This window comes from Burkholderia sp. MSh2 (assembly GCF_000731655.1).
GTDB classification, from domain to species: Bacteria; Pseudomonadota; Gammaproteobacteria; order Burkholderiales; family Burkholderiaceae; genus Burkholderia; species Burkholderia paludis.
Genome location: NZ_JPGM01000005.1, coordinates 1 through 56,764 on the forward strand (window position 1 = coordinate 1; position 56,764 = coordinate 56,764).

Here is a 56,764-nt window from a genome sequence, read left to right on the forward strand (position 1 = left end):
GGGGCGGGCGGCGCGGGCATACTCGGCTCGAATGTGACGGTCACCAACAGCGGAACGATTTCCGGCGGATATGCGGACGGCGGCACCGGTGCGCAAGCCGCCGCGATTCTATTCACGGGGGGCGTCAACTCGCTCACGCTGGAGGCGGGCTCGACGATCAACGGCAACGTCGTGGCCTTCAGCGCCGCCGATACCCTCGCGCTCGGCGGCACCGCCAATGGCAGTTTCGATGTCAGCAAGATTGGCCCGGGCGCCGCGTATCAGGGATTCGGCGTCTTCCAGAAAACCGGCGCCGGCACGTGGACGCTGACGAACACGACTTCGGCCGTCACGCCCTGGACGGTTTCCGGCGGAACCCTCGCCATTTCTTCCGACGGCGCCCTGGGCGCCTCGACGGGCGCGCTCACGCTCGCCGGCGGTACGCTGCAGACGACGGCAGGCCTCACGTCCAGCCGCGGCGTGGTGCTGGGGAGCGGCGGCGGCACGATCGACACCGACGGCAACGCCGTCAGCTTCGGCGGAACGCTCAGCGGCGCGGGCGGCCTGACGGTCGCCAGCAGTCTCGACGGCGGCACGCTGACGCTGGGCGGCATGAACACCTATACGGGCGGCACGACGATCGATCGCGCCACGGTGGCCGTGTCGTCCGACGCGGGGCTGGGGGCGTCCTCGGGTTCGCTGACACTGTCCGGCGGCACGCTGCAAACGACGGCGGACATCACGTCCAGCCGCAACGTGGTTCTGAACGGCGGCGGCACCATCGACCGCAACGGGCACGCGTCCACCTTCAGCGGGGTGATCAGCGGCTCGGGGGCGCTGCTCGTCGACAGCAGCACCGGCAAAGGCACGCTGACGCTGAGCGGCGCGAACACCTATACGGGAGGAACGACCCTCGAGAGCGGCACGTTGGCGATTACGTCCGACGCCAGCCTGGGGGCGTCGTCGGGCACGGTGTCGCTCTACTTCGGCACGCTGCAGACGCTGGCGGGTGTCACGTCCGCCCGCAACGTGCTGCTGGGCGCCGGCGCCAACACGATCGATACCGACGGCAATCGCGCGAGCTTCAGCGGCGTGATCAGCGGCGCCGGCAGCTTGATCGCCGCCAGCAGCACGGGTAACGGCACGCTGACGCTGAGCGGCGCGAATACGTTCACGGGTGGTGCGACGGTCGAGACCGGCGCAACGCTGGCGATATCGTCCGACGCCAGCCTGGGGGCGTCCTCGGGCGCGTTGACGCTCGCCGGCGGCACGCTGCAAACGACGGCGGGCGTCACGTCCAGCCGTGCCGTGACGCTGGTCAATGGCGGCGGCACGATCGATACCGACGGTCAGGCGTCGACCCTTGGCGGAGTCGTCAGCGGCACGGGCGGCCTGAGCGTCGCCAGCAGCAGTGGCGCCGGCACGCTGACGTTGAGCGGCGCGAACACCTACGCGGGCGCGACGACGATCGGCAGCGGCGCGACGCTCGCGCTGAGCGGCGCGGGCAGCATCGCCCAGTCGAGCGGCGTGACCGACAACGGCGTGCTGGATGTTTCGGCCGTGACGCCCACGCCGGGCGGCGTGTCGATTACGAGCCTCTCGGGCTCGGGCCGCCTGATTGCGGGTAACGGGCGGTTGACGCTCACCAACGCGCAGGGTGCTTTCAGCGGCGTCATTTCCGGCAACAGCAGCCTCTGGATCAGCGGCGGCACCGAAGCGCTGAGCGGCGCGAACACCTATGCGGGCGGCACGACGATCCAGGGCAGCACGCTGGCCGTTTCGTCGGACGCGAACCTGGGCGCATCGTCCGGTATCCTGAGCTTCCTCGGCGGCACGCTCCAGACCACGACGGGCATGACCTCCAGCCGCGGCATGTTCCTGCAGACGATCGGCACGGTCGATACCGACGGTCAGGCGTCCACCTTCAGCGGTGTGCTCAACGGTTACGGCGCGCTGATCGTGACCAGCAGCGCCGGCGCCGGCAAGCTGACGCTGACCGGCGCCAACACGTACGCGGGACCGACCACCATTGCCGGCGGCGCCACCCTGGCGCTCGGCGGTACGGGCACCATTGCCCAGTCGCGAGGCGTGACCGACAACGGCACGTTCGATATCTCAGGCACGACGAGCGGTGCGTCGGTCAAGACGCTCTCGGGCGCGGGCGGCGTGACGCTGGGCAACCAGACGCTCACGCTCACCGGCGCAAGCGACCAGTTCTTCGGTGCGATATCCGGCAGCGGCGGGCTGACGCTGGCAAGCGGCACCGAAACGCTGGCGGGCGCGAACACCTACACGGGGGCCACGACGATCGCCGGCGGCGCGACGCTGGCATTGAGCGGCACGGGCGGCATCGCATCGGGTGCGGTCACCGACAACGGCACGCTCGACGTGTCGCGCGTAACGACCGGAGGCCAGATTGCGAGCCTGTCCGGCTCGGGCAGCGTGAACCTCGGCAACGAGACGCTGACGCTGACGAAGGCCGGCGACACCTTCAGCGGCGCGATGTCGGGCATCGGCGGCGGACTCACGATCGCCAGCGGCAGCGAAACGCTGAGCGGCGCGAATGCCTACATCGGCGTGACCACGATCGCCGGCGGCGCGACGCTGGCATTGAGCGGCGCGGGCAGCATCGCGTCGAGCGCGGTCGTCGACAACGGCACGCTGGACCTCTCGGGCGCGACGGCGGGCGCGTCGATCGCGAGCTTGGCGGGCCTGGGCGGCGTGACGCTGGGGAGCCAGACACTCACGCTGGCGACGGCCGGCGATACGTTCGGCGGCGTGATGTCGGGCAGCGGCGGGCTGACGCTGGAAGGCGGCACGGAAACGCTCGGCGGCGCGAACACCTACACGGGTGCGACCACGATCGCCGCCGGCGCGACGCTGGCATTGAGCGGTACGGGCAGCGTGGCCCGGTCGAGCGGCGTGATCGACAACGGCACGCTGGACCTCTCGGGCACGACGGCGGGTGCCTCGGTCGCGAGCCTGACGGGCCTGGGCGGCGTGACGCTGGGCAACCAGACGCTCACGCTCACGAATGCCGCAGGCGTGTTCAACGGCGCGATGTCGGGCAACGGCGGGCTGACGCTGGCCAGCGGCACCGAAACGCTGGGCGGCGCGAACACGTACTCGGGCGCGACCACGATCGCCGGCGGCGCGGTGCTGGCGCTGAGCGGTGCCGGCAGCATCGCGTCGAGCGGCGTGACCGACAACGGTACGCTCGACCTCTCGGGTACGACGAACGGTGCGTCGATCGCGAGCCTGTCCGGGTCGGGCGGCGTGACGCTGGGCAGCCAGACGCTGACGCTGACGAAGGCCGGCGACACCTTCGGCGGGGCGATTGCAGGCAGTGGCGGGTTGACGCTGGCCAGCGGCACCGAAACGCTGAGCGGCGCGAACACCTACACGGGCGCGACCACGATCGCCGGCGGCGCGACGCTGGCATTGAGCGGCGCGGGCAGCATCGCGTCGAGCGCGGTCGCCGACAACGGCACGCTGGATCTCTCGGGCGCGACGGCGGGCGTCTCGCTCGCGAGCCTGGCGGGTTCGGGCGGCGTGACGCTCGGCAACCAGACGCTCACGCTGACGAAGGCCGGCGACACCTTCAGTGGCGCGATATCCGGCAACGGCGGGCTGACGCTGGCGAGCGGCACCGAAACGCTGGGCGGCGCGAACACCTACACGGGCGCAACCACGATCGCCGGCGGCGCGACGCTGGCATTGAGCGGCACGGGCAGCGCTGCTTCAAGCAATGTCACCGACAACGGTACGCTGAACCTCTCGGGCGCGACGGCGGGCGCCGCGCTCGCGAGCCTGGCAGGTTCGGGCGGCGTGACGCTGGGCAACCAGACGCTCACGCTGACGAAGGCCGGCGACACCTTCGGCGGCGCGATGGCCGGCAGCGGCGGGCTGACGCTGGCGAGCGGCACCGAAACGCTGGGTGGCGCGAACACCTACACGGGTGCAACCACGATCGCCGGCGGCGCGACGCTGGCATTGAGCGGCACGGGCAGCGTGGCCAAGTCGAGCGGCGTGACCGACAACGGCACGCTGGACCTCTCGGGCACGACGGCCGGCGCGGCGGTCACGAGCCTGTCGGGTTCGGGCGGCGTGACGCTGGGCAACCAGACGCTCACGCTGACGAAGGCCGGCGACACCTTCAGTGGTGCGATTGCAGGCAATGGCGGGCTGACGCTGGCAAGCGGCACGGAAACGCTGGGCGGCGCGAGCACCTACACGGGCGCGACCACGATCGCCGGCGGTGCGAAGCTTGCGCTGAGCGGCGCGGGCAGCATCGCTTCGAGCGCGGTCAACGACAACGGCACGCTGGACCTTTCGGGCGCAACGGCGGGCGCCTCGCTCGCGAGCCTGTCGGGGTCGGGCGGCGTGACGCTGGGCGGCCAGACGCTCACGCTGACGAAAGGCGCGGGCGCCTTCGGCGGTGCGATGTCCGGCAGCGGCGGGCTGACGCTGGCGGGCGGCACGCAAACGCTGGGCGGTGCGAACACCTACACGGGGGCGACCACGATCGCCAGCGGCGCGACGCTCGCGCTGAGCGGCGCGGGCAGCGTGGCCCAGTCGAGCGGCGTGATCGACAACGGCACGCTGGACATCTCGGGCACGACGAACGGCGCCTCGGTCACGAGCCTGACGGGCTCGGGCGGCGTGACGCTGGGCAGCCGCACGCTCACGCTCACGAACGCGACCGGCGTCTACGGCGGCGCGATCTCCGGCACGGGCGGTCTCACGATCGCCAGCGGCACCCAGACCCTGACGGGGATCAGCACGTACACGGGCATCACGACGATCGGGAGCGCCGCCACGCTCATCCTGTCGAATGCGAACAACATCGCGCTGGGCAATGTCGTGGACTACGGCAAGATGATGGTCGAAGGCACGATCGGCGCATTGTCGGGTAACGGCAACCTCGCGCTCGGCGGCTCGGGGCTGACGCTTTCGGGCGCGAACGGCAGTTTCGGCGGCGTGATTTCCGGCGACAGCGGGCTGACGCTGGCGAGCGGCGTCGAAACGCTGGGTGGCGCCAATACCTATACGGGCGGCACGACGATCGAGGCCGGCACGCTGGTCGTGTCGTCGGACGCGAATCTGGGCGCCGCCTCGGGCTCGCTGACGCTCAATGGCGGTACGCTCCGGACGACGTCGGGCATCACGTCCAGCCGCAGTGTGACGCTGAACAGTCGCGGCGGCACGGTCGACACCGACGGCCAGGCGTCGACCCTCGGCGGCGTCATCGGCGGCGCGGGCGGCCTGAGCGTCACCAGCAGCAACGGTGCCGGCACGCTGACGTTGAGTGGGGCGAACGCCTATACGGGCGTGACGCTGATCGACAGCGGCGCGACGCTCGCGCTGAGCGGCGCGGGCAGCATCGCCCAGTCGGCCGGCATCGTCGACGACGGCGCGCTGGACCTCTCCGGCACGACGGCCGGCGCGTCGATCTCGACCCTCCTGGGTTCGGGGAGCGTGACGCTCGGCAACCAGACACTGACGCTGACCAAGGCCGCGAACACGTTCAGCGGCGCGATTGCGGGCAACGGCGGGCTGACGCTGGCGAGCGGCGCCGAAACGCTGGGCGGCGCGAACACCTACACGGGCGCAACCACGATCGCCGGCGGCGCGACGCTGGCATTGAGCGGTACGGGCAGTGTGGCCCGGTCGAGCGGCGTGATCGACAACGGGACGCTGGACCTCTCGGGCACGACGGCGGGTGCGTCGCTCGCGAGTCTGGCGGGTTCGGGCGGGGTCACGCTGGGCAGCCAGACGCTCACGCTGACGAAGGCCGGCGATACTTTCGGCGGCGCAATTGCCGGCAGCGGCGGGCTGACGCTGGCGAGCGGCACCGAAACGCTGGGCGGCGCGAACACGTACACGGGCGCGACCGCGATCGCCGGCGGCGCGGTGCTGGCGCTGAGCGGTGCCGGCAGCATCGCGTCGAGCGCGGTTACCGACAACGGTGTGCTCGATCTCTCGGGTACGACGGCGGGTGCTGCGGTCACGAGCCTGTCGGGGTCGGGCGGCGTGACGCTGGGCAACCAGACGCTCACGCTGACGAAGGCCGGCGATACCTTCAGTGGTGCGATTGCAGGCAACGGCGGACTGACACTGGCAAGCGGCAGCGAAACGCTGAGCGGCGCGAACACCTACTCGGGCGCGACCACGATCGCCGGCGGCGCGACGCTGGCATTGAGCGGCACGGGCAGCATCGCGTCGAGCGCGGTCACCGACAACGGCACGCTGAACCTCTCGGGCGCGACGGCGGGCGTCTCGCTCGCGAGCCTGTCGGGGGCGGGCGGCGTGACGCTGGGCAGCCAGACGCTCACGCTGACGAAAGGCGCGGGCGCCTTCGGCGGTGCGATGTCCGGCAGCGGCGGGCTGACGCTGACGGGCGGCACGCAAACGCTGGGCGGTGCGAACACCTACACGGGGGCGACCACGATCGGCCGCGGCGCAACGCTGGCGTTGAGCGGCACGGGCAGCGTGGCCCAGTCGAGCGGCGTGATCGACAACGGGACGCTGGACATCTCGGGCACGACGAACGGCGCCTCGGTCACGAGCCTGACGGGCTCGGGCGGCGTGACGCTGGGCAGCCGCACGCTCACGCTCACGAACGCGACCGGCGTCTACAGCGGCGCGATTTCCGGCACCGGCGGTCTCACGATCGCCAGCGGTAGCCAGACCCTGACGGGGATCAGCACCTATTCGGGCATCACGACGATCGGGAGCGCCGCCACGCTCATCCTGTCGAACGCGAACAACATCGCGCTGGGCAATGTCGTGGATAACGGCAAGCTGGTGGTCGAAGGCGCGATCAGCGCGTTGTCGGGCACCGGCAACGTCACGCTCGGCAACGCGGGGCTGGCGCTTTCCGGCGTGAACGGCAGTTTCGGCGGCGTGATTTCGGGCGGCAGCGGGCTGACGATGACCAGCGGCACGCAGACGCTCACCGGTGCGAACACGTACGCGGGCGCCACCACGATCGCCAGCGGCGCGGAACTGGCGCTGAGCGGCGCGGGCAGCATTGCGCAGTCGAGCGGCGTCACCGTCAACGGAACCCTGAACCTCTCGGGTACGACGAGCGGCGCCTCGGTCGCGAACCTGGCCGGCGGCGGCATGGTCGAGCTCGGCAGCCGGACGCTCACGCTCACGAACGCCGCCGGCACTTTCGGCGGGACCTTCAACGGCACGGGCAAGCTGCTGGTCTCGGGCAACAGCGGATCGCTGATCGTCAACGGCAACAGCGCGGGGTTCAGCGGCATCACCGAAGTGGCGCAGGGCCGGCTCGAGGTGGGCGACATCGATACGCCTTCGGCCAGGCTCGGCGGCGACGTCCTGGTCGATCTGCCGGGTACGCTGCGCGGCCATGGCACGGTGGCGGGCAGCGTGACGAACAACGGCACGGTCATGCCGGGCGGCTCGATCGGTACGCTGACGGTGGGGGGCAACTACAAGCAGGCCGGCAATGCCACGCTGGCGGTCGAGGTCAGCCCGACGGCGGCGTCCCAGCTGAAGGTCAACGGCGCCGCGACGCTGGGCGGCACGCTGGCGATCACCTACGATCCGGGCACGTATTCGGCGAAGCAGTACACGCTCGTTGCGGCCCAGAGCCTGAGCGGCACGTTCGGCAACGTCACCAGCACCGGCACCGCGAACCTCGGTACCCTGACGCCGTCGATCGCGTACGGCGCGACCGCCGTCGACCTCACGCTGAACGCGCCCGGCGCGCCGGCTACGCCGGGCGCGCCGGTCGTGGTCGCACCGGTCGACACCGGCATCTATACGGCGGTGGGCACGTCGGTCGCGCTCGGCGCCCAGGCGGCCGGCAGCGCGCTGCTCGATCGTCTCGACCGCGCATCGGCCGCGACGGCCGCGAACCCGGACGGCTGGATCACCGCGACGGCCAGCCAGACCAAGGTCGGCGGCGCGAACGGCGCGCCCGGCTTCCAGTCGACCCGCTACGGCTTCCTTGCCGGGCTCGACCAGAAGCGCGGCGACTATACGGTCGGGGTGGCCGCGAGCTACAGTCACGCGGACATCGGCGAGCAGGTCACCGGCGACACGGGCACGACCGACACGCTGCGCGCCGCGCTGTACGGCAGCCGCTTCGTGGGGCCGGTGAACCTCGCGGCGACGCTGGGCGCGGGCCTCGACTTCCTTGCGCAGAAGCGCCCGCTCGGCGTGCCGGGCAGCGCCACGGGCGACCACATGGGCCAGGAAGTGACCACGGGCGCGCAGGCCAGCCTGCCGCTCGCATTCGGCGGCGTGACGCTGACCCCGCGTATCGGCCTGCGTTACGCCTACTTCCATGCGAACGGTTTCGGCGAAAGCGGGGCGGGCGGCCAGGACCTGAACGTCGGCACCGACAACGTCCACAGCCTGCAGCCCTATGCCGGCGTCACGCTCGACCAGGCCTTCGGCAGCGAACTCAAGCCGGTGAACGTGCAGTTGCGCTTGGGTTACGCCCGCGAGGTGCTCGACACGCACCGCGCGATCACGGTTGCCGCGCAGGACGGGACGCAGTTCGCGGCGCCGGGGACGAACTTGCCGCACGGGTATCTCTCGACCGGTGCCGGTGTCTCGATGCATCTGTCGAAGCGCCTCGACGTGTCGTTGAACTACGACGCCGTCATCAACACCGGGGGGGCGTCGATGCAGCAGGGCAGCGTCCGGGTGGGCTACCAGTTCTGAACGCGGGCCGGGCCGCCGGCCGGCAGCGCCATGCGGGGGCGGTCGGCCGCCCCCCGTCGTTCAAACAGGACAAGCACGAGAGAGCGTGACCGCGTCACGGCCCGAAACCGGGCGTCGGCGGCTTCCTGTCGCCGCGCAGCCACCGCAAGCGGCTGCTACATACACATACAAACGGGACAAATCCCGGATACATCGAACCTTTCAAATGAGCGACGCCGCGTGACGAGGGCGCGCCGGATTGAAAGCCACGGTGCGCTTGCGCGCGCGGCATGTTCACTTTCCACTTCACGAAAGGAGATGCCGCACGATGTCTTCCACACCGTTTTCCCCGATGCGTCGCCACCTGCTGGCCACATCCGTGGCCGCCGGGGTCTCGGCGATGCTGCCCACGGCGGCGCTGCGTGCCGCGACCGGCGCGAGCGGCATACGCCCGTTCACCGCCCACATTCCCGACGACGCCGTGGCCGACCTGCGGCGCCGCATCGCCGCGACGCGCTGGCCGGGCCGCGAGACCGTCGCCGACGAATCGCAGGGCGTGCGGCTCGCGCGCATGCAGGCGCTGCTGCGCTACTGGGGCACCGAGTACGACTGGCGCAAGGGCGAGGCGCGCCTGAACGGCTTCCCGATGTTCATCACGGAAATCGACGGGCTCGACATTCACTTCATCCACGTGCGCTCGCGGCACGAGAATGCGCTGCCGTTGATCATGACGCACGGCTGGCCCGGTTCGATCTTCGAGTTGCTGAAGGCGATCGGGCCGCTGACCGACCCGACCGCGCACGGCGCGAGCGCGGACGATGCGTTCCATGTCGTCGTGCCGTCGTTGCCGGGCTTCGGTTTCTCCGGGCGGCCGACGCAAACCGGCTGGGGTTCCGACCATATCGCGCGCGCATGGGGCGAGCTGATGGCGCGCCTCGGCTATACGCGCTTCGTGTCGCAGGGCGGCGACTGCGGCTCGGTGATCTCGCACCGGATGGCGATGCAGCGCGTGCAGGGGCTGGCCGGGATACACGTGAACATGCCGGCGACGGTGCCGCCGGACATCGCGACGCTGCTCGCGACCGATGCGCCCGCGCCGGCGTCGCTGTCGCCGAAGGAGAAGGCCGCGTACGAGAAGCTCGCGACGTTCTATCGCGACAACTGCGGCTACTCGGCGATGATGGTCACGCGCCCGCAGACGGTCGGCTATGCGCTCGCCGATTCGCCGTCCGGGCAGGCCGCGTGGATGTTCGACAAGATCTCGCAGTGGACGTACAGCGGCGGCGTGCCCGAACGCTCGATTCCGCGCGACGAGATTCTCGACGACATCTCGCTGTACTGGCTGACGAACACCGCGACATCGGCCGCGCAGATCTACTGGGAGGATCACTCGAACAACTTCAACGCGGTGGATATCGCGCTGCCGGCCGCGATCACGGTGTTCCCCGGCGAGATCTACCAGGCGCCGCGCAGCTGGGCCGAGCGCAGCTATCGCAACCTGATCTACTTCAACGAAGTCGACAAGGGCGGGCATTTCGCGGCATGGGAGGAGCCTGACCTGTTTGCCCGCGAGGTGCGGGCCGGGTTGCGGCCGTTGCGTCGCGCGTAGGCGAGGACGCCCGGAAGCGTCGTTTCCCCGGCGATTTTTGAATCGCTGTATGTCGTGTTCGCACGCGGATACGTTGGGATACAAAGCCTTCCGGGCGTTCCGCTATAAAACCGGTGAAGCGCTTCACGCGGCGGCGCGGTTCGATGTGCGGCCGCCGCGAACGGCGCGACCCGAATGCCCGCACGTGCCGCGGGCGCCTTCCTTGGAAACCGACACTGGAGAACACGTCATGCCCGATACCGTGAATACCCGCCGCCGCCTGATCCTGGGCTCGACCCTGGCGAGCCTGAGCCTCGCCGACCTCGGATTCGGCGCGCTGGCGCAGGCGCAGCCGGCGCCCGACGCCCCGGCGGCGCAGCGCCCGGCCGGCGTCGCGTCGCTGGGCACGATCCACCAGATCGACGCGGGCGTGCTCAACGTCGGGTATGCGGACCTCGGGCCGAGGGACGGCCCCGCGGTGTTCCTGCTGCACGGCTGGCCGTACGACATCCACAGCTATGCGGACGTCGCGCCGCTGCTGGTCGCGGCCGGCTATCGCGTGATCGTGCCTTACCTGCGCGGCTACGGCACGACGACGTTCCGTTCGGCCGACACGGTGCGCAACGGCCAGCAGGCGGTGACGGCCGTCGACATCGTCGCGCTGATGGACGCGCTGAAGATCGAGCGCGCGGTGTTCGGCGGCTACGACTGGGGCGCGCGCACCGCCGACATCGTCGCGGCGCTGTGGCCGCAGCGCGTGAAGGCGCTGGTGTCGGTGAGCGGCTACCTGATCGGCAGCCAGGAGGCGAACCGCAAGCCGCTGCCGCCGCAGGCCGAATTCCAGTGGTGGTACCAGTTCTACTTCACGACCGAGCGCGGCGCGCTGGGCTATGCGGCGAACCGAGATGCGTTCAACAAGCTGATCTGGCAACTCGCGTCGCCGAAGTGGCAGTTCTCCGACGAGACCTACGCGCGCACGGCGGCATCGTTCCGGAATCCCGATCATGTGGCCGTCGTGATCCACAACTATCGCTGGCGCCTCGGGCTCGCGAAGGGCGAGGCGCAATACGACGAGATCGAGCGGCGGCTGGCGGCGGGGCCCGTCATCACGGCGCCGACGATCACGATGGAAGGCGACGCGAACGGCGCGCCGCATCCGGAGCCGGCCGCGTATGCGAAGAAGTTCGCGGGCAAGTACCAGCACCGGACGATCTCCGGCGGCATCGGCCACAACCTGCCGCAGGAAGCGCCGCAGGCGTTCGCCGACGCAATCCTGCAAGTGGAGCAGCTGTGATGCGGGCGGGCGTGGGGGAGTGGCGTCGCGGTGCGCGCCGCGCGCTCGTCGCGGGCGTGCTGCTGGCCGGCGTGTGGGCTGCCGGCGGGCCGGCAGCGTTCGCGGAGCAGCCGAAGCCGGCGGCGGCCGTGTCGCCGATCTACGGCGTGTCGATTCCGCCCGGCTACCGCAAGTGGGAAATGGTCGCGCCGGCCGAAGAGGCCGCGCCGCTCGACGAGCTGCGCGTGGTGCTCGGCAACCCCGTCGCGATCCGCGCGCTCGAACAGGCGACGCTGCCGTTCCCCGACGGCGCGATCCTCGTGAAGCTCGCGTACAAGCGCAGGCAGTCCGACGAGTTCGCGCCGGCGACGGTGCCCGGCCACGCGACGACCGTGCAGGTGATGGTGAAGGATTCGCGACGCTATGCGTCGACGGGCGGCTGGGGCTACGGGCGTTTCATCGACGGCGTGCCGGCCGACATCGGCCAGCACCAGACGTGTTTCGCGTGCCACCAGGCGCGGGTGAAGAACCACGACGACGTGTTCACGCGGCTCGCGCCATGACGTGAGCGCGCGTGACCGGCGAAGCGAAAGGCGTGCCGCGCGAGGCACGCCTTTTTTCATGGGTGCGCGGGGAGCTGGAAGCGCGGCGGCGGGCGGATGTGTATCGCAGCGTATCCGCGGGCGTTCCGGACAAACAGGCATGCGTAAAGCCCCGGTTCCGGAAACATGCCGGATACGTGCGCGGGTTCTACTGTCGACATGCAGCAAACGTTCGATGCCGGAAACATGCATCGGATGCCGAATGATCGACAGACCCATTTCCTTGAAGGAGAACCCTGATGAAAGCCGCCCGAATCCTCGCCGTTGCCGCGCTCGCCGCCGTCCCCGCCTGGTCGTTCGCCGATACCGCGGGCCATGGCCTGACGCGTGCCGACGTGCGTGCCGAACTCGTCCGCCTCGAACAGGCCGGCTACCACCCGGCGCAGAGCGAGCCGCACTACCCGGACGACATCGCCGCCGCGCTGCAGGTCGCGCGCTCCGACCAGAACGGCCCGTCGAAGTCGCAGGGCGACAACATGGCCGATGCATCGACGCCTGCCGGCCATCGGGATGCCCCGTCGCGCGCCGGGCGGAACGCCGCCGACGACCTGTATGCCCATTCGTGACCCGGCGCCGCGTCCGCCGCATGCGGGCGCGGCTGCTGCCGAGGCACGTCATTCGAACGACACGACAGAGAAAGGAGCAGGACGATGGCCGGTTTGATGAAACGCGTACTGGTATCCGCCGCGATGGTCGGCGGACTGGGCAGTGCGGTCGCGGCGCACGCCGCGCCGAAGGCGGACCTGAAGGGCACCAACGTCGTGCTCGTGCACGGCGCGTTCGCCGACGGGTCGAGCTGGAACCGCGTGATCCCGCTGCTCGAGGCGCGCGGGCTGCACGTGGTGTCGGTGCAGAATCCGCTGAGTTCGCTCGCGGACGACGCGGCCGCCACGAAGCGCGCGATCGACGGGCAGAAGGGGCCGGTCGTGCTGGTGGGCCATTCGTGGGCCGGCGTCGTGATCAGCGAGGCCGGCAACGACGACAAGGTGAAGTCGCTCGTCTATGTCGCGGCGTTCGCGCCCGACAGCGGCCAGTCGATCGCCGATGTCACGCAAGGGCTGCCTGCGCCCGCATGGGCCGGTGAGCTGCGCAAGGATGCGGGCGGTTTCGCGACGCTGTCGGACCAGGCGATCGCGCAGGATTTCGCGCCGGACCTGCCGCCCGCGCAGCAGCACCTCGTCGCGGCGACACAGGGGCCGTGGTACGGCGGGTGCCTCTCGGAGAAGGTCGCGCAGGCCGCGTGGCACGCGAAGCCGTCGACGTTCGTCGTGACGACGCAGGACAGGATGATCGATCCGGCGTTGCAGGAGGCGATGGCGAAGCGGATCGGCGCGACGGTCGCGCGCGTGAACGGCAGCCATGTCGCGATGCTGAGCCGGCCGACGGCCGTGGCCGACGCGATCATCGCGGCGGCGGAGCGGGCGCAGCGGGATGCGCGGTGAGCGGTGCGATGTCGCGCGGCCGGACGGTCGCGCGGCGCGTCGGCTCAGGCGGGGCGCGAAACGCCGAAACGCCGGATGCAATCATGAAGTGACTGCAAGCTTGTCCCGGCAAGCCGGCGTTTCATCCCGCGGGATCCCGCCCGGCGATTCCGCGCGTGCCGTCCTCCCCGGACGGCTGCATGCCATCCGGCCCTTTTCATCGTCCTGACGTCTCGCCATGCAACAGTGCACGCGATTGTTCGCCTCTGCGATTGCCTATCTCCCGACGCTGATTAGGAAATGAATTTTTATTGGTTCTGCTTCCCGTAGCGCACTCGCATAGTGACGTTGACGGCTATAGACTGCACAACAGCTGCACGGGCCGCCTCCCAGGTTTTTGTCATACCAATATACAAGGACAAGGAAGCGTCATGACGTATGCATTGGAAGAACGAACCACCGCGCAGCAGGCGCTCGAAGACGCCCGCGCGGCCGCCGCCGCAGCCGGCACGCCCTACGCGGGCGGCGTGGCGCCCGAAGCCGCATGGGCGCTGTTTTCCGCCGGCGATGCCGTGCTGGTCGACGTGCGCACCGCAGAGGAGCGCAAGTTCGTCGGCCACGTGCCGGAATCGCTGCACGTACCGTGGGCAACCGGTACGAGCCTGACCCGCAATCCGCGTTTCGCGCGCGAACTCGAAGCGAAGACGGGCAAGGATGCCGTCGTGCTGCTGCTGTGCCGCAGCGGCAACCGTTCCGCGCAGGCGGCGGAGGCCGCGACCAAGGCGGGCTTCACGCAGGTGTTCAACGTACTCGAGGGTTTCGAGGGCGACCTCGACGAGCAGCAGCACCGCGGCGGCCGCAACGGCTGGCGGCGCCACGGCCTGCCCTGGGTGCAGGACTGATCGGCGAGCGCAACGGGGAATACGCAGATGGCCGCATTCGATATCGCCGAAATTGTCCAGTCGCTCCAGACCGTGCGCCGTGCGTGGCGCGAGAAGCAGCGCCGCTCGCTCGAACCGGGCGGGCGCGACCTGCCGGCGCGCGAGGCGCTCGCGCAGATCGTCGGCGCGCTGAAAGGCGTGCTGTTTCCGATGCGGCTCGGGCCGCCGGACCTGCGCCAGGAGAGCGAGAACTTTTACGTGGCGCATGCGCTCGATGCGGCACTGAACGCGCTGCTCGCGCAGGTGACGCTGGAGCTGCGCTACGCGGCGCGCCAGCGCAGCGCGGCGGGAACGGTCGACGAGCCCGCATCGGAGGTGGTGCAGGCGTTCGCCGCCCGCCTCCCCGAGATTCGCCGGCTGCTCGACAGCGACGTGCTGGCCGCATTCCACGGCGATCCGGCGGCCGGCAGCGTCGACGAGGTGCTGCTGTGCTACCCGGGCATCCTCGCGATGATCCATCACCGGCTCGCGCACGAACTGTACGGGCTCGGGCTGCCGCTGCTCGCGCGGATCATCGCCGAGCAGGCGCATGCGGAAACGGGCATCGACATCCATCCGGGCGCGCGTATCGGCGGCGGCTTCTTCATCGACCACGGCACGGGTGTCGTGATCGGCGAGACGGCGATCATCGGCGAGCGCGTGCGCGTGTACCAGGCGGTCACGCTCGGCGCGAAGCGGTTCCCGCGCGATGCGGCCGGCCATCTGGAGAAAGGGCTCGCCCGTCATCCGATCGTCGAGGACGACGTGGTGATCTACGCGGGCGCGACGATCCTCGGCCGCGTGACGATCGGGCGCGGCGCGGTGATCGGCGGCAACGTGTGGCTGACGCAGGACGTGCCGCCCGGCGCGAACGTGACCCAGGCCGTGCTGCGCAGCGAGGCGAGCGCCGCGCCGCGCGTGCCGGCGGAACCGGTTTCCGTTGCACAGGTGGCGTCATGAGCGATCTCATTCATCACTTCGGCGCCACCGTGCGCAAGATGCGCGAAGCGCGCACGTGGTCGCAGGAGCAGCTTGCCGAGCATGCGGGGCTGAACCGCTCGTACGTCGGCGAGATCGAGCGCGGCGAGGCGATCGCATCGATCGTCACGGCCGACAAGCTCGCGCGGGCGTTCGACGTGTCGATCTCGACGCTGTTGCCGGGCGCCTACGTCACCTGACGCCGCCTGTTTCATTTCCCTTTCGGTTGCGCGCGACTTGACGGCTATAGCATGTTGAGCCGGCGGGCGCGCGCTTCCGATAATCACCCAGCGTCATAAGCAATCCCGTTTTTCATCTTAAGAACCCGGAGCTACACATGTCGACCGTTGCAAGCGGCACGGCTGCGCTGAGCGATCACGCCGCCCGCCAACTAGCGAACGCTACCAAGACCGTCCCGCAGCTTTCCACGATCACGCCGCGCTGGTTGACCCATCTGCTGCAATGGGTGCCGGTCGAGGCCGGCATCTATCGCCTGAACCAGGTGAAGAACCCGGAAGCCGTGCGCGCCGCATGCACGCAGCTCGAGGACGAAAGCGTGCTGCCGCAGACCTTCGTGCCCTACGAAGAGCAGCCGCGCGAGTATTTCCTGAACGCGGTGAGCACGGTGCTCGACGTGCATACGCGGATCTCCGACCTGTACAGCAGCCCGCACGACCAGATCAAGGAACAGCTGCGCCTGACGATCGAGACGATCAAGGAGCTGCAGGAAAGCCAGTTGATCAACAACCCGGACTACGGGCTGCTCGCGAACGTGACCGACGAACAGCGGATCTTCCCGCTGACGGGCGCGCCGACGCCGGACGATCTCGACGAACTGCTGACCAAGGTGTGGAAGGAACCGGCGTTCTTCCTCACGCACCCGCTCGCGATCGCCGCGTTCGGCCGCGAATGCACGCGGCGCGGCGTGCCGCCGCCGACGGTCAGCCTGTTCGGTTCGCAGTTCATCACGTGGCGCGGCATTCCGCTGATCCCGTCGGACAAGGTGCCGGTCGCGGACGGCAAGACCAAGATCCTGCTGCTGCGCGTCGGCGACAAGCGGCAGGGCGTCGTCGGCCTGTATCAGCCGGGCGTGGCCGGCGAACAGGGCCCGGGCCTGTCGGTGCGCTTCATGGGGATCAACAACCAGGCGATCGCGTCGTACCTGATCTCGCTGTACTGCTCGCTCGCGGTCCATTCGCCGGATGCGCTGGCTGTCCTCGATGACGTCGAAATCGCCAAGTACCATGACTATCCCGACACCTACCGTTAATCCGGGCCTGGGCGGCGACGCACCCGCGTTGCCGCACGCGCCGCCGTTGCCGGCCGGCCTGCCCGACCCGGCGATGCTCGCGCGGCTCGCGTCCGAGTTCTTCGCGACGCCGCCGGGGCAGGCCACCGCGCCCGAGGTGTCGGCGGGCAGCGGGGCGGTCGGCGGCGTGCCGTCGGCGCTGCCGGCGGCCGCGCCGATCCTCGCGTCGGTGAGCAATCCTGCACCGGCCGGCTCGCCGCTCGCGGGGCCGGGCGGCACGGGCACCGGCGTGCCGGGCTTCGCGCCGCCGCAGGGGAAGGTGGCCGGTGCGAACCTCGCGCCGTCGGCGCCGACTCATGTGCTGTCGCTCGGCAACCGCGTGCCCGCGCTCGCGCCGCATGCGGCCGCGCAGAACGGCTTGCCCGACAGCGTGGTGACGATCGCGCCGGCGCTGGAGCCGCGTATCGGCGGCGCGGCGCTCGGCGTGCCGCAGGCGAATGCGGTGACCGTGGAGGAGGGCGCGAAGGCCGCGCCGGCCGCCGCGTCGCCGTACTACTTCACCGACGGTACGCGGCAGGGCTGGCAGGCCACGCCGCAGGACATCGTCGTGCCGTCGCACGGCCTGGCGTCGCCGGAAGCGTTCGGGCTGCCGGGCGAGGAGGCGCTGCGCGAACTGCTGGCGGTGCGTCGCGACGCGCCGTCCGCACGCACGCCGGGAACGGACGTGCCGCGCTACTTCATCGACGACGCGCGGGCCGCCGAGCCGCACGCCCTGGCGGGCGGCGCGCACCCGCCGTTCGACGTCAACGCGATCCGCCGCGATTTCCCGATCCTGCAGGAGCGCGTGAACGGCAAGCAGCTCGTGTGGTTCGACAACGCGGCGACGACGCACAAGCCGCAGGCGGTGATCGACCGGCTCGCGTATTTCTATGCGCACGAGAACTCGAACATCCACCGCGCCGCGCATGCGCTGGCCGGCCGCGCGACGGATGCGTACGAGCACGCGCGGGAAACCGTGCAACGCTTCATCGGCGCTTCGTCGCCGGACGAGATCGTGTTCGTGCGCGGCACGACCGAGGCGATCAACCTGATCGCGAAGAGCTGGGGCGTGCAGAACGTCGGCGAAGGCGACGAGATCGTCGTGTCGCATCTCGAGCATCACGCGAACATCGTGCCGTGGCAGCAGCTTGCCGCGCAGAAGGGGGCGAAGCTGCGCGTGATTCCGGTCGACGATTCGGGGCAGGTTCTGCTCGACGAATACCGGAAGCTGCTCAACGACCGCACGAAGATCGTGTCCGTCACGCAGGTGTCGAACGCGCTCGGCACGGTCGTGCCGGTGAAGGAGATCGTCGAGCTTGCGCATCGCGCGGGCGCGAAGGCGCTGGTCGACGGGGCGCAGTCGATCTCGCACATGCGCGTGGACGTGCAGGCGCTCGATGCGGATTTCTTCGTGTTCTCCGGGCACAAGATCTACGGGCCGACCGGGATCGGCGTCGTGTACGGCAAGCGCGCGATCCTCGACGACATGCCGCCCTGGCAGGGCGGCGGCAACATGATCGCGGACGTGACGTTCGAGCGCACGGTGTTCCAGCCGCCGCCGAACCGCTTCGAGGCCGGCACCGGCAACATCGCGGATGCGGTGGGGCTCGGCGCCGCGCTCGACTACGTGAGCCGGATCGGCATCGAGAACATCGCGCGCTACGAGCACGACCTGCTCGCGTATGCGACGAGCGTGCTCGCGCCGGTGCCGGGCGTGCGGCTGGTCGGCACCGCGCGCGACAAGGCGAGCGTGCTGTCGTTCGTGCTGAAGGGCTACGAGACCGAGGAGGTCGGGCAGGCGCTGAACGAAGAGGGCATCGCGGTGCGCTCGGGGCATCACTGCGCGCAGCCGATCCTGCGGCGTTTCGGGCTCGAGGCCACGGTGCGGCCGTCGCTCGCGTTCTACAACACGTGCGACGAGGTCGATGCGCTGGTGCGCGTCGTGCGGCGTCTGGCGACGCGTCGCTGAGGCCGTACGCCGGCGGCGGCCCGCAAGGGTCGCCGCCGGCGCTTCATGGCCGCGCGGTCAGAAACGCACGACCTGCTTCTGCTCGACGCTGAAGCCGTCGCGCAGCACGCTGGCCGAATCCGCGAAGTAGCGGCGGGTTTCCGACAGCAGGTCGGTGTTGCCGCGCCGGCAGAACACCACCCCCGATCCTTCCTCCGTCAGCAGTTCATCGATCAGCGATTCGGGTTGCCCGAGATCGGCGAGATGGACGTTCTGCACGCCGTGCGCGAGCGCATCGAGTGCGTCCCGCACGCACGGGGCCGCCGCCGCCGCCGGATGCTCGGCAAGCCATTGCTCGAGCTCGGTGATGCCGTACAGCCCCGCCAGTTCGCCGAGTTCGCCCAGCAGCGTGCCGTTCACCATCATCACCAGCGTGACGGCGCCGGTGCGCTGCGCGAACAGGCTGCCGAGCCGTTCCGGGCGCAGCAGGCGATCGCGGCCTCCGTCGTCCGGGGCGACCGGCATCACGACGGGCACCAGCCCGTTCGCGAGAAACGCATCCAGCGCGGCGCCGTCGAACCGGGCGACCGCGCCCGTGCCGTCGCGGCCGGATTCCGCGCTCGCGACCAGCAGGCCGCCGTCGTGGCCGTCGATGCCGATCGCCCTCGCGCCGTGACTGCCGATCAGGCGCACCAGTTCATGATTGACGCCCGCCATCTCGGCGTGCACGACGTGGATCGACGGCGTGCCGGACGCGGCCGGCACGCCCTGGATCACGATCGGACGCACGCCGGTGAGTGCGAGCAGCGCGACGTCCTGCGCGAGCGACTGGCGCGCGCGCGCGTCGTTCGTCGCGCCGCCGTCGACGATGACGACGGTCTGCCCGTGCAGCGCCTGCATGAACGGCAGCGAGCGGGCCAGGCCGGCGACGCGCCGCGAGGTCGGAATGGGACTTTCAGGGTCTGGGAACATGGGAATCCGAAGTAATGAAGAGGGGCCTGTCGCCGCGCCGTGCGGCGTCAGTTCGCGCGTTGCATGAGACGGTGAATGTCGTCGGGCGTCAGCGCATCGCGCGACGCCTGCCGGAACGGACGGTCGCTGAAGCAGCGCGCCGCGTCGGCGAGCAGTTCGAGGTGCGCGCGGTCGTCCTCCTTCGGCAGTACCAGCACGATGAACTCGCGCACCGGCTTGCGGTCTGGCGCGTTGAACGCGAACGGGTACAGCGCGCGCACGAACAGCGCGGCGGCCGAGCGGAGCCCGTCGACCCGCGCATGCGGAATCGCGACGCCCTGGCCGAGGCCGGTCGAGCCGAGCTGTTCGCGCTTCGTCAGCTCGGTCCGGATGCGCTCGGCGGACACGCCGCTGCCGCGCGCGATGTACTGCGCGGCGAGGTCGAACAACTGGATCGCGCTTTCGACCGGCACGTCGAGCAGGATGCGCTCCGGCGGACACGCGTGCGCGAGCCGGGTCGCGAACGGCGTGCCGCCGCGTCGATGGGGAAGGTCGGATGGGCCGCCGGCGGCGGCCTGTTGCGTTTGCATGCGGATTTCTCCGTGTCGGGATGACAGGGAAATCCTAGACAAAAGCGCGTAAAGACGGTGTCAGAGACGCGGGGGCCCGGTATTAAAATGTCGTATCGATCGACGGCCGATGCCGGGCCCGGCACGCGCGGCTTCAGGTGCCCGACAGCACGAACGGCAGCGTCGCCAGCAGAAACACCGAAATGCCGATCACGGGCGCGTCGAACGCGATCGCCGCGAACGCCACCGCGGCGCTGGCCAGCACGAGCGTCCGCGACATCCTGCGATGCCGGTCGTGCGCGATCGTCCGGTCGTCGCGAATGGCATCGGTTCGCGCGCCGATCACGTGTTTCCAGAACGTGAAGCCAAGCATGATTGCTCCTGTATGAAAGACGCCCGCGCCGGGTGCGGGATGCGCCCGGCCGGCGCGTCAGCTGCGTTTGAGCTTCAGCACGCGCGAGATCTGTGCGGGCGTGAAGCCGCTGTTGCGTACGTACGGCGCGCAGTCGAGCGGCGCGGTGAGCGATTCGCTGACGACGTACTGGCCGACGAAGCGGTACGCATCGGTGGCCATCCGGATGAACACCGGGATCGCGTCGCGCTGCGCGGCGAGCGTCCTGCCGGCCGAGCGCGCTGACGCGCTGCCGTCGCACAGGATCACGTCGGGCGCATGCGGGTTGAGGTCCGCGCGCAGGCAGGCGGCCACGACCCTGCCGTTCCTGGTCGGCAGGAATGCCTGCTTGCTGCCGCCGCAGGCGGTGTGGATGAATTCGCGCGTGTATTGCTTGTCGATTTCGAACATGATCGGGCTCCGGTGGCGGAAATGTCCGCCTTTAAATAAGGGATGCGAAACATATAGACCGGATCGGCGGCCGGCTGCGGGCAGGCGATCGATCGTTGCCGGTACGGCGGATCGATGGCGCGTCGTGGCACGGGTTTGCCCCGCGGGCACGCTTGCGCGCACGATGCGCGATCAACGCATCGACGTCGTGTTCAAGCGTGCGCGGGAAGGACTACGGCGCGCACCGTCCGCCTGTCGGCAGGACGGTGGCTATGGAAGAAGGAAGCGCAGGCGTCCTGCCTGTCAGGCAGAAAAGCAACTCGGAGGGCGAGGACTTCGGATGCGCATGGTGCGTGCTCGTTGGTGGATGGCGAACCTATTCTAGTGAACGCACGCGCGGGCGCAAGTAAAAAGGTCGTAAAGTCGCGGGCGGCGGGCGGCGCGTGCCCGGCCGCCCGCGCGCGCGGACGTCAGCCGCGCAGCAACAGCGTGCACGGATGCAGCGCGCCGAGCGCCTGCGTCAGCAGGTCTGCCGACCGGTAGCCGTTGCGCGGTTCGCGCACGTGGTCGAGGAACGCGCGGGCGCCGGCCATGCCGGTGTTGTCGGCAACGACCGGCGCGCCCGTGGCGAGATCCGGCTCCAGCAGTTGCAGCACCGGCAGGTACGCGGATTTCTCGCCGTCGAGCAGCACGAACCCGAGCGGCCCGCCGAGCGGCCGGCGCAGCGTGTGCTCGGCGAGCCCGGTGCGGATTTCCACGAGATCGTCGAGCCCCGCTTCGCACAGGTTGCGGTGCGCGCCGTCGGCTTTTTCCGCGTTCATTTCAGTCGTGACGAGCCGGCCGCCGCCGTTCGCGCGCAGCGCGGCGGCGATCCAGATCGTGGAGATGCCGAACGACGTGCCGAACTCGACCGCCATGCGGGCCCGCGTGGTTCGCACGAGCAGATGGAGCAGCATGCCGAAATCGGGCGTGACGGGCAGGTAGGCGTCTTTCATCGCGTCGTAGAACCCGGGGGCGCCCTCGTCGAGGCCGCGCGCGAGGGCGGCTTGCCGGGCCGGCGGGTCCGCGCGCAACGTCGCGGCATAGAGGCGGTGAAGCGTGGCGTCGATTCGCGTATCGCCGATAAAATGGCGGGGCAGGTTGTCGGTAGGCATCGTCGGGTCCTGTGTGAATGGGATGCGGCGATGGTCGCGCGTCGCGCGCGCGGCGGATTGTAAATAGGTGACACGCCGGTTCGGCACGGATACTCATGCAGATGAAACGAGAGCGGCAACGGAACGCGGTGAGCTATCACCTGCTTTGCGACGGCCTGACGCTGCGCGCCGGCGGCGGGACGGCGCTGTTCGCGCACGCGGTCGCGCGGACGGTGTCCGGGCTCGTCACGCACGCGCATTACGCGGGCGCCGCGCAACGCGCGGACGGCGTGCTGTCGGCCGCGGCATTCAGGCGGCAACTGGGCGTGGCGATCTCGGTCGACGCCAATCCGGTAGCCGCACTGTTTCCGCCGTCGTTGTGCGCGGCGGATTTCGAGGCGCGCTGGAACGCGCTGGACCAGGCGTCGGCGTTCGGGGTGCGGACCGCGCTCGAACGCTTCGGCGCCGGCGACGGCGCGGTGCGCCGGGTTGCCGGTGCGGGCGGTCGCGAGGCGGCCTGCCGGGCCGAACGGATGCATCAGCTGCTCGACCTGCTGTCGAGCCGGCGTCCGGCGGCGGGCGTCGACGACGCGCGCGCGATCCTCGCGCTGTGCGCCGATCTCGGGGCCGGCGGGGGCGCCACCCGCGACGTGCTCGAGCGGCTGCACGACGATCCGGGCGCGAGCGTCGACGCGTGCGCGGCGGCGGCCGGCGTGTCGCTGCGCACGCTGCAGCGGCAACTCGGCCGCGACGGCGTGCGGTTCGCCGCGCTGAAGCAGGCGGTGCGGATTTCGCTGGCCGGATACCGGATGCGCAACCGCGACGAGTCGCTGACCGATACCGCGATGCATGCGGGCTTCTACGACGCGGCGCACATGATTCACGCGTGGCAGCAGGCGTGCGGGATCCGCCCGGCCGTCTATCGTTCGATCGCGCGGCTGCCCGCGTCCGGTAGCCGGCCGGCCGGCGATGCCCGCGCGGCGGCAGGCGATGCAGGAGGCGCGTGCGGGCCGCGTTGAAAGATCGTCGGGTCGTGCGCGGCGTGCGTCACGTGCATTGCCACAGATGCGCACTGGTGCGGCACGGCGCGCACCAGAACGTGTAGTTCGCGCCGCCGCTGCCCCACAGCCATTCGCCGCCGTCGACCTGCGGAAGATTCGAATCGATCTGCATCACGAAGCGCATCCCGCGGCCGCAATCCGGGCAATCGGGATACCACGCGGACTGCACCCACGACGGCGGGCCGCCCACGCGGCTCAGGTTCTGGCGATCGTTCGAGTCGCCCCAGTCCTGCCAGGCCCAGCGCGACGCGGCGGCAAAGAGGCCGACGTCCGATTCCACGAATGCGGCGGCCGGGTAGCCGGGCCGGAGCGCGGTGTCGCGTTGCCCGGACGGGTGGGCGCACGCGTGTCCGGCTTCGTCGTGCCGGTAGAACAGCGGGCCGTCGCTCTCCCAGCCGAGACACGACAGGCAGGTGGCGAACGACACGGGCGTCGTGCTGTCGATGCCGGCGTCGGCCGGGCGCGGCAGCGTCAGCAGCCGGTGCAGCGGTTCATGGCACAGGCCGCATCGATGCGTCGACACGCCGCCGAAGCGCGCGCCCGACCGGTGCGCGTCACCGGCCTGCCAGGTCGCATGATGCGCGTGAAGCTCGCGCTTCCACTTCGGCATGTCGCGGAGCGCCGGCGCGCGCAGCGTTCTTCCGAAATCGATGTGCAGCGGCGAATCGCCGTGCAGTGCGCGCAATGCGCCGTCTTCGTACGTGTAGCCCGCGGCCATGAGCCCGTTCGCGCGCCGTGCCGGATCGTCCGCGAACAGCCGGGTCGCCGCGTCGAGCACGGCCTCGGGGCGGCGCGAATGGAGCAGCGCGAGCGCCCGGTCGCGCGCCGCATCGTCAAGGGGCGACGCGGCCGCCAGCCGGTCGCGCCACGCGTCGACGGTCGCCGGGTCGAGCGCCCGCCATGCGTTTTCCGCGAGCGACAGGCCCGGCGAGCGCCGGGTGCGGACCGTGTCGAGCAGCGTGTCCCAAGCCCCGGAAAACACCTGCGGAGCGTGCAGCGCGACGCTCGACAGCACGTTCGCGAGCCGCTCGTTCCATGCGCCGTCGCGCACGCGCCGCCACGCTTCGGCGGCCACCTGCGCAAAGGCGGCGTCGTCGGCCAGATCGAGCGCGGCATCGAGAAACGTCGCATGCGGCAACACGCGATCGAGCGACGCGATCACGAGGCCGGCGAGTGCGCCCGGCTCGTCGCGTCGCAGCGCGAGCATCTGCGACATCGGATCGTTGCCGCTCCAGCGGAGGCGTTCGTAATCGTCCAGGATGGTTTGCGCGGTCGGCATGGCAGGCGAGCGGAGACGGTTCGAGGAAGCGGCGCCCCGCATGAGCGAAGCACCGGGCGCGCGTATCAGCGGCCGGCCAGCATCCGCCCGCCGATGCCCGTCAGCAGCAGGCCGGCCGCCGTGTCGAGCACGGCCTTGCGCCGCACCAGCAACCGGCGCACCGACGGATGCGACGCGAGCAGCGCCATCGTGCAATACCAGGCGGCCGAGATCGCGACCGACAGCGCGACGACCGCGAGATCGAGCCATGCCGGCGCATCGGCCGGCACCATCAGCGCGAAGATGCTGCCGTAGAAGGCGACGGATTTCGGGTTCGTCATGCTCACGACGTAGCCCTTTTTCGCGGCGCGCCAGTCGGACGCCGCGGCGGGCGCGGCGGCGGGCAGCGGCTGGCGTGCGGTCGCGATCATCTTCAGGCCGAGCCAGATCAGGTACGCGGCGCCCGCGAGCCGCAGCGCGGTGTGGACCCACGCGACGTGGGTCACGAGCAGGCCCAGCCCGGCGATCGCGATCGCCGCCCAGGTGCCGGACGCGGCCGCGAGGCCAAGCCCCGTCATCACGCCCGCGCGGCGCGACACGACGGCGGTCGACGTGACGATCACGAAGTTCGGGCCGGGGCTCGCGACGCTCAGCAACAGGACGCCGGCGAGCGGCAGCAGGGTGTTCAGGGTGGTCGACATGGGCGGGCGGGGCGGTGGGCGAGCGTTCATCTTACCGGAGCGAGGTGCGGCGGAGCCGGCCGGCGGCCGGGCGCGCGCCGTCGCCGGGCGTCCCGCGCCGCGCACGCCAGGCGGCGTTCACGCGGGGCAAACCTTTACGTCGCGCACCGGATGCCGCCGCCGGCCTTGCGCGCCGCGCGCCGCCGGCCGTAGTCCCGCGCGAACGCGGCCGGCGTGCAGCCGACGTGACGGTGAAAGCGCCGCGTGAAGTGGCTCTGGTCGGCGAAGCCCGTCATCAGCGCGACGTCCGCGAGCGGCAGGTCGGTCTCGACGATCAGCGATTGCGCGCGGCGAATCCGGCAGCGCTCGACGAAGCTGCCGGCCGTCATGCCGGTGCTGCGCTTGAACAGCCGCGTGAAGTGGAAGCGGCTCACGTTGGCGATGCCCGCGAGTTCGTCGAGCCCGATCGGGCGGTCGAGGTTGTCCTCGATGTACTCCGTGAGCCGCGCGATGTCCTTCTTGCCGAGCGGCGGCGCGTCGGCCGGCACGACCGGCTCGAACGCGTTGTAGCTGCGCAGCAGGTGCGCGGCGAGCGCGGCCGACAGCTGATCGGCGATCAGCGCCTGCGCGGGATGCGGCGCGCGGCCGAGTTCCGCGACGAGCACCTGCGCGATGTGCTCGATCACCACATCGCGCGTCGAGAACACGTTGAGCAGCTCGATGGAAGCCGTGCCGCGCCGCCCGAGCTGTTCGCCCGCCGCGGCGATCAGCGCGGTGGGGATGCGCAAGCGCGCGGTGGCCGACGCGTGGCCTTCCCACAGCGAGTCGTAGCCGGCCGGCATCAGCATCGACACGCCGGCGGAAATGAGGCTTTCGTGCACGACGCCGTCGCGCCCCTGGACGAGCCGCGCGCTGCCGTACGGGCAGTAGCAGATCACGTGGTGGTCGAGCGGCGGATAGCGCTCGGAGACGTCGGGCAGCGGGTCGTACATGTCGACCGTGACGCCGGCCCAGCCGCGCTCGCGCGTGGTCGCGAACGGGCGGTGCGACAGTACGTTGACGATCTCGTCGATCGACACCCGGGGCGCCTGCTCCGGGTGCGGGTAATGCGTGTCGGCCATCGTTGCCCCCATTCACGATGTGCGTCGGATGCGTTGCAGCCGGCGGGCCGGCTGCGCGCATCGATGGTAGCACCGACGTGCGGGCGATGCCGGGGGGCGAAAGCGGATCATGCCCCGATTCGGCCGCGCGGCGGGCGGCCGATGGCCGGCGGGGCGCGCTTGCGGCAGGGCGTGTGGGGGCGCCGGCACCCGCTAGCGCGCGGTGCGCCGGTCGACCAGGCGGTCGAGCGACAGCGGCCCCGGGCCGAGCGCGAGGATCGCGACGGCGAGCGACGCCCAGTACAGGTGGAAGTTCGCCCAGCCGTCGGGAAACACGAGCTGGATCACGCCGGTCATCGCCAGCAGCCCGAGCGCCGCGAAGCGGGTGGCGAGCCCCGCGACGAGCAGCGCCGGCAGCACGATTTCCGCGACGGCGACCACGAACGCGAGCGCATCGGGCGCGGGCAGGCCGATCGCCGCGCCGAACACGTGCAGCTTGAACTGGTTCTCGAACAGGTAGAGCGTGCCGCCGGAAATCGACAGGAAGCCGTCCCAGCGGGTCAGCCCCGAGCGGAAGAACGGCAGCGCCAGCGCGACGCGCAGCAGCGGCGGCGCGACGAGGCCGGCGGCCGCTGCGAGGCCGCCGATGCAGCGGCGCAGCACGCGTTCGAGCTGGCCGGCGTGCGGGGGAACGATCGCGCTCATGGATGCCTCACGGTGCAGGGGGGAACGGGGGCGTCGGCCGGCGGCCCGCCGACGACGGCGCCCGCGTCGAACAGCATGGCCAGCGCGCCGGCCGGATCGAAGCCGGGCGCGTCGGCCAGCGCGGCGTCGAGCGCGCCGACGATGCGCGCGCCGGCCGCGAGCGCGGCGATGAACGCCGCCGCGCCGGGCGGCAGCCTGCGCACCTCGACGTCGGCGGCCGGCCGCACGACGAGCGCGTCCTCGCCGCCCGCGTCGAGATCGACGGGCGCCGGCTCGCCGCTGTCGATGTTCATCCGCCAGATGCGGACGACCGGAAAGCGCGAGCGGACGATCCGCACGGACGGATGCAGGCCCAGGACGAGCGACGGCAGCCGCTCGGGCGCGATGCCGGCGAACGCGGCGGCCGCGAGCGGCGCCGCGTCGGCCGCGTGATACGCGACGGCCCACGCGTGCTCCAGCCGCGCGACGTCGCCCAGGTACGGCAGCGACGCGGCGGGCTCGAACGAGTCGACGAACGCGCCGAAGCCGTCGCCGTAGTGGAGCATGACCGGCGAGCGCGGCGGGTGACGCGCCGCATACGCGCGCGCCATCGCCGCGAAGAACGCGTCGCCGACGATCCGGCAGGTCGCGGGAAAGGCGGCCTTCAGCGCGTCGGCGAGGCCGGCGATCACGTTGTTGCGGTACACGGCGAAGCGGCGGAGGTCGGGCAGGCCGTCCGGCCCGACCAGCCCGGGCGGGACCGCGCGATCGGCGTCGAGCAGCGCCGCGGCGAAGGCCGACTGGCGCCCGCCGAAGTCCGGCGCCGGACGCGCGCCGTGTGCGGGCAAGGAAGTGGGGGCTCGCATGGCGGGCGTCGGCACGTTATGCCCGTTGCGGCCGCTGCAGCACGTTGGTCCAGAGCCGCCGCAGGCTGTCGACGCCGCCCGCGGTCGAACTCCACAGCGTCGTGTCGCCGACCAGCAGCGTGCCCGCGAACGCGTCCGCGCGCGATTGCAGCAGCGCGTCGAACGTGTCGTGCGCGAGCGCGAACGGATGCGGCGGCGCGGCCGGGTCGATCGTCTGGCGCGCCAGCACGTCGAGCTTGCCGAGTGCGTCGCCGTGCCGTTCGAGATGCGGCAGGTGCGCATGCAGGTTGAACGTCGCGACGCCGTCGAGCAGGCGCAGCCGGTCGAGCGCGAGGTCGGCGTCGATCGGCGCGGGCGCGCCGTCCGGCCCGGCCGCCGGTCGCAGCCCGAAGCGGTTCAGCACCGGTACGCCGAGACCGGCCAGCAGCGCGCGCGCGAAGCCGCCGAAGCGCTGCTGCGGCGGGATCGTCCGGTCGCCGTGGTGCAGGAAATCCGCGAGCTGGTGGTCGAGCCAGCGCTCGGGCGGCAGGCCCGACACGTCGCCGATGTCGTGATGCGGGCACACGAACGCGACGTGGTCGGGTCGCGACAGGAAGCAGCGCAGCGCGTCCACCTCGGCGAGGCTGGCGATCTGCGCGGTGCGCAGCGAATCGAAGCTGATGACGATCAGCGTGTCGACGTCCCGCAGCAGGTCGGCGTCGAGCGCGGCGAGGCGGCCGTCGTCCGCGACGCGCTCGACCTGCACGACCGGCGCGCCGGTCAGCGCGCCGGCCAGCTCGACGAACGCGGTGAAGTTGTGCTTCATGATGTGATCGAGAAACCCCGCGACGCTCTGGTCGAACTGCTCGGGATCGGCCAGCTCCGCGAAGCGCGGATAGCTCATCCGGCGGCTTTCGAACAGCGTCGGGAACCGGTTCTCGATGACGCCGAGCGGCGCGCCGGTTTCGCCGGGACGGCTCCAGGCGTAGTACACGAGGACTTTGCGTGACGGCATCGCGGATCTCCGCAGGTTAGAGGGGGGCGCGCCCAGGCGACGGGCGCGACGGGGCAGCAGGGGAGGCAGGCGCGGCTGGCGTGGCGGATGCGGCGGGCGTTGCCGCATGCGCGCGCCCGCGCTGCCGCATGACCCGCTCCGCGCGCGCCGCCTGCGCGTGCAGCGTCGCCCAGTCGGGCACCTGCGCATCCCATTCGATCAGCGTCGGCACCGGGCCGATCCGGTCGATCGCATCAGCGTAGAGCGCCCACACGGATTCGTCGACCGCGCGATCGTGCGTGTCGATCAGCAGCGGGCGGCCGCGCGCGTCGGCCTCGCGCGCATGGCCGGCGAGATGGATCTGCCTGACCTGCGCGAGCGGATACGCGTCGAGATACGCGACCGGGTCCCATCGCTGGTTGATCGACGACACGAACACGTTGTTGACGTCGAGCAGCAGCGCGCAGCCGGTGCGCCGCACGATCTCCGCGATGAAGTCCGGCTCCGCGTAGCTGCTTTCGGCGAACGCGAGATAGGTCGACGGGTTTTCCAGCAGCATCTGCAGGCCGAGCGTGTCCTGCACCTCGTCGATGTGCGCGACGACGCGGCGCAGCGTCGGCGTCGTGTAGGGCAGCGGCAGCAGGTCGTTGAGGAAGCCGGCGTCGTGGCTCGACCATGCGAGATGCTCGGAGAACAGCGCCGGCGCGTAGCGCGCGATCAGCGCCTTCAGGCGCCGCAGGTGCGCGGTGTCGAGCGCGCGCGCGCCGCCGATCGACAGGCCGACGCCGTGCAGCGTCAGCGGGTAGCGTTCGCGCACCGCGCCCAGGTAGCGGTGCGGCGGGCCGCCGTCGCCCATGTAGTTTTCGGCGTGCACTTCGAAGAAGCCGACGTCCGGCCGCATGTCGACGATCGTCCGGTAATGCCCGGCTTTCAGGCTGACGCCGGCGCGGCCGTGCAGCGCGCTCGCGGCGCGGGAGGCGGAGGGTTCGGACACGATCACGGCAGGGCTCCGGAACAGGTCGGCGGGCGCGGCACGGCCGGGGCGCGGAGCCCCGGCCGCACGGTGCGGATCAGGCCTTCGGCGACAGGCTGCCGGGGCCGTTCGGCGTGGACATGGCCGTGCAGGTGCCCTTCGGCACGAGCTTGAACGCGTTGCCCTGATAGTCGGTGGTGCTGGTGCCCGCGCAGGTGGTGCCCGCGCCGGCATAGCAGTCGTTCTGCCCTTTCAGGGCGGTACCGAAGCAGGGCTCGACCTTGCCGGACTTGACGAGCACGGTGTGCTCCGCCTGAATCTTCTTCTGCGCGTCGGTGAACTGCTGCGCGCCGGCCGGCACTGCGGCGAGCGCGCCGAGCGCGGCGGCGAAGGCGCTGACGACGAGCGCCGATGACGATCGTTGGGACATACGGATTCCTCCAGCGAGTTGGGTTGCGTGCGATGTCGACGACGGCAATCGGAACGCGTCGGCGGCAATGAAGGAGGCACATCCTTCGCACGGCGCCGTGGGTGACCGGCACTGCGTGGCCGCGATCGAAAAGTAACGGATCGGCCGGAGCGGGGATTGAACGATGTTGCGCTTTTTGGTTTGCGATTGCGGACTTTGCGGCGGCGAAAAAAAACGCGTGACGACCGGAGTCGTCACGCGTCGTGCGTGCGTGTGCGGCCGCGCGGGCGAACCCGCGCGGCCGCGGTGCGTCAGAAGTCGAAGCCCGGCCCGCCCGCGCCCGGGCCGCCCGGCGCGGCAGCCGGCGCCGCGTCCTTCGGCGCTTCGAACACAGTCGCGTCGGTCGTCAGCAGCAGCCCCGCGACCGATGCCGCGTTCTGCAGCGCGGTGCGCGTGACCTTGGTCGGATCGAGCACGCCCGATTCGACGAGGTCGCCGTACTCGCCCGTCTGCGCGTTGTAGCCGAAGTTGCCGCTGCCTTCCGCCACCTTCGCGACGACCACGCTCGCTTCCTCGCCCGCGTTCGCGACGATCTGGCGCAGCGGTTCCTCGAGCGCGCGCAGCACGATCTTGATGCCCGCGTTCTGGTCGGCGTTCACGCCCTGCAGGTCGCGGATCGCCTGGCGCACGCGGATCAGCGCGACGCCGCCGCCCGGCACGATGCCTTCCTCGACGGCCGCGCGCGTGGCGTGCAGCGCATCGTCGACGCGATCCTTCTTCTCCTTCACCTCGATTTCCGTTGCGCCGCCGACCTTGATCACCGCCACGCCGCCCGCGAGCTTCGCGACGCGTTCCTGCAGTTTTTCACGGTCGTAGTCCGACGTCGCCTCGTCGATCTGCACGCGGATCTGCTTCACGCGCGCCTCGATGTTCTTCGCATCGCCGGCGCCGTCGATCACCGTCGTGTTTTCCTTGCCGACCTCGATGCGCTTGGCCTGGCCCAGCTCGGCGAGCGTCGCCTTCTCGAGCGTCAGGCCCGTTTCCTCGGCGATCACCTGCCCGCCGGTGAGGATCGCGATGTCCTCGAGCAGCGCCTTGCGGCGGTCGCCGAAGCCCGGCGCCTTGACCGCGACCGTCTTCAGGATGCCGCGGATGTTGTTCACGACCAGCGTCGCGAGCGCTTCGCCCTCGACGTCTTCCGCGATGATCAGCAGCGGCCGGCCCGACTTCGCGACCTGTTCGAGCACCGGCAGCAGGTCGCGGATGTTCGAGATCTTCTTGTCGTGCAGCAGGATGTACGGATTCTCGATCTCGGCGATCTGCTTGTCGGGATTGTTGATGAAGTACGGCGACAGGTAGCCGCGATCGAACTGCAGCCCCTCGACGACGTCGAGTTCGTCCGCGAGCGACTTGCCGTCCTCGACGGTGATCACGCCTTCCTTGCCGACGCGGTCGATCGCCTCGGCGATGCGCTGGCCGATCGATTCCTCGCCGTTCGCGGAGATCGTCGCGACCTGCGCGATTTCCTTGCTGGTGGTGGTCGGCCGGCTGATCTTCTTCAGTTCCTCGACGGCCGATGCGACGGCCTTGTCGATGCCGCGCTTCAGGTCGAGCGGGTTGAGCCCGGCCGCGACGTATTTCTGGCCTTCGCGGACGATCGCCTGCGCGAGCACGGTGGCCGTCGTGGTGCCGTCGCCGGCCGCGTCGCTGGTGCGCGACGCGACTTCCTTCACGAGCTGCGCGCCGATGTTCTGCAGCTTGTCCGCGAGTTCGATTTCCTTCGCGACCGACACGCCGTCCTTCGTGACGACGGGCGCGCCGAAGCTGCGTTCGAGCACGACGTTGCGGCCCTTCGGCCCGAGCGTGACCTTCACCGCGTTCGCGAGAATGTTCACGCCTTCGGTCAGCCTGGCGCGTGCGACGTCGCTGAAAATGATTTCCTTCGCTGCCATGATTGCACTCCGTTATTGGTTGACGACCGCGACGATGTCTTCCTCGCGCAGTACCAGAAACTCGTTGCCGTCCAGCTTGACGGCCTGGCCCGCGTACTTGCCGAACAGCACGCGTTCGCCGACCTGCAGGTCGGGCACGATGCGCTGGCCGTCCGCATCCTTGCGGCCGGGGCCGACGGCGATCACTTCGCCCTGGTCGGGCTTTTCTGCCGCGCTGTCGGGGATCACGATGCCCGACGCGGTGGTGGTTTCCTGGTCGAGTCGCTTCACGATCACGCGGTCGTGCAAGGGGCGTAGGCTCATAGGTTGGTCCTGTGCGGTTCTGTCGAAATGGGCTGGCACTCTTTAACAGAGAGTGCTGACGAGTATAAAAATGCGCGGCGCCGCGATCCAATAACGGATTCGGAAATGCATTCGCGCCGTCGTGCAAAGCGCCGGGCGCCCGCTATTGCGCCGTCGCCTGCTGCGGGGCCGGCGTGCAGACCGGCCGGATCGTCTCGCCGGCGAGCACGCGCTTCACGAACGGAATCGAATCGGCGAGCGACGCGTTCACGGTGCCGTTGTGCTCGCGGCCCGCATACAGGTGCGCCTCGACCGTCGTGCCCGCCGCGCACGCGTCCTTCGCGAGCGCGAGTTCGAGCGGCGCGAGCCCGTCGTCCGCGCCCGCGCCGATGAAGACGGGCGTGGCGAGCTTCAGTGTCGGGTAGGTCAGGTACGCGTCCCACCACGCCTTCAGCCGCGCGTCGCCGCCGGGCTTCACGGTGTTCGCGTGCGTGAGGTGTGCGAGCGCCGCGTCGTCCTCGAGCGACGCGAGGCAACTGATGCGCGCCTGTTCGAGCAGCGGCAGCGCCCGGTCGGTCAGCACCTCGTCCGCGCGCAACGCAGGGTCGATCTGCTGCGCGGACAGCACCGAGTAGAACTGGTACGCGAGCGTCGGATCGACGCGGTCGGGATCGCGCCGGTAGGCCGTCTCGAACTTCGGCAGCGACGCGAGCGTGGCGGGCGACGCGTTGTAGATCGTCCCGGTGGCGACGGTCGCGCGGATCGCGAGTTCGGGGGCATAGACGGGCGCGTAGCCGGCCGCCGCGACCACCGCCGAGCCGCCTTGCGACTGGCCGACGAGCACGACCTCGTTCGCGAGGCCCGGCACGCCGCCGAGCACCGCGCGCACGCTGTCGAGCAACGTGTAGCTGTTCGAACGATTGTTGAGCTGCGGATTCGGGCCGGGCGTGCCGAGCCCCTGGTAGTCGGTCGCGACGACCGCGAACCCTTGCTGAAGCCACGCGTTCAGGTAGCGCACGTCGCGATACGAGCGGCCGAACCACGACGGCGCGCAGATGTCGGCCATGCCGAACGTGCCGTGCGCCCAGGCGACGATCGGCCAGCCGCCCGCCGGCGGCGTGCCGCGCGGCACGAACAGCGCGCCCGATACGGCGATCGGCGTGCGGCCGCCGACCCCGTCGGTCGATGCATACAGGATGCGCAACTGCCGGCCGGCGCTCGCGAGCCCGAGCGTCGCCGGCAGCGGCTCGGAACGCAGCAGTACGCCGGGCGTCGCCGGCACGTCGCGGTCCCACGTATAGAACGCGGACACGCGGCCGTCGCCCTGCAGCGGGTCGGGCGCCGGGACGCGGCCGGGCGCGGCCGCGTGCGAGGGCAGGGACGATACGGCGAGCGCGGCGGCCAGCAGCGTGCGCGCGGCACGGCCGCGCAGGGGGAGAAGCGTCATGGTCGGATGGAAGTCGATGAGATCGGATCGGATGCGCGGGACAACGCGCGCGCCGACCAAGACGCAAGTTTCGAACCAGCGCGCGCGATGCGCGTCGCGGCGGGCGATCGGGTCGCGCGGCGCGTGTCGCATGCATGCGCCGGCTGCGTGCCGCGCAGCAATCCGGGGCGGCCGGTTGTTGCTCCCGCAACAAGGGCGAGGCCGCCGGTTGCGCGCCGGGCATCCCGCGTCGCGCGGATGCGCCGCCGCACGGACGCCCGATGCCCGCGTGCGCGGCTGGCACGATTGCTGCTGATCCGGTTGCCGTGCGTCGCCGCGTCGCGACGCGAGCCACTCCGTCCACCCGATCAAGGAAACCGTCCTCATGCCAGTCACCCAAGCCATCGACAGCGCCGAACTCGCGGCATTCGCCGAACGCGCCACGCGCGAATTCACGCAGGCCGCGCGCGTGCTGAAGGACACGCGCACGCTGTCCGCGACCAACACGTTTCAGGCGTTCGAGCGCGTGCCGGGCGCCGAGCTCGTGGTCGCGCTGTCCGCGCCGAGCCCGTGGGCCGCGTCGCAGGAGATCCAGCCGGTCGTCGTGACGTTCGACGGCGACGTGCTGCACGGCGACGCGCGCGCGGGCGGCAACGGGCCGCGCTACGCGGACGTGTTCCGCGAGGCGCCGGAAGTCGGCGTCGTGATTCACGTACACGGCCCGTACCTCGGCGCGTGGGCGAGCGCGCATCGCCCGCTGCCGATCCGCTACGCGCCCGCCGCGCGCTACACGCGGGCGCGCGAGATTCCGGTGTACGTCGATCGCCGCCCCGGCGAGCCGCGCTTCATCGTCGACACGATCCGCCGCGATCCCGAGGTGCCGGCGATCATCGAGGCGAACGGCGGCGCGACGTTCTGGGGCCGCTCGATCCTCGACGTGTCGAAGTACATCCTGATCCTCGAGGAAGCCGCGTATTTCCAGGCGCTGGCGGAGCCCCTCGGCGGCGCGCTCGAATTCGGGCCGGGCGCGCTCGAACAGCAGTGGAAGATGACCGGCCTCGCATGACGCCGCGCGGCGGCCGGCGCAATCCGGCCGCCGTCATACCGATAGCTCGATGAATTGGTTCGTGGCCGGCGCGCGCCTTGCTATCGTCGAACCTTCCCCGTTCAACACGCCGGTCGTGCCATGGCCATCTTCAGCTTGCCGGACCCGACTTCGCATGCGATCACGATCCGTGCGAAGGCGCTGACGTTCGACGATCCCAAATCGCGGGTGCTGCTCGAGCGCATCCAGCTCGTCGCGCCAAGCGACGCGACCGTGCTCGTCACCGGCGAGAGCGGCACCGGCAAGGAGCTGATCGCGCGCCTCGTGCATTCGTTGAGCGAGCGCGGCGACGGCCCGTTCGTCGCGGTCAACTGCGGCGCATTCTCCGAGACGCTGATCGAGAGCGAGCTGTTCGGCCACGAGCGCGGCGCGTTTACCGGCGCGATCAACAGCCAGCCCGGCTGGTTCGAATCCGCGAATCGCGGCACGCTGTTTCTCGACGAGGTCGGCGACCTGCCGCTGTCCGCGCAGGTCAAGCTGCTGCGCGTGCTGCAGGAGCGCGAGGTCACGCCGGTCGGCTCGCGCAAGACCGTGAAGATCGACGTGCGGCTCGTCGCGGCGACCAACGTGAATCTCGAAGCCGCGGTGCGCGCGGGCAATTTCCGCGAGGACCTCTACTACCGGCTCAACGTCGTGAAGCTGAGCCTGCTGCCGCTGCGCGAACGGCCCGGCGACATCGCGCCGCTGATCGAGCATTTCGTCGACACCTACGCGAAGCGCCTGAGGGTCGCCGCGCCGGCGCTGACGGACGCCGCGCGGGCGCGGCTGCATGCGCATGCGTGGCCGGGCAACATCCGCGAGCTCGAGAACGTGATCCACCATGCGGTGCTGATCTGCGCCGGCGGCGCGATCGACGTGGGCGACCTGCAGTTCTCCGCGCTGTCGCTCGCGCCCGACACGAACGACGCGCGCGGCGCCGCGGCCGCGCCGCCGCGCCGCGCGCGCGACGTGGCGGAAGCGACCGACGCGCTGCGCCATGCGGTCGTCGAACTGCTGGATCTCGGCACGCCGTCGCTCTGGCAGCACATCGAGGACACCGTGTACCGCAGCGTGTTCGACTACAGCGAACACAACCAGCTGCGCATGTCGCGCCTGCTCGACCAGTCGCGCAACATCGTGCGCGCGCGCCTCGCGCAGCTCGGCATCCTGAAGCCGCGCGACGCGGGCGACGCCGACGCGCGACTGCGCCGTCAGGCGTGATCGCGCCAGCGCAGCGCGCGCCGGGCAAGCCGCTCGCATAGCGCGCTCATGCCGACGGCGAGCGCCGTCACCCCCAGCACGCACACCAGCAGCACGTCGGCGCGCGCGCCGGCCTGCGCGTTCTGCATCAGGCTGCCGACGCCGGCCCCCGCGTTGAACAGCAGCTCGCTGCTGGTCGCGGTGATCCACGCGAACGGCACGGCCTGCAACACGCCGGCGAACAGGTCGGGCAGCGCGCCCGGAATCAGCACGTCGCGCCACAGGCCGACACGCGTCAGGCGATACGACTGCGCCAGCTCGACGTAGCGCGGATCGACCCGGCGCAGCCCGTCGAAGCTCGCGGTGGTCATCGGATAGAACGCGGCGAGCGCGATGATGAACACCTTCGCGAATTCCCCTGTGCCGGCCCACAGGCTCAGCAACGGGATCAGCCCGAGCAGCGGCACGTAGCGCAGCGCCTGGAACGCCGGTTCGCCGAGCTTGCGCGCGAGCGTCGAGCGCGCCATCGCCGCGCCGGACACGAGCCCGAGCGCGACGCCGATGGCGAGCCCGAGCGTCGTGCGGCGCAGGCTCGCGCCAAGATCGGTGGCGAGTTCGCCGCTGCGCGCGAGTTCGACCAGCGCGGCGCCCACCTGCTGCAACGGCACGAACGCGTATTGATGGGCCGCGTCGCCGGACGACGCGTACTGCCACGCGGCGACCAGCAGCGCCGGCACGACGAGGCCGCGCGCGCGGCGGCGCAGCGCGGGGAACGGGAAGCGGGGTGTCGCGAGGGGCATGTCGAAACCTGTGCGTTCAATGCGCGGGCGTCTGCCAGCGCAGGGCGTAGCGTTGCACGCGCGCGATCGACCGGTCGAGCGCGAAGCCGACCAGCCCGATCACCGCGACGTCGATTAGCACGACGTCGAGCCGCAGCATCTGCCGCGCCAGTTCCATCATCTGGCCGATCCCGCTGTCGGCGCCGAGCAATTCGACCGCGACCAGCGCGAGCCACGCGCGCGCGAGCGCGATCCGCACGCCGGTCAGCAGCGGCGGCAACGCGGCCGGCAGCAGCACGTCGCGCAGCAGCGCGAAGCGGCCGAGCCCGTAGTGGCGCGCCATCTCGACGAGGTCGCGCGGCGCGTCGCGCACGCCGGTGTACGCGGCCAGCGCGACCGGGAAGAACACGGCCTTGCCGACGACGACGAGCTTCAGCGGCTCGTCGATGCCGATCAGCAGGATCAGCAGCGGAATCAGCGTGAGCGTGGGCACTTGCCGCAGCAGGTCGAACGTCGGCCGCAGATAGTCGGAGAACAGCCGGCTGCGCGCGAGCAGGACGCCGAACGCGGCGCCGCCGGTCGCGCCGATCGCGAAGCCGAGGGCCAGCCGGTGCAGCGTGATCAGCAGGTTGTCGCGCAGTTCGCCGGTCTCGATCAGCGTGCGCAGCGTCGTCGCAAGCCGCCCGGGCGGCACGACGAGCTGCGGCGGGAACCAGCGCTGCGCGCTCGCGAGCCACCACAGCGAGAGGACGGCGACGGGCGTGGCCCACCACAGCGCGTGCCCGCCGAGCCGTGCGACGGCGGGCACGCGGCATGCAAGCGCGCCGCTCGACGCGAAGGCGTGCCGCGGCATCAGCGGCTCGCGACGCGCGCCGCGTCGGCGCGCCAGTAGCCGTCGAGGCCGAGCTGTTTGAGCGCGGTCGACACGAAGGCCGGCGCGAGCAGTGCGTTCACGTCGACCGGCGTGGAGGTCAGGCCGGCCTGGCGGCTGTACGCGATGACGTCGCGGTAGTGGCCGGTCAGCGCGGGCGTGAAGAGCGGCGTCCACTGCTCCTTCCACGGCGTCGCCTCGTCCGCGTATTCGCGGCGCACGACGCTTTCCGGCTGGCCGGACGCGCTCAGGATCTTCACGTACGCGTCGCGGTTCTGCGGCTGCGAGATCCAGTGCGCGGCGCGCACGTAGGCCGTCGCGACGAGCTGCGTGATGTCGGGGTAGCGCCGCACGAAATCGTCGGACGCCCACAGTTCCGCGCGTATCTTCCAGTCGTCGGGCGCGCGCTTGGTCGACCAGATGATCTTGCCGACGTTCCTGTCGACGAGCGAATACGCGTCGGACAGCGTGAAGAAGCCGTCGACGCGGCCGGCCGCGACGGCCGCGGCGCCGGCCTGCGGGTCGAGGTTGTAGATCCTGAAATCCGACAGCTTCAGCCCGTTCTCGGCGAGCAGCTTGCTGAAGGTGACTTCCCACGGCCGGCCGCGATTGAGCGCGATGCGCTTGCCCTTGAGATCGACGATCGATTTCGCGCTCGAGCCGGCCGGCACGACCAGGTACGTGTTGCTGCCCACGCCGCCCGGCACGATCAGTCGCGTGCGCGTGCCCGATGCGTTGACGACGACCGACGGCAGGTCGCCGTAGCCGGCGAAGTCGATGCTGCCGTTCGTGAACGCCTCGTTGACGAGCGTGCCGACCGCCGCGGTCGAGACGGGCACCCATTGCAGCTGCACGTGCCGCGCGGCGAGCGCCTTCTCGAGCGACTTGTCGGCGTCGATGAGCGCGGACGCGCCCGCGTACTGGGTCTTGCCGCCGCTCGAATACGCGACGACGGCGATCCGCACGACCTTGGGCGCGTCTTGCGCATGCGCGGCGGGCGTGGCGAGCGATGCCGCGGCGAGCGGCAGTGCGGCGAGCAGCGCGCGCAGCGGGCGGCGCAGCGAGGCGAGGGAGAACGTGTGTTTCATGATGGTCCGGAGCAGGGGGCGGAAAAGGGGCTCACGCGCGCTTTTGCAGCGACGGCCGCAGCACGTCGGCGAGCGGGCGCGGGTCGATCCAGTCGGCGACGTCGAAGTCGGCTTCCAGAAAGCCCTGGTCGTGCAGGAAGGTCTTGAAATCGGCGAGCGCGGCGACCGATTCGTCGTCGAGGTTGACGCCGAGGTGGCGGTGCAGCTGGTTGCCGTACGCCGCGCGGACCCAGTCGATCGACGATGCGGTTTCGCCGGCCACGTAGTGCGCGGTTTCGTCGGGATGCGCGCCGGCCCACTCGCCGGCGGCGACCACGAGCTTCAGGAAACCGGCGACGATGTCCGGATGGTTCGCGAGCACGTCCGCGTTGACCGTCAGCGGGCGCGGCGTGCCGTTGTTGTTGCGGATCGCGCGCTCCGGATGAAAGCCGATGTCGATCACGACGTGCGCGCCGATCAGCTGGGCGATCTCGAGGCCGGTCGAGCCTTTCACGTAGATCGCGTCGACCTCGCCGCGCAGCAGCGCGCCGGCCTCGGCCGCGTACAGCGCACGGCTCGAAAAACCGTGCGGCGACGCGAACAGGTCCGCCGCGCGCGCCGGCCCGACGGACTGCAGCGTGCGGGCGCGCACGTCGACGAGTTCGACGTCGCGCGCGCCCAGCCCGTCGAGGCTCAGCGCGTTGAGGAAGCCGCGCAGCGCCGATGCGCGAAAGATGTCGATGCGGTCGTCGGGGCGGCTCGGGATCGCGAGGCGGCGCCCGCGCAACGCCTTCACGGAACGGATGCCCGACTCGGGCCGCGCGAGGATCAACTGCGATTCGTCGACCCACGACAGCCCGATCACGCGCGTGTTCGCGCCGTTCGAGCGCGCCCACATCGCGGGGATGCTGCCGCCCTGCCGAAACGACTGCGTCAGCGTGTGGTCGCTGATCGACGACACATCGTGCCGCGTGGCGCCGCGCGGCGAGCGGATCGCGACGCCGTCGGCGGACGTCTCGCCGTTGAGCCAGCCGAGATGCACGGCGATGCCGAGCGGGGTCGGCACGGGCGAGCGGGCGTACCAGAACGTCTGCTGCTTGTCCGATGACGAATCGGGCCTGTCTGTCATGGGTGATTTCCTGTCTGCATGAGCATGGTCGAAGTGCGGTCGCGCACGGCGTCGCTGGCGCGGGCCGCTCAACGTCGCAAGTTCCGGGCCAGTGGCAGGGCGCCGCGCGGCCGCACGCGGCGCGGGGCCCGCGCGCGCGGCACGGCGCCGGTGGCGGTGCGCGGCCTGTTGCGCCAGCAACAGTCGCGCCGCCTGCTGTTGCGCGCGCAGCACCCGTGCGGCCGGCGCAGCAGCGCGGCGCGGGCCGGTTGCGATGCGATCGGCGGCGACCGGCGCGCGTCGTCCGGTTGCCGTGGAGGCCCTGCCCGCAAGGCGCCGCGCGCCCCGCCGGCGGCCCGGGATGCGCGATGCCGCGCGCGTTGGCACACGGCGTGCTTTAGAGCGCAGCACACGCACGGCACGCCGGTGCCGCATGCAATCCGCAATCCGAACGGTCCGACCAGGAGAACCCCGATGGCTGTTGAATTCTTGTGGCGCCTGCCGATGCACGGCGACGGCAGGCGCGCACACGACCTGCATACGCGCGGCGAGTGGAACCGCCAGCGCGCGTCGCGCGTCGCGCCGAAGATCGACGACGACGCATTCGGCTACATCGACTATCTGTCGCAGGTCGCGCGTGCGGCCGACATCGCCGGCTTCCACGGCGCGCTGATTCCGATCTTCCGCTTCACGGAGGAGCCGTGGGTCGTGGCGGCCGCGCTCGCGCGCGAGACGCGCCGGCTGCGGCTCCTGATCGCGCTGCAGCCGCACTTCGTGCATCCCGTCTACGCGGCGCAGATGGCCGCGAGCCTGCAGCGGATCAGCCGCGGCCGGGTCGAGTGGAACGTCGTCACGGGCGGCGGCGGGCCCGACCAGCGCGCGTACGGCGATTTCATCGATCACGACAGCCGCTATGCGCGCACCGACGAATTCCTCGACGTGGTGAAGGGCGTCGCGGCGGGCGAGCCGTTCACGTTCGACGGCCGGTTCTATCGGGTCGAGGCCGGCGGCCTGCTGCCGCCGCTGAGCGGCCAGCAACCGCCGCGCATCTACCTGGCGGGCGCGAGCGACGCCGCGCTCGCGGTCGCGGCGAAGCATGGCGACGTTCACCTGAGCTGGGGCGAGCCGCTCGCGAAACAGAAGGAGGTGATCGATGCGGCGCGCCGCGCGCTCGAGCGCCAGCACGCCGCGCGTGACCTGCGCTTCGGCATGCGCATCGACATCCTCGCGCGCGAGACGGAGGAGCAGGCGTGGGCCGAGTTGCGGCAGATGTTCGCGACGGTCGGCGCGTCGACGCGCAACGGCTTCGGCGGGCGCGGCGAAGCGTCGGAATCGGTCGGCGCGAAACGGCAGTTCGCGCTGCACCAGGGCAACACGCAGCACTTCGACGACCTGATCGTCGGCCCGAACCTGTGGGCCGGCATGTCGCAGATCCGCGGCGGCCCCGGCTGCGTGATCGTCGGCAGCCACGAGCAGGTGGCCGAACGGCTCGCGGAGTACGTCGACATCGGCGTATCGACGTTCATCCTCGCCAGCAACCCGCATCTCGAGGAGGCGTATCGCGTGGGCGAGGAAGTGCTGCCCCTCGTCGACGGCGCGCTGAACGCGCGCGGCACGCGGGCGGCGCTGCGCGCGGCCGGCGCGTGAGCGCCACGACATCCCGATGCATTCCAACGACGAGGACACTCACCATGACGACACTCGCTGAGCAGGCCACGGCCTGCGACGCACTCTGGTACACGCGCTGCCCGGTGCCGACCGCGCTCGGCATCGCCGTGCATCGTGGCTGGTTCGACGAGGAGTTCGGGCCGGACGGCATCGCGCTGCATTCGCTGCAGGAAACGGCCGACGCCGGCAAGCGCGAATCGCACTTCGATCACAGCCTGCCGCACTCGTTCCGGCAGGGCGGCAACATCCCGGCGCTGTGGGCGCGGGCGCGCGGGGCCGATACGCGCGTGATCGGCCTGTCGTGGACCAACGAATTCCAGGCGATCGTCACGCTGCCCGATCGCGGCATCCGCACCGCGCGCGACCTGCGCGGCCGGCGGCTCGGCTTGCCGCGCCATCCGATCAGCATCGACTTCTGGCGCGCGGCAGCACTGAAAGGCTTCCTGAGCGCGCTCGAACTCGAAGGGCTCGGCCACGGCGACGTCGAATGGGTCGACCTGCCCGACGCCCGCGAACGCCCCACGGGGCCCGCGTCGTTCACGCGCGGCCCGCACGAGTACGGGCTCGAGATCGCGGCGCTCGTGCGCGGCGAGGTCGACGCGGTGTTCGTGAAAGGCGTCGAGGGGCTCGAAACCGTGCACCTGATCGACGCGCAGGTCGTCATCGATCTCGGCGCGCACCCCGATCCGCTGGTGCGGATCGGCAACGGCACGCCGCGCACGCTGACCGTCGACCGCGCGCTGATCGACGCGCGCCCCGATCTCGTGAGCCGCTTCCTGTCGGTCGTGGTGGGCGCGGGCGACTGGGCCGCGCGCCATCCGGCGGAAACGGTCGCCTATATCGGCCGCGAGACGCGCGCGTCGGATGAGTGGGTGCGCTATGCGTACGGCGCGGACGTGCACCGCCATCTGGAGACGGGGCTCGCGCAGACGTCGATCGACGGGCTGGTCGCGTTCAAGGATTTCCTCGTCGAGTGGGGGTTTCTCGAACGGGATTTCGATGCACGCGCATGGATCGACCCGGCGCCGTTCACGCGCATCGACCGGCAACGCCATGCGTGGGTCGCGTAGCGCGCCGCGGCGCGTCATTGCAAGGAGTCGAGCATGTCAGGACTGACGATCGAATACGGCGTGCCGTCGGCGCGCCGGCACGCGGCGCGCGCCGCGCCGCGTGCGGGAGCGGGAGCGGGAGCGGGTGCCGCCGTGACCGCCGCCGCGCGGCCGCCGTTCCCTGTTCCGTCCGCACGGCCGGCCGGGCGGGCCGTGAAGCCGGGCGGCTGGCGCGTCACCGGCGCGATTGCGCTGGCCGTCGCGGCGCTGCATGCGGGCGTCGCGCTGCTGGCCGCGCGCGCGCCCGCCGCGCCGCCGGTGCAGCCGCCGAGGCCGTTGCCGATGACGGTCGAACTCACGCGGCCGCCCGAACCGCTGCCGCAGGCCGCGCATCCGCCGCCGCCGGCGGTGCCGACGCCGCCGAAGCCGTTGAAGCAGGCCCCGACACCGCCGCCGCGCGCGGCCGTCGCGCATCCGGCGGTCGCGCCGGCCGCCGTGCCGCAGGTCGCGCGCGAGGCGGCGCCGGCGGCCCCGGCCGTCGCCGTCCCGGCCGCGCCGGCTCCCGCGCCGGCCGCGCCCGCCGCGCCCGTGCGCGAAACCGCGCCGATCGGCGACGCCGCCTATCTGCGCAATCCGGCGCCCGACTATCCGGCGTTCGCGCAGGACCAGGGCTGGGAAGGGCACGTCGTGCTGCGCGTGCACGTGCTCGCGAACGGCACGCCCGATTCCGTCGACGTGCGCACGAGCAGCGGCCGCCGCATGCTCGACAACGCGGCGGTGGCCGCCGTGAAGCGCTGGACCTTCGTGCCCGCGAAGCGCGGCGACGAGGCGGTCGACGGCTGGGTCAACGTGCCGATCGATTTCAAGCTGGGCTGACCCGCCGGTCCGCCCGCCACATTTTTCAAGGAACTCACATCATGAACGGTATCCCGACCACCTTCATCGTCCAGGGCGCGCTCTGGCTGCTCGTCGTCTTCTCCGTCGTCACGTGGACGCTGATCGTCGTGAAGGCGATCCAGAGCCTGCGGGCGAGCGCGCGCAACCGGCGCTACACCCGGGCGTTCTGGGCCGCGAACAGCTTCCACGAGGCGGCCGCGCTCGACGGCGCGAACAGCCCGGTGGGCGAGCTCGCGGCGACCGGCTTCGACGCGTTGCGGCGCGCCGACGAGAGCAGCGCGCACGACCTCGAACACAGCTGGAGCCGCCACGACCTGCTCGAACGCCATCTGCGCCAGCAGATCCACAACGCGCGCCGGCGCGCGGAAGCGGGGCTCGCGGTGCTCGCGTCGATCGGCAGCACCGCGCCGTTCGTCGGCCTGTTCGGCACCGTGTTCGGCATCATCCACGCGCTGACCGCGATCACGCACAGCGCGTCGGCGAGCATCGACGTCGTCGCCGGGCCGATCGGCGAGGCGCTCGTCGCCACCGGGATCGGCATTGCGGTCGCCGTGCCGGCCGTGCTCGCGTACAACTTCTTCGTGCGGCGCGTGAAGGCCGCGTCGGCGGATCTCGACGCGTTCGCCACCGACTTCGTCACGCTCGCGCAGAAGGCCGGCTTCCGCGTGCCGGCCGCCGCCGCCGCGCCCGCGCCGGCCCGCCGTGCCGGCGACACCCGCCAGGAGGCGTTCGCATAATGGCCTTCTCCTCTTCCTCCGACAACGACGACGTGCTCAGCGAAATCAACATCACGCCGCTCGTCGACGTGATGCTCGTGCTGCTGGTCGCGTTCATCGTCACCGCGCCGCTGCTCAACAACGCGGTGCACGTGAACCTGCCGAACACCGTCGCCACGGCGCCGGCCGATCGCAAGCCGAACGTCACCGTGAGCGTTGACGACAAGGGCGTCGTGTACCTCGACAAGCGCGCGGTCGCGCTGGCCGCGGTGCCGGCCGAGCTGGCCGCGCTGAAGGCCGGCCGCCCCGACGTCGCGCTCGATCTGCAGGCCGACGAGCACGTGCCGTACGGCACCGTCGCGAAGCTGATGGCCGCGATCGAGCATGCGGGCATCACGCGGCTGTCGGTGCTCACCGCGCCGCGCGGCTGATGCGCGGCCTACGACTCATTTTCCGAATGCATCCATGAGCACCACGGCTTCCCGTCACATCCAGTCGATCTGGTACATGCGCTGTCCGGTGCCGACGCCGCTCGGCATCGCCGCGCATCTCGGCTGGCTCGACAGCGAATTCGCCGGCGACGGCATCACCGTGCGCGCGCTGCAGGAAAGCCGGCACGCGGCGCTGCATCACGCGCACGTCGATCATTCGCTCGACAACGCGTTCCGGCAAGGCGGCAGCATTCCCGCGCTGTGGGCGCGCGCGGCCGGCGCCGACACGCGCGTGGTCGCGCTGACCTGGATCGACGAGGCGCAGGCGATCGTCGCGTTGCCGGAGGCCGGCCTGACGCGCCCGAAGGATCTGCGCGGGCGGCGCATCGGCCTGCCGCGCCGCGACGGCGAACGCATCGACATCTTTCGCGCGGCGGCGCTGCGCGGCTTCGTCAGCGCGCTGTCGCTCGACGGGCTCGACCCCGCCGAGGTCGAATGGGTCGACGTGCCCGCATCGGACCTGCGCGCGCCGGTGCCGACGCCGCTCACGCGCGACGCGGCGTTCAGCCATCCCGCGAGCCTGTCGAGCCGGCGGCTCTACGCGGCCGAGGCGGCCGCGCTGGTGCGCGGCGAGGTCGACGCGATCTACGTGAAAGGCTCGCTCGGGCTCGAAACCGCACACCTGATCGGCGCGCAGCCGGTGGTCGACATCGGCTTTCATCCCGATCCGCAGATCCGCATCAACAACGGCTCGCCGCGGCCGCTGACCGTCAATGCGTCGACGCTCGAACGCCATCCCGACATCGTGCGCCGGTTCCTGGCGCGCGTGACCGAGGTGGAAGGCTGGGCGCGCGAGCACGAGCAGGACGTGCTCGGCTACCTCGGCCGCGAGACGGGATCGGGCCACGACTGGCTGAGGCTCGCGTACGGCGCGGACGTGCATCGGCGGCTGCGCACCGATCTCGACGAAGCGTCGATCGCCGCGCTCGACGATTTCAAGCGCTTCCTCGTCGAATGGCGGTTCCTGCCGGCCGATTTCGACGTGCACGGGTGGATCGACCGGCGCGCGCTCGACGGCATCGCGACGCCGTCCCGCGACGCCGCGCGGTGAGCGCGCCGGCGCGCATCGCCGACGCGTGGCGGCGCGAACGCTTCACCGGCGGCTTCATGCTGCTGGCGCTCGCGAGCGGCACGACGATCAGCATGGCGCAGCTCGCGACGACGCTGTACGCGCTCGCGCTCGGCGTCGACAGTGCGCGGCTCGGCATCATCGCCGCGATGGAGCCGCTCGGCATCGCGCTGATGACGTTGCCGGCCGGGCTGCTCGTCGCGCGCCACGGCGCGCGGCGCGTCTACTTCGCGGCGAGCATGGGGCCGATGCTGCTCAATCTCGTCGTGCCGTTCACCGGCGCATGGCCGCTGATCGCGCTGACGCAGGCGCTGATCGGGCTGTGCATCCCGTTCCGGATCGTGTCGATCAACGGCGTGTTCCTCGCGCGTCTCGCGCAGATCGGCCTCGCGCGGGCGGGCTGGTATCGCGCGGCGATGTCGGTCGGGACCGGCCTGCTCGGGCCGTGGCTCGCGAGCTGGCTGATCGGCGCGCATGGCGCGGTCGCGACGTTCTGCGCGGCATCGGCGAGCTTCGCGGGCATGGCTTGGTTCAGCCGGGCGCTGCTCGGCGACGCGCCGCCCGCGCCGCCCGACGTCCAGCCCGACACCGGCGGCCTGCGCGCACTGCTGGCGCTCGCATGGAGCCGCGACGTGCGCGAGCAGCTCGCGCTGGAAGCCGTGAACAGCGCGACCCGTTCGCTCGTCGCCGCGTATACGGTGGTGCTCGCGATCCAGTCGCTCGGGCTATCGCAGCGGGACGCGGTCGCGTTGCTGATGCTGCAGGGCGCCGTCGCGGTGATCGCGCTGTTCGGGCTCGGCCATGTCGCGCAGCGGATGACCGCGCGTCGTTGCCATGCGTTCAGCCTCGCGGGCGGCATGGCCGGCCTGCTCGCGCTCGGCCTCGCGCGCGACGCGTGGCTCGTCGGTGCGGGCCTCGCCGCGCTGAGCGCCGGGTCGTCGCTGCTGCATCTCGTCAACATGCAGCGCCTCGGCCGCCATCCTGCCGACAAGAGCCGGATCTCGAGCCTCTACAACCTCGCGTCGATGACCGGCGCTTTCTGCGGCCCGCTGGCCGGCAGCGTGCTCGCGCCGCTCGTCGGCCTGCCGGCGATGTTTCTGTGCTGGCTGCCGGCGGTCGCGCTGGCCGCGTTCGCGCTGCGGTTCGCGCACGGGCGGCGCGATGCGACGCGGCCGCTGCCTGCGAAGCTGTCCTGACGATTCTCGGCGCCGCACGGTCTGGCGGTGTTGCGTGACAAGCAGTTTGCTTCCCCACACAGATGCGCAGGCAGCAACGCGCGCGCCGCGTACCCGCCGACAGCCCCGTGCGACGGGCTTCGCGATGCTGGCATCCGAATTGCAATAGGGAACCCGTGCGTCGTGCACGCACGTGCGTTCAACCGATCAAACAGGATGACTCATCGATGTTCAGAAAAAAACTCATCGTCACCGCACTGGGGGGACTGCTGACGGGCGGCACCGTATCGTTGCCCGCGTGGGCAGAAGATGGCGCGGCGGCAGCAGGGGCGCCGGACGCGAAGCCGGCGCGGCAGGCGGCGGACGACGCGGCCGCGGCCGCGCCGAAGGCCGCGCGCGCGAAACACGCCGCGGCCGCCCGCGAAACGAATCTCGGTACCGTCACCGTGACGGCGCGCCGCCGCAAGGAGAGCATCCAGGACGTGCCGGTCGCGGTCAGCGCGCTGAGCGGCGACACAATCAGGAACAACGAGCTGCGCGTGATCAACGACGTGACGAAGTACGTGCCGAACTTCACCGGGCAATCGACGGAGGGCCGCGAGCGACCGCGCTGGTTCCTGCGCGGGGTGGGCAGCAACGATCCGTCTGACCTGTCGTTGAGCCCGATCGGCGTGTACTTCGACGACGTGTACATCAACAGCGTGTTCGGCCAGGGCTTCCCGCTGTTCGACCTCGATCGCGTCGAGGTGCTGCGCGGGCCGCAGGGCACGCTGTGGGGCAAGAATACCGTCGGCGGCGCGCTCAGCATCACGTCTCAGAAGCCGACCTTCGACGTGAGCGGCTACGGCAAGCTCGGGTTCGGCCAGTACAACAGCCGGCTCGCGGAAGCCGCGATCGGCGGGCCGATCGGCCAGAACGACGTGCTGGCCGCGCGCGTGTCGGTGTATCACGAGAACGCCGACAGCTTCTTCACGAACACCGTTCAGCAGGGGCGCTTCGGCGGCTTCCACGACAACGCGGTGCGCTTCCAGGTGCTGGCCGTGCCGACGTCGGACACCGATTTCCTGTTCAACATCCACGGCCGCAACTACACGGGCGGCGGCGATGCGTGGCATGCGGAAGGCGCGGGGCCCGGCGGCACCAACCAGTTCGGCTTCGTCGGGTCGAGCGATCCGTATACGGTGTCGCTCAATGCGCCGTCGAGCGACCACATCTCGACCTGGGGCACGTCGCTCACCGCGCACTGGCGCATCAACCCGGCGGTGACGCTGACGTCGATCACCGCGTTCGAAGGGCTGCACCGCTGGTACCAGGACGACGAGGATTATTCGGCGTACGACGCGGCGCGCTCGCACGACAGCCTGTCGAGCCGCCAGTTCTCGCAGGAATTCCGGCTCGAATCGCCGCAGAGCGACCGGCTGAGCTGGATCGTCGGCACGCACCTGTTCACCGAGCAGCTGGCGGAGCAGGGCGCCGGCGGCGGCCTGCCGGGGTCGCCGTCGCCCGCGTTCTACCACCTGACCGACCTCACCCAGCACACGCAGAGCGCGGCGATCTTCGGCAGCGTGAAGTACCGCTTCACCGACCGCTTCAACGTGACGGGCGGGCTGCGCTACACGATCGAGCGCAAGAACATCAACCTGACCGGGCTGCAGGGCACGGGCAACGTGACGTTCAGCGATCCGAACAGCTGGTGGGACCCGTCGTCGGTGTCGTCGCCGCTCGCGGTCAGCGCGCGGCAGAACCAGACGAACACGTGGCGCGCGCCGACCTGGGATCTCACGCCCGAATATGCGCTGAGCGACAACGTGCGCGCGTATTTCCGCTATGCGCGCGGCTTCCGCTCGGGCGGCTACAACGGCAACGCGTATACGCAGAGCACGGTGTCGACCGTGTCGCCGGAGTACCTGACCGACTACGAGGCCGGCATCAAGAGCGAGTGGTTCGACAAGCGGCTGATCGTCAACGCGAGCGTGTTCCACTACGACTATCGCGACATCCAGGTGTTCGCGCTCGCGCCGAACCCGCTCGGCGGCCCGCCCGTGTCGACGCTGTCGAACGCGGGGCAGGGGCGCGCGGACGGTTTCGAGCTGGAGCTGAAGGCGCAGCCGGTCAACAGCCTCTATCTGTTCGCGAACCTCGGGATGCTGAACACGCGCTACACCGAGTTCCGCTACGTGCCGACCGCCGTCGGCAATTCGTTCGCGCGCTCGCCGCACACGACGATCAACGCGGGCTTCGACTATCGCGTGCCGGTGTCGTTCGGCACGCTGACGGCCGGCGGCGACGCGAACTACCGCAGCCGCGAGTACTTCAGCGCGACGCGGCAGACGATCCCGCAGCTGTGGCAGGGCGGCTATACGGTGCTGAACGCGCATGTGTCGTACACGACGCCGAACCAGAAGTACATCGTGACCGGCTACGTGACGAACCTGACGAACAAGGTCTACAAGAAGCTCGAGCTGCTGCCGTCGTACGGCGCGTATCCGGTGCTGTACGGCGATCCGCGCACGGTCGGGATCACGCTGACCGCGAAGATCTGACAGGCGGCGGCGACGCGGCGCGGGCGCGGCGGCGAGCCGCCCGCGCCGTGGTTGCCGCAGCGCCCGTCAGATCAGCAGCGATACCGTCCTGAACAGCGCGAGATCCTCCTTGCGGGCCGATCGCGCATGCCGGCGGATCACCTGCAGCAGGCAGTCGATGAAGCAGCGCGCCGCATCGCTCAGCGTGCTGCTGCGCCGCGTGACGATCCCGAGGTCGCGCGGCTCGAACGTTTCCTTCAGGCGCAGCGCGCGCATCTGCTCGCCGAACGGCGGCACGGCCGCGAGGATCGTCGGGCACCAGGTGCACATGTCGGCCTGTTCGAGCATGGTCTGCAGCATCGCGACCGATTGCGCGCGCACGATGCGCCGCTCGTCGATCCGCGCGCCGTGGCGCGTGAACAGGTAGTCGACCAGCCCGGCCTGCGCGTCGGCCGCGAAATTCAGCACCCAGTCGGTATCGAGCAACTCGTGGATCGACCGGGCGCGCTCGCGGGGATGACCGGCCCGCACCATCACCGCGGTGTCGTAGCGCAGCAGCGGCTCGAACGAGAATTCCGGCGTGCCGCCCGGCTGCACGTGCCCGAGCGCGAAGTCCATGCTGCCGTCGCGCAGCAGCGGCTGCGCCACCGCCATCAGCGCCTCGTAGAGTTCCAGACGCACGTCGGGCATCCGTTCGCGAAACCGCAGCACGGCTTCCGCGAGAAACGTCACCGTGAGCCACGGCGTGACGCCGATGCTCAGGCGGCCCTCGACGCGGCCGCGCATGCGCTCGAGATCGCTCCGCGCGTGTTCGAGCTGCTTCAGCACGAGCTTCGCGTGCGTGAGCAGCGTCTTGCCATACTCGGTGAAGCCGATGCCTTCCGGCGCGCGCACGAGCAGCGGCAGGCGCTCGCTGGCCTCCAGCTCGCGCAGCGCGCGCGTGACGGCGGCCTGCGACAGCCCGAGCGTGCGCGCCGCGCCGCGGATGCTGCCGGCCTCGGCGCTGGCGACGAGCGCCTGCAACTGGTGCAGCTTGATGTGACTCATGGCGCGATACCTGACAACGAGATGTTGTCATCATAACGAAACCGCGGCTGGTCGCCGGGATTTTCGCTGCATACGATTCGGCCACGATCGGTCATCCGGGCGATCGGCAACCGGAGCACGGCGAGGAGCGGCGGGGTTGGACACCAGACACATTCATCAGGAGATGGCGGCCATCGAGGCGGACATGGTCGCGCTGCGCCGCCGGCTGCACGCCCATCCCGAGCTGGGTTTCGAGGAGCAGGCGACGAGCGCGCTCGTTGCCGATTGTCTGACAACCTGGGGTTATCGGGTCACGCGCGGGCTCGGCGGCACGGGCGTGGTCGGCACGCTGGCGCGCGGCGCCGGGAAGCGGATCGGGCTGCGCGCGGACATGGACGCGTTGCCGATCCGCGAAACCACCGGGCTGCCGCACGCGAGCCGGCGCGACGGCGTGATGCACGCGTGCGGCCACGACGGCCATACGGCGATGCTGCTCGCGGCGGCGCGCTGTCTGGCCGAACGCGCGCGCTTCACGGGCACGCTGAACCTGATCTTCCAGCCGGCCGAGGAAGGGCTCGGCGGCGCGAAGCGGATGATCGACGACGGGCTGTTCATCCGATTTCCGTGCGATGCGGTGTTCGCGATGCACAACGTGCCGGGCCTGCCGGCCGGCGTGCTCGGCTTCTGCGACGGCCCGGCGATGGCGTCGGCCGACGAGGTGCGCGTGCGCGTGACCGGCCACGGCGGGCACGGCGCCGCGCCGCATACGACGATCGATCCGGTGGTCGTGTGCGCGTCGATCGTGATGGCGCTGCAAACGATCGTCGCGCGCAACGTGAATCCGCAGGAGCTGGCGATCGTCACGGCCGGCTCGATCCATGCGGGCAGCGCATCGAACGTGATTCCGCAGCATGCGGATCTCGAACTCAGCGTGCGCGCACTGTCGCCCGAGGTTCGCGCGCTGCTGGAACGGCGCATCCGCGAGATCGTGAACGGGCAGGCGGCGAGCTACGGCGCGACCGCCGAGATCGACTATCGGCTCGGCTACCCGGTGCTCGTCAATCACGCGGCGGAAACGGCCTTCGCGCGGGAGGTCGCCCGCGAATGGGGCGGCGATGCCGCGCTGATTCCGCATCTGCGGCCGATCGCGGCGAGCGAGGATTTCGCCTGCATGCTGGAGGTGTGCGCCGGCAGCTACCTGTCGATCGGCAACGGCGACGGCGCGGGCGGATGCGGGCTGCATCACCCCGGCTACGACTTCAACGACGCGTGCCTCGCGACGGGCGCGAGCTACTGGATCGCGCTGGTGGAGCGCTACCTCGCGTGACGCGGCGGCACGCATCCGGTTCACGATTTTCACAAGGAGACAGGCAATGAAACAGTGGATGGCGGCGCTCGCGGTGGCGCTGGCGGCAGGGTCGGCGCACGCCGGCGACTGGACGGGCAGGGAGATTCGTCTCGCGGTCGATCCGACTTACCCGCCGCTCGAATACAAGCTGCCCGACGGCACGCTGACGGGCTTCGGGATCGACATCACGAATGCGTTGTGCGCGGAACTGCATGCGCGCTGCGTGTGGGTCGAGTCGAGCTTCGACGGGATGATTCCGGGGCTGCGCGCGCGCAAGTTCGACGTGATCGCATCGTCGATGACGATCACGCCGAAGCGCATGGAGCAGATCGCGTTCACGAACCGGATCTCGAACGCGCCGGCACGGCTGGTCGCGCGCAAGGGTTCGCCGCTGCTGCCCACCGCGGCGTCGCTGAAGGGCAAGCGCGTCGGCGTCGAGCAGGGCTCCGCGCAGGCCGACTATGCGATCGCGAACTGGCAGCCGGCCGGCGTGCAGATCGTGTCGTACCCGAACCAGGACCAGGTCTATGCCGATCTCGTGACGGGGCGGCTCGACGCGGCGTTCCAGGCGTCGATCGCGGCCAGCGACGGTTTCCTGAAGAAGCCGCAGGGCAAGGACTTCATGTTCGCCGGCGCGCCGATCGACGACGCGAAGTATTTCGGGCAGGGCGACGGCCTCGGCTTGCGCAAGGAGGACAGCGACCTGCGCGACGCGTTCAACCGCGCGCTGGCCGCGATTCTCGCGAACGGGACGTACCGGAAGATCAACCGCAAGTATTTCGACTTCGACATCTACGGCGCGAAGTAAGCGGCGTCGCCGCGCACGCGCGCGGCCGAAAAATACCAGCAAGGGGACACGGATGAACTGGAGATTCATGGCGGTCGCGCTGCCGGCGCTGTGCGCGGCGCCCGTATTCGCGCAGGGCAGCGTCACGCTGTACGGCCTCGTCGATGCGGGCATCGACTATACGAACAACGTCGGCGGTCACGGCGCGTGGCAGATGGCGAGCGGCTTCGCGCAAGGCAGCCGCTGGGGACTGAAGGGCACCGAGGACCTGGGCGGCGGCTACAGCGCGCTGTTCCAGGTCGAGAACGGCTTCAACGTGAACAGCGGCACGCTCGCGCAGGGCGGCCGCCTGTTCGGGCGGCAGGCGTACGTCGGGCTCGGCAGCGCGCGCTACGGCACGCTGACGCTCGGCCGGCAATACGACGCGCTCGTCGACTATCTTGCGCCGACGACCGCGAACGGGAGCTGGGGCGTCTATCCGTTCTCGCATCCGCTCGACAACGACAACACCGGCAACACGTTCCGCGCGAACAACACGGTCAAGTACGCGAGCCCGGATTTCGCCGGCTTCTCGTTCGGCGGCGCGTACAGCTTCAGCAACGACGCCGGCTTCGCGAACAATCGCCAGTGGAGCGTCGGCGCGCAGTACGAGCAGGGCGGCTTGCTCGTCGGCGCCGCGTTCCTGAATGCGGACAACCCCGGCGCGACCCCGGGCGGCGCGATCGCGGGGCCGGGCTCGGCCGGCGCCGATGCGAACTTCGTGTCGGCCAGGCTGCGGATCTTCGGCGCGGGCGTCAACTACACGGCGGGGCCGGCGACGGTCGGCTTCGCCTATACGGACAGCAACGTCACGCGGCCGGCCGCGAACGTCGGCTACCTGTCCGGCGACGAGACGATCGAGCCGGTGACGGGGCCGCTCGCGGGCGGCACGGTGACGTCGATCAGGTACCGGAACGTCGAAGTGAACGGCAAGTACCAGTTCACGCCCGCGTGGTTCGTCGGCGCGCAATACGTGTACACGACGATGCGCTACGACGCGACGACCGGCACCGCGCAGCCGAAGATCCACTCGATCGGGCTGATGACCGACTACACGCTGTCGAAGCGCACCGACGTCTATCTGATGGGCGCATACCAGCGCGTCGCGGGCGAGGCGACCGGCTCGTCGCTCGACCGGGCGTACATCCCGGGCGCGGCCGATCTGTCGTCGAACGCGAAGCAGCTGATGGTGCATGCGGGGATCCGGCACAGGTTCTGACGCGCCGTGCGCGGAACGCGCGGCGGCCGGCGGATGCGCCGCCGGCCGCCGGCCCCCCGTTACTGCGCGACCCGGATCACGACCTTGCCGAAATGCTGCCCCGACGCCAGGTACGCATACGCCTGCGGCGCCTCGTCGAAGCTGAACACGCGATCGACCACCGGCGCGATCCGTTGCGCGTCGACGAAGCGCACGACGTCGTCGAGCATCGCGCGGCTGCCGACCATGAAGCCGTGCAGTTGCCGGATGCCGCCGATCAGCGACAGCAGCCCGAGTTCCGGGCCGCCGAAGCTGCTGAGGCCGCCGATCACCGACACGATGCCGCCCATCTTCGTCGCGGCGACCGAGCGCGGCAGCGTATCGCGTCCGCCGACCTCGACGACCAGATCCGCGCCCGCGCCGTCGGTGAGCCGCAGCACCTCGTGCTGCCACTCGGGTGTCGTGCGATGGTTGATCGTTGCGTCCGCACCGAGTGCGCGGGCGCGTTCGAGCTTGGCGTCGCTGGACGACGTGACGATCGTGCGCAGCCCGGCCGCGTGCGCGAGCTGCAGCGCGGCGATCGACACGCCGCCGGTGCCGAGCAGCACGACGGTCGCGCCGGGCCCCAGCCCGCCGTCGACGAACAGCGCGTTCCACGCGGTAATGCCCGCGCACGACAGCGTCGCCGCCTCGTCGTAGCCCAGATGCGCGGGAATCTTCACCAGCGCCGTTTCGTCCGACACGAAGTACTCGGCCAGCACGCCGTCGAAGTGCGAGCCGGGCGAACCCGAGACCTTGCGCGGCGTGGGCGGCCCGTCGATCCAGTTCGGGAAGTACGTGTTGATCACGCGATCGCCCGGCTTCACGCGCGTGACGTCGCGGCCGGTTTCGACGACTTCGCCGGCGCCGTCGGCCACCGGGATGAACGCCTCCGTGCCGATGCCGAGATAATCGCCGCGCGCGAACATCAGGTCGCGACGGTTCAACCCCGCCGAGTGGATCTTCACGACCACGTCGGTCGGCCCGGGCGCGCGGCGCGGCGCGTCGATGCGCCGAAGCCCGGCCTCGCCGTCCCCCGGCTTGACTTGCCATGCATGCATGTCGACTCCTTGTCGAGATAGAGCGATTTATCATAGTGTTGCGCGAGGGGACGCATTGGCGAGAATTCGGCCGATGACTGTTTCCTCACTGGACACAAACCCGTTATCGAACCGGAGCGGAACGGCATGGACGAGCGGTTGAGGGGCGTGGCGGAATTCGTCGACGTGGTGGAGTCGGGCAGCTTCGCGGCGGCGGCGCTGCGCCTGGGCGTCACGCGCTCGGCGGTGGCGAAGGTCGTCGCGCGGCTCGAACACCGGCTCGGCGCGCGGCTGCTGCAGCGCACGACGCGCCAGCTGAGCCTGACCGACGAGGGGCTGGTCTATTACGAGCAGTGCCGGCGGCTGCTGGCCGAACTCGGCGAGACGGAGGCCGCGCTCGACGCCGGGCGGCGCGAGCCGGCGGGGCGGCTGCGCGTCAGCGTGCCGGTGCTGTTCGGGCGGCAATGCGTGGCGCCCGTGATGCGGCGCCTGGTGGAGCGCCACGCGCGGCTCGAAATCGACGTGTCGTTCAGCGATCGCGTGGCCGACCTCGTCAACGACGGCTTCGACCTCGCGGTGCGCATCGGCGAGCTGGCCGACACGAGCGCGCTCGTCGGCCGGCCGCTCGGCGTGCAGCGCATGGGCATCTGCGCGTCGCCCGCGTATCTCGACCGTCATGGCACGCCGGCAGGGCTCGACGCGCTCGCGTCGCATGTCGGCATCGCGTATTCGCGCGGCGGGCAACCGACGCCGTGGCGGATCGTCGGCGCGGACGGCGCGGTGCACGATCATCGCCCGGCCGGGCGCCTGCGGCTGGACGACCTGCAGGCGATCGCCGACGCGGCCGCCGCCGGCGCGGGCCTCGCGTGGCTGCCGTGCTGGCTGATGGCGCCTTACCTGCGCGACGGCCGTCTCGCGCTCGTGATGGGCAGCGACAGCGTGTCGGGCGCCGACGTGTACGCGGTGCGGCCGGCTTCGCGCCATGTGCCGTCGAAGCTGCGCGTCGTCATCGATGCGCTGGTCGACGAGATCCCGCGCATGCTGGCGTCCGGCGCCTGAGCGGCGTGGCGCCGCGGTCGCGGCCCGGCGGGCGGCGCCCGCCCGCGTGCCGCATCAATCGGCCGCGCGGTGCGGATTGCAGTCCACCGAATACTCCGCGTGCTCGCCGTTGACGTGCAGCACCAGCGTCGCCTGGCAGATGTCGTTCGACCCGACGCTCAGCCGCAGCATCGCGAGCGGCCGGTCTTCGCCGCCGGCGAGCCGCGACTCGCCGGAGCGCGTCAGCGTGGCCGAGCCCGCGCCGCCGGTGCGGGTGATGCGCAGGCTGTACGACACGTCGACCGGCGCGGCCGCCCGCACGTGCGGCACGATGTTCACGCCGCCGGCGCCGGCGGCAATGTCGAAATAGGCATTCAGATCGTGAATCCCGACCATGATCGGTCTCCTGTCGAATGAAAAAAAGGCCGAACGGGCATCCGTCCGGCCTTTTCGTTACACCGCCGTCGCTCAGTGCTGCCTGACCGATACGGTGTTGTTGAGGCCGTTCTGGCTGATGCTCGCGTAGTTGCCGTTGCCCTGTTGCAGCAGCGTGGCGCTGTTGTTGTAGCCGAACTGCGTCACGTAGCCCTGGTTGCCCGAGCCGGCCACCTGCGACGCGTTGATGGTGTTGAAGCCGCCGGCCTGCGACAGGCTCAGCAGGTCGTCCGCACCCGTCTGCGACGCATTGGCGACGTTGCCGATGTCGAGCGTCTGGTTCACCGTCGTCAGCGAGCCGGATGCCGCCGTCTGCGTCACGGTTGCCTGGTTGTTCGCCGAAC

50 protein-coding genes (1 of these 50 cut by a window edge) are annotated in these 56,764 nt (G+C 70.8%); 26 read left to right on the forward strand and 24 right to left on the reverse strand.

The window, feature by feature from the left end:
- The first annotated feature begins 33 nt into the window (after nt 1-33).
- From GQ57_RS41295 to GQ57_RS03660, 11 genes are all read left to right on the forward strand, one after another.
- Nucleotides 34-8,679 (forward strand): autotransporter-associated beta strand repeat-containing protein, encoded by an 8,646-nt coding sequence (locus GQ57_RS41295; RefSeq protein ID WP_235215014.1) that lies wholly within the window; start codon nt 34-36, stop codon nt 8,677-8,679.
- A 307-nt stretch (nt 8,680-8,986) separates the two neighbouring features.
- Nucleotides 8,987-10,267, forward strand: a complete 1,281-nt coding sequence (locus GQ57_RS03615; protein WP_034197100.1) for an epoxide hydrolase family protein — start codon at nt 8,987-8,989, stop codon at nt 10,265-10,267.
- Nucleotides 10,268-10,496: 229 nt separating this feature from the next.
- The gene (locus GQ57_RS03620) at nt 10,497-11,540 is read left to right on the forward strand and encodes an alpha/beta fold hydrolase (RefSeq protein ID WP_034197101.1); all 1,044 of its coding nucleotides are present in this window, start codon (nt 10,497-10,499) and stop codon (nt 11,538-11,540) included.
- Nucleotides 11,540-12,082 (forward strand): cytochrome P460 family protein, encoded by a 543-nt coding sequence (locus tag GQ57_RS03625; protein ID WP_034197102.1) that lies wholly within the window; start codon nt 11,540-11,542, stop codon nt 12,080-12,082. The genes GQ57_RS03620 and GQ57_RS03625 overlap by 1 nt, the downstream gene beginning before the upstream one ends.
- A 278-nt stretch (nt 12,083-12,360) precedes the next feature.
- Nucleotides 12,361-12,687 (forward strand): DUF4148 domain-containing protein, encoded by a 327-nt coding sequence (locus GQ57_RS03630; protein WP_034197103.1) that lies wholly within the window; start codon nt 12,361-12,363, stop codon nt 12,685-12,687.
- An 84-nt stretch (nt 12,688-12,771) separates the two neighbouring features.
- Nucleotides 12,772-13,563, forward strand: coding sequence for an alpha/beta fold hydrolase (locus GQ57_RS03635; RefSeq protein WP_031398347.1), 792 nt, complete (start codon nt 12,772-12,774; stop codon nt 13,561-13,563).
- 410 nt (nt 13,564-13,973) lie between these two features.
- Complete coding sequence (locus tag GQ57_RS03640; RefSeq protein WP_031398346.1) at nt 13,974-14,444, forward strand: rhodanese-like domain-containing protein; 471 nt, start codon at nt 13,974-13,976, stop codon at nt 14,442-14,444.
- A 27-nt stretch (nt 14,445-14,471) separates the two neighbouring features.
- Nucleotides 14,472-15,422, forward strand: coding sequence for a serine O-acetyltransferase EpsC (gene epsC / locus GQ57_RS03645; protein WP_031398345.1), 951 nt, complete (start codon nt 14,472-14,474; stop codon nt 15,420-15,422).
- On the forward strand, nt 15,419-15,640 hold the full coding sequence (locus GQ57_RS03650; RefSeq protein WP_031398344.1) for a helix-turn-helix domain-containing protein: 222 nt from the start codon (nt 15,419-15,421) through the stop codon (nt 15,638-15,640). Before epsC ends, GQ57_RS03650 begins: the two co-directional genes overlap by 4 nt.
- Nucleotides 15,641-15,777: 137 nt before the next feature.
- Nucleotides 15,778-16,710, forward strand: a complete 933-nt coding sequence (locus GQ57_RS03655) for a family 2A encapsulin nanocompartment shell protein (RefSeq protein ID WP_031398343.1) — start codon at nt 15,778-15,780, stop codon at nt 16,708-16,710.
- The gene (locus tag GQ57_RS03660) at nt 16,685-18,697 is read left to right on the forward strand and encodes a family 2A encapsulin nanocompartment cargo protein cysteine desulfurase (protein ID WP_031398342.1); all 2,013 of its coding nucleotides are present in this window, start codon (nt 16,685-16,687) and stop codon (nt 18,695-18,697) included. The genes GQ57_RS03655 and GQ57_RS03660 overlap by 26 nt, the downstream gene beginning before the upstream one ends.
- Nucleotides 18,698-18,754: 57 nt before the next feature.
- Here the strand turns inward: GQ57_RS03660 and GQ57_RS03665 are convergent, their stop codons facing one another.
- The 5 genes from GQ57_RS03665 to GQ57_RS03685 all read right to left on the reverse strand — a co-directional run bounded on the left by GQ57_RS03665 (nt 18,755) and on the right by GQ57_RS03685 (nt 22,131).
- The gene (locus GQ57_RS03665; protein WP_034197104.1) at nt 18,755-19,648 is read right to left on the reverse strand and encodes an acetylglutamate kinase; all 894 of its coding nucleotides are present in this window, start codon (nt 19,646-19,648) and stop codon (nt 18,755-18,757) included.
- 47 nt (nt 19,649-19,695) lie between these two features.
- Nucleotides 19,696-20,217: a PTS sugar transporter subunit IIA gene (locus GQ57_RS03670; protein WP_031398340.1), complete on the reverse strand. Its 522-nt coding sequence runs from the start codon at nt 20,215-20,217 to the stop codon at nt 19,696-19,698.
- A 133-nt stretch (nt 20,218-20,350) separates the two neighbouring features.
- Nucleotides 20,351-20,569 (reverse strand): hypothetical protein, encoded by a 219-nt coding sequence (locus GQ57_RS03675; protein ID WP_235212668.1) that lies wholly within the window; start codon nt 20,567-20,569, stop codon nt 20,351-20,353.
- Between the two features lie 57 nt (nt 20,570-20,626).
- Nucleotides 20,627-20,998 carry a DUF6697 family protein gene (locus GQ57_RS03680; protein ID WP_031398338.1) on the reverse strand — a complete coding sequence of 124 codons (372 nt, stop codon included), beginning with the start codon at nt 20,996-20,998 and terminating at the stop codon, nt 20,627-20,629.
- Between the two features lie 449 nt (nt 20,999-21,447).
- A complete protein-coding gene (locus GQ57_RS03685; RefSeq protein ID WP_052001041.1) occupies nt 21,448-22,131 on the reverse strand; it encodes an O-methyltransferase in 684 nt (227 codons plus the stop codon).
- Nucleotides 22,132-22,226: 95 nt separating this feature from the next.
- Between GQ57_RS03685 and GQ57_RS03690 the strand changes: the two genes are divergently transcribed.
- Nucleotides 22,227-23,129: a helix-turn-helix domain-containing protein gene (locus tag GQ57_RS03690; protein WP_031398336.1), complete on the forward strand. Its 903-nt coding sequence runs from the start codon at nt 22,227-22,229 to the stop codon at nt 23,127-23,129.
- A 28-nt stretch (nt 23,130-23,157) separates the two neighbouring features.
- Here GQ57_RS03690 and GQ57_RS03695 read toward each other — a convergent pair whose 3' ends face one another.
- From GQ57_RS03695 to GQ57_RS03745, 11 genes are all read right to left on the reverse strand, one after another.
- A complete protein-coding gene (locus GQ57_RS03695; protein ID WP_034197105.1) occupies nt 23,158-24,450 on the reverse strand; it encodes a hypothetical protein in 1,293 nt (430 codons plus the stop codon).
- A gap of 65 nt (nt 24,451-24,515) precedes the next feature.
- Nucleotides 24,516-25,130: a LysE family translocator gene (locus GQ57_RS03700; protein ID WP_031398334.1), complete on the reverse strand. Its 615-nt coding sequence runs from the start codon at nt 25,128-25,130 to the stop codon at nt 24,516-24,518.
- 134 nt (nt 25,131-25,264) lie between these two features.
- Nucleotides 25,265-26,230 (reverse strand): AraC family transcriptional regulator, encoded by a 966-nt coding sequence (locus GQ57_RS03705; protein WP_031398333.1) that lies wholly within the window; start codon nt 26,228-26,230, stop codon nt 25,265-25,267.
- Nucleotides 26,231-26,422: 192 nt separating this feature from the next.
- Nucleotides 26,423-26,914, reverse strand: coding sequence for a DoxX family protein (locus GQ57_RS03710; protein WP_034197106.1), 492 nt, complete (start codon nt 26,912-26,914; stop codon nt 26,423-26,425).
- Nucleotides 26,911-27,759 carry an HvfC/BufC N-terminal domain-containing protein gene (locus tag GQ57_RS03715; RefSeq protein ID WP_052001043.1) on the reverse strand — a complete coding sequence of 283 codons (849 nt, stop codon included), beginning with the start codon at nt 27,757-27,759 and terminating at the stop codon, nt 26,911-26,913. Before GQ57_RS03715 ends, GQ57_RS03710 begins: the two co-directional genes overlap by 4 nt.
- Nucleotides 27,760-27,775: 16 nt before the next feature.
- Entirely contained in the window at nt 27,776-28,753 is a 978-nt protein-coding gene (locus tag GQ57_RS03720; RefSeq protein ID WP_034197107.1) for a hypothetical protein, read from the reverse strand.
- Nucleotides 28,754-28,769: 16 nt separating this feature from the next.
- Nucleotides 28,770-29,726, reverse strand: coding sequence for an MNIO family bufferin maturase (bufB, locus tag GQ57_RS03725; RefSeq protein ID WP_081896584.1), 957 nt, complete (start codon nt 29,724-29,726; stop codon nt 28,770-28,772).
- A gap of 76 nt (nt 29,727-29,802) precedes the next feature.
- A complete protein-coding gene (locus GQ57_RS03730) occupies nt 29,803-30,135 on the reverse strand; it encodes a BufA1 family periplasmic bufferin-type metallophore (RefSeq protein WP_031398328.1) in 333 nt (110 codons plus the stop codon).
- A gap of 290 nt (nt 30,136-30,425) precedes the next feature.
- Nucleotides 30,426-32,066, reverse strand: coding sequence for a chaperonin GroEL (gene groL / locus GQ57_RS03735; RefSeq protein ID WP_031398327.1), 1,641 nt, complete (start codon nt 32,064-32,066; stop codon nt 30,426-30,428).
- 12 nt (nt 32,067-32,078) lie between these two features.
- On the reverse strand, nt 32,079-32,369 hold the full coding sequence (locus tag GQ57_RS03740; RefSeq protein ID WP_031398326.1) for a co-chaperone GroES: 291 nt from the start codon (nt 32,367-32,369) through the stop codon (nt 32,079-32,081).
- 142 nt (nt 32,370-32,511) lie between these two features.
- The gene (locus tag GQ57_RS03745) at nt 32,512-33,795 is read right to left on the reverse strand and encodes a lipase family protein (protein WP_034197203.1); all 1,284 of its coding nucleotides are present in this window, start codon (nt 33,793-33,795) and stop codon (nt 32,512-32,514) included.
- 364 nt (nt 33,796-34,159) lie between these two features.
- On the opposite strand from GQ57_RS03745, the gene GQ57_RS03750 reads away from it, so the two are divergent.
- Both GQ57_RS03750 and GQ57_RS03755 read left to right on the forward strand, forming a co-directional pair.
- The gene (locus tag GQ57_RS03750) at nt 34,160-34,840 is read left to right on the forward strand and encodes a class II aldolase/adducin family protein (protein ID WP_034197108.1); all 681 of its coding nucleotides are present in this window, start codon (nt 34,160-34,162) and stop codon (nt 34,838-34,840) included.
- 120 nt (nt 34,841-34,960) lie between these two features.
- On the forward strand, nt 34,961-36,079 hold the full coding sequence (locus tag GQ57_RS03755) for a sigma-54 interaction domain-containing protein (RefSeq protein ID WP_034197109.1): 1,119 nt from the start codon (nt 34,961-34,963) through the stop codon (nt 36,077-36,079).
- On the opposite strand, the gene GQ57_RS03760 is transcribed toward GQ57_RS03755, so the two are convergent.
- The 4 genes from GQ57_RS03760 to GQ57_RS03775 are packed head-to-tail and all read right to left on the reverse strand — an operon-like array spanning nt 36,070 to nt 39,904.
- Entirely contained in the window at nt 36,070-36,858 is a 789-nt protein-coding gene (locus tag GQ57_RS03760) for an ABC transporter permease (protein WP_031398322.1), read from the reverse strand. The two genes, GQ57_RS03755 and GQ57_RS03760, sit on opposite strands and share 10 nt — an antisense overlap.
- A 16-nt stretch (nt 36,859-36,874) precedes the next feature.
- Nucleotides 36,875-37,690 (reverse strand): ABC transporter permease, encoded by an 816-nt coding sequence (locus GQ57_RS03765; RefSeq protein WP_034197110.1) that lies wholly within the window; start codon nt 37,688-37,690, stop codon nt 36,875-36,877.
- A complete protein-coding gene (locus GQ57_RS03770) occupies nt 37,690-38,796 on the reverse strand; it encodes a PhnD/SsuA/transferrin family substrate-binding protein (RefSeq protein WP_052001045.1) in 1,107 nt (368 codons plus the stop codon). Before GQ57_RS03770 ends, GQ57_RS03765 begins: the two co-directional genes overlap by 1 nt.
- Nucleotides 38,797-38,827: 31 nt before the next feature.
- Nucleotides 38,828-39,904 (reverse strand): ABC transporter substrate-binding protein, encoded by a 1,077-nt coding sequence (locus GQ57_RS03775; RefSeq protein ID WP_034197111.1) that lies wholly within the window; start codon nt 39,902-39,904, stop codon nt 38,828-38,830.
- 453 nt (nt 39,905-40,357) lie between these two features.
- Here GQ57_RS03775 and GQ57_RS03780 point away from each other — a divergent pair, with 453 nt between their 5' ends.
- The 8 genes from GQ57_RS03780 to GQ57_RS03815 all read left to right on the forward strand — a co-directional run bounded on the left by GQ57_RS03780 (nt 40,358) and on the right by GQ57_RS03815 (nt 49,491).
- The gene (locus GQ57_RS03780; protein WP_034197205.1) at nt 40,358-41,530 is read left to right on the forward strand and encodes an LLM class flavin-dependent oxidoreductase; all 1,173 of its coding nucleotides are present in this window, start codon (nt 40,358-40,360) and stop codon (nt 41,528-41,530) included.
- Between the two features lie 44 nt (nt 41,531-41,574).
- A complete protein-coding gene (locus GQ57_RS03785; protein WP_034197112.1) occupies nt 41,575-42,621 on the forward strand; it encodes an ABC transporter substrate-binding protein in 1,047 nt (348 codons plus the stop codon).
- A gap of 33 nt (nt 42,622-42,654) precedes the next feature.
- Nucleotides 42,655-43,476 carry an energy transducer TonB gene (locus tag GQ57_RS03790; protein WP_034197113.1) on the forward strand — a complete coding sequence of 274 codons (822 nt, stop codon included), beginning with the start codon at nt 42,655-42,657 and terminating at the stop codon, nt 43,474-43,476.
- A 41-nt stretch (nt 43,477-43,517) separates the two neighbouring features.
- Nucleotides 43,518-44,234 carry a MotA/TolQ/ExbB proton channel family protein gene (locus GQ57_RS03795; RefSeq protein WP_031398315.1) on the forward strand — a complete coding sequence of 239 codons (717 nt, stop codon included), beginning with the start codon at nt 43,518-43,520 and terminating at the stop codon, nt 44,232-44,234.
- Nucleotides 44,234-44,644 (forward strand): ExbD/TolR family protein, encoded by a 411-nt coding sequence (locus GQ57_RS03800; RefSeq protein ID WP_009694203.1) that lies wholly within the window; start codon nt 44,234-44,236, stop codon nt 44,642-44,644. Before GQ57_RS03795 ends, GQ57_RS03800 begins: the two co-directional genes overlap by 1 nt.
- Nucleotides 44,645-44,678: 34 nt before the next feature.
- Nucleotides 44,679-45,755, forward strand: coding sequence for an ABC transporter substrate-binding protein (locus GQ57_RS03805; protein WP_034197114.1), 1,077 nt, complete (start codon nt 44,679-44,681; stop codon nt 45,753-45,755).
- The gene (locus tag GQ57_RS03810; protein WP_034197206.1) at nt 45,752-46,969 is read left to right on the forward strand and encodes an MFS transporter; all 1,218 of its coding nucleotides are present in this window, start codon (nt 45,752-45,754) and stop codon (nt 46,967-46,969) included. Before GQ57_RS03805 ends, GQ57_RS03810 begins: the two co-directional genes overlap by 4 nt.
- Nucleotides 46,970-47,175: 206 nt before the next feature.
- On the forward strand, nt 47,176-49,491 hold the full coding sequence (locus GQ57_RS03815) for a TonB-dependent receptor (RefSeq protein ID WP_034197115.1): 2,316 nt from the start codon (nt 47,176-47,178) through the stop codon (nt 49,489-49,491).
- Between the two features lie 66 nt (nt 49,492-49,557).
- Here the strand turns inward: GQ57_RS03815 and GQ57_RS03820 are convergent, their stop codons facing one another.
- On the reverse strand, nt 49,558-50,517 hold the full coding sequence (locus GQ57_RS03820) for a LysR substrate-binding domain-containing protein (protein WP_034197116.1): 960 nt from the start codon (nt 50,515-50,517) through the stop codon (nt 49,558-49,560).
- Between the two features lie 184 nt (nt 50,518-50,701).
- On the opposite strand from GQ57_RS03820, the gene GQ57_RS03825 reads away from it, so the two are divergent.
- Genes GQ57_RS03825 through GQ57_RS03835 form a run of 3 tightly spaced genes read left to right on the forward strand, consistent with a single transcriptional unit; the run spans nt 50,702 to nt 53,889 of the window.
- Entirely contained in the window at nt 50,702-51,823 is a 1,122-nt protein-coding gene (locus GQ57_RS03825) for a M20 aminoacylase family protein (RefSeq protein ID WP_081896585.1), read from the forward strand.
- A 46-nt stretch (nt 51,824-51,869) separates the two neighbouring features.
- Nucleotides 51,870-52,652: an ABC transporter substrate-binding protein gene (locus GQ57_RS03830; RefSeq protein ID WP_031398309.1), complete on the forward strand. Its 783-nt coding sequence runs from the start codon at nt 51,870-51,872 to the stop codon at nt 52,650-52,652.
- A gap of 52 nt (nt 52,653-52,704) precedes the next feature.
- Complete coding sequence (locus tag GQ57_RS03835; RefSeq protein ID WP_034197118.1) at nt 52,705-53,889, forward strand: porin; 1,185 nt, start codon at nt 52,705-52,707, stop codon at nt 53,887-53,889.
- A gap of 59 nt (nt 53,890-53,948) precedes the next feature.
- On the opposite strand, the gene GQ57_RS03840 is transcribed toward GQ57_RS03835, so the two are convergent.
- The gene (locus GQ57_RS03840; RefSeq protein ID WP_034197119.1) at nt 53,949-54,968 is read right to left on the reverse strand and encodes a zinc-dependent alcohol dehydrogenase family protein; all 1,020 of its coding nucleotides are present in this window, start codon (nt 54,966-54,968) and stop codon (nt 53,949-53,951) included.
- Between the two features lie 126 nt (nt 54,969-55,094).
- Here GQ57_RS03840 and GQ57_RS03845 point away from each other — a divergent pair, with 126 nt between their 5' ends.
- A complete protein-coding gene (locus GQ57_RS03845) occupies nt 55,095-56,006 on the forward strand; it encodes a LysR substrate-binding domain-containing protein (RefSeq protein WP_034197120.1) in 912 nt (303 codons plus the stop codon).
- A 54-nt stretch (nt 56,007-56,060) separates the two neighbouring features.
- Here the strand turns inward: GQ57_RS03845 and csgH are convergent, their stop codons facing one another.
- Both csgH and GQ57_RS03855 read right to left on the reverse strand, forming a co-directional pair.
- Nucleotides 56,061-56,381 (reverse strand): curli-like amyloid fiber formation chaperone CsgH, encoded by a 321-nt coding sequence (gene csgH / locus GQ57_RS03850; protein ID WP_031398305.1) that lies wholly within the window; start codon nt 56,379-56,381, stop codon nt 56,061-56,063.
- Nucleotides 56,382-56,453: 72 nt separating this feature from the next.
- On the reverse strand, nt 56,454-56,764 hold the 3' portion of the coding sequence (locus GQ57_RS03855) for a beta strand repeat-containing protein (RefSeq protein WP_034197121.1). It continues 1,066 nt past the right edge of the window; only the last 311 of its 1,377 coding nucleotides appear in the window; the start codon falls outside the window, past its right edge; it ends in the stop codon at nt 56,454-56,456.

Excerpts from the sequence above, each read along its gene's own strand:
- GQ57_RS03615 (WP_034197100.1), top strand. The coding sequence starts at position 8,987 with ATGTCTTCCACACCGTTTTCCCCGATGCGTCGCCACCTGCTGGCCACA.
- GQ57_RS03620 (WP_034197101.1), top strand. The coding sequence starts at position 10,497 with ATGCCCGATACCGTGAATACCCGCCGCCGCCTGATCCTGGGCTCGACC.
- GQ57_RS03625 (WP_034197102.1), top strand. The coding sequence starts at position 11,540 with ATGCGGGCGGGCGTGGGGGAGTGGCGTCGCGGTGCGCGCCGCGCGCTC.
- GQ57_RS03630 (WP_034197103.1), top strand. The coding sequence starts at position 12,361 with ATGAAAGCCGCCCGAATCCTCGCCGTTGCCGCGCTCGCCGCCGTCCCC.
- GQ57_RS03635 (WP_031398347.1), top strand. The coding sequence starts at position 12,772 with ATGGCCGGTTTGATGAAACGCGTACTGGTATCCGCCGCGATGGTCGGC.
- GQ57_RS03640 (WP_031398346.1), top strand. The coding sequence starts at position 13,974 with ATGACGTATGCATTGGAAGAACGAACCACCGCGCAGCAGGCGCTCGAA.
- epsC (WP_031398345.1), top strand. The coding sequence starts at position 14,472 with ATGGCCGCATTCGATATCGCCGAAATTGTCCAGTCGCTCCAGACCGTG.
- GQ57_RS03650 (WP_031398344.1), top strand. The coding sequence starts at position 15,419 with ATGAGCGATCTCATTCATCACTTCGGCGCCACCGTGCGCAAGATGCGC.
- GQ57_RS03655 (WP_031398343.1), top strand. The coding sequence starts at position 15,778 with ATGTCGACCGTTGCAAGCGGCACGGCTGCGCTGAGCGATCACGCCGCC.
- GQ57_RS03660 (WP_031398342.1), top strand. The coding sequence starts at position 16,685 with ATGACTATCCCGACACCTACCGTTAATCCGGGCCTGGGCGGCGACGCA.
- GQ57_RS03665 (WP_034197104.1), bottom strand. The coding sequence starts at position 19,648 with ATGTTCCCAGACCCTGAAAGTCCCATTCCGACCTCGCGGCGCGTCGCC.
- GQ57_RS03670 (WP_031398340.1), bottom strand. The coding sequence starts at position 20,217 with ATGCAAACGCAACAGGCCGCCGCCGGCGGCCCATCCGACCTTCCCCAT.
- GQ57_RS03675 (WP_235212668.1), bottom strand. The coding sequence starts at position 20,569 with ATGCTTGGCTTCACGTTCTGGAAACACGTGATCGGCGCGCGAACCGAT.
- GQ57_RS03680 (WP_031398338.1), bottom strand. The coding sequence starts at position 20,998 with ATGTTCGAAATCGACAAGCAATACACGCGCGAATTCATCCACACCGCC.
- GQ57_RS03685 (WP_052001041.1), bottom strand. The coding sequence starts at position 22,131 with ATGCCTACCGACAACCTGCCCCGCCATTTTATCGGCGATACGCGAATC.
- GQ57_RS03690 (WP_031398336.1), top strand. The coding sequence starts at position 22,227 with ATGCAGATGAAACGAGAGCGGCAACGGAACGCGGTGAGCTATCACCTG.
- GQ57_RS03695 (WP_034197105.1), bottom strand. The coding sequence starts at position 24,450 with ATGCCGACCGCGCAAACCATCCTGGACGATTACGAACGCCTCCGCTGG.
- GQ57_RS03700 (WP_031398334.1), bottom strand. The coding sequence starts at position 25,130 with ATGTCGACCACCCTGAACACCCTGCTGCCGCTCGCCGGCGTCCTGTTG.
- GQ57_RS03705 (WP_031398333.1), bottom strand. The coding sequence starts at position 26,230 with ATGGCCGACACGCATTACCCGCACCCGGAGCAGGCGCCCCGGGTGTCG.
- GQ57_RS03710 (WP_034197106.1), bottom strand. The coding sequence starts at position 26,914 with ATGAGCGCGATCGTTCCCCCGCACGCCGGCCAGCTCGAACGCGTGCTG.
- GQ57_RS03715 (WP_052001043.1), bottom strand. The coding sequence starts at position 27,759 with ATGCGAGCCCCCACTTCCTTGCCCGCACACGGCGCGCGTCCGGCGCCG.
- GQ57_RS03720 (WP_034197107.1), bottom strand. The coding sequence starts at position 28,753 with ATGCCGTCACGCAAAGTCCTCGTGTACTACGCCTGGAGCCGTCCCGGC.
- GQ57_RS03730 (WP_031398328.1), bottom strand. The coding sequence starts at position 30,135 with ATGTCCCAACGATCGTCATCGGCGCTCGTCGTCAGCGCCTTCGCCGCC.
- groL (WP_031398327.1), bottom strand. The coding sequence starts at position 32,066 with ATGGCAGCGAAGGAAATCATTTTCAGCGACGTCGCACGCGCCAGGCTG.
- GQ57_RS03740 (WP_031398326.1), bottom strand. The coding sequence starts at position 32,369 with ATGAGCCTACGCCCCTTGCACGACCGCGTGATCGTGAAGCGACTCGAC.
- GQ57_RS03745 (WP_034197203.1), bottom strand. The coding sequence starts at position 33,795 with ATGACGCTTCTCCCCCTGCGCGGCCGTGCCGCGCGCACGCTGCTGGCC.
- GQ57_RS03750 (WP_034197108.1), top strand. The coding sequence starts at position 34,160 with ATGCCAGTCACCCAAGCCATCGACAGCGCCGAACTCGCGGCATTCGCC.
- GQ57_RS03755 (WP_034197109.1), top strand. The coding sequence starts at position 34,961 with ATGGCCATCTTCAGCTTGCCGGACCCGACTTCGCATGCGATCACGATC.
- GQ57_RS03760 (WP_031398322.1), bottom strand. The coding sequence starts at position 36,858 with ATGCCCCTCGCGACACCCCGCTTCCCGTTCCCCGCGCTGCGCCGCCGC.
- GQ57_RS03765 (WP_034197110.1), bottom strand. The coding sequence starts at position 37,690 with ATGCCGCGGCACGCCTTCGCGTCGAGCGGCGCGCTTGCATGCCGCGTG.
- GQ57_RS03770 (WP_052001045.1), bottom strand. The coding sequence starts at position 38,796 with ATGAAACACACGTTCTCCCTCGCCTCGCTGCGCCGCCCGCTGCGCGCG.
- GQ57_RS03775 (WP_034197111.1), bottom strand. The coding sequence starts at position 39,904 with ATGACAGACAGGCCCGATTCGTCATCGGACAAGCAGCAGACGTTCTGG.
- GQ57_RS03780 (WP_034197205.1), top strand. The coding sequence starts at position 40,358 with ATGGCTGTTGAATTCTTGTGGCGCCTGCCGATGCACGGCGACGGCAGG.
- GQ57_RS03785 (WP_034197112.1), top strand. The coding sequence starts at position 41,575 with ATGACGACACTCGCTGAGCAGGCCACGGCCTGCGACGCACTCTGGTAC.
- GQ57_RS03790 (WP_034197113.1), top strand. The coding sequence starts at position 42,655 with ATGTCAGGACTGACGATCGAATACGGCGTGCCGTCGGCGCGCCGGCAC.
- GQ57_RS03795 (WP_031398315.1), top strand. The coding sequence starts at position 43,518 with ATGAACGGTATCCCGACCACCTTCATCGTCCAGGGCGCGCTCTGGCTG.
- GQ57_RS03800 (WP_009694203.1), top strand. The coding sequence starts at position 44,234 with ATGGCCTTCTCCTCTTCCTCCGACAACGACGACGTGCTCAGCGAAATC.
- GQ57_RS03805 (WP_034197114.1), top strand. The coding sequence starts at position 44,679 with ATGAGCACCACGGCTTCCCGTCACATCCAGTCGATCTGGTACATGCGC.
- GQ57_RS03815 (WP_034197115.1), top strand. The coding sequence starts at position 47,176 with ATGTTCAGAAAAAAACTCATCGTCACCGCACTGGGGGGACTGCTGACG.
- GQ57_RS03820 (WP_034197116.1), bottom strand. The coding sequence starts at position 50,517 with ATGAGTCACATCAAGCTGCACCAGTTGCAGGCGCTCGTCGCCAGCGCC.
- GQ57_RS03825 (WP_081896585.1), top strand. The coding sequence starts at position 50,702 with ATGGTCGCGCTGCGCCGCCGGCTGCACGCCCATCCCGAGCTGGGTTTC.
- GQ57_RS03830 (WP_031398309.1), top strand. The coding sequence starts at position 51,870 with ATGAAACAGTGGATGGCGGCGCTCGCGGTGGCGCTGGCGGCAGGGTCG.
- GQ57_RS03835 (WP_034197118.1), top strand. The coding sequence starts at position 52,705 with ATGAACTGGAGATTCATGGCGGTCGCGCTGCCGGCGCTGTGCGCGGCG.
- GQ57_RS03840 (WP_034197119.1), bottom strand. The coding sequence starts at position 54,968 with ATGCATGCATGGCAAGTCAAGCCGGGGGACGGCGAGGCCGGGCTTCGG.
- GQ57_RS03845 (WP_034197120.1), top strand. The coding sequence starts at position 55,095 with ATGGACGAGCGGTTGAGGGGCGTGGCGGAATTCGTCGACGTGGTGGAG.
- csgH (WP_031398305.1), bottom strand. The coding sequence starts at position 56,381 with ATGGTCGGGATTCACGATCTGAATGCCTATTTCGACATTGCCGCCGGC.